This is a genomic window from Pontibacillus yanchengensis, assembly GCF_009856295.1.
GTDB classification, from domain to species: domain Bacteria; phylum Bacillota; class Bacilli; order Bacillales; family BH030062; genus Pontibacillus; species Pontibacillus yanchengensis_A.
Window position 1 is genome coordinate 1 of the sequence record NZ_WMEU01000007.1, and the last position, 57671, is coordinate 57671.

56 protein-coding genes, 12 tRNA genes and 1 rRNA gene (1 of these 69 running past the window's edge) are annotated in these 57671 nt (G+C 40.1%); 14 read left to right on the forward strand and 55 right to left on the reverse strand.

Translation table 11 applies throughout. From position 1 onward, the window contains the following. The 14 genes from GLW08_RS17660 to GLW08_RS17725 all read right to left on the reverse strand — a co-directional run. Positions 1-111, reverse strand: a 16S ribosomal RNA gene (locus GLW08_RS17660); the annotation flags it as partial. A gap of 114 nt (positions 112-225) precedes the next feature. After that, a tRNA-Ile gene (locus GLW08_RS17665) sits at positions 226-302 on the reverse strand. A gap of 10 nt (positions 303-312) precedes the next feature. After that, positions 313-386: transfer RNA gene (locus GLW08_RS17670), tRNA-Gly, on the reverse strand. A 15-nt stretch (positions 387-401) separates the two neighbouring features. Beyond that, positions 402-478 (reverse strand) — tRNA-Pro (locus GLW08_RS17675). Between the two features lie 5 nt (positions 479-483). After that, positions 484-560: transfer RNA gene (locus tag GLW08_RS17680), tRNA-Arg, on the reverse strand. Between the two features lie 80 nt (positions 561-640). After that, positions 641-727: transfer RNA gene (locus tag GLW08_RS17685), tRNA-Leu, on the reverse strand. A gap of 79 nt (positions 728-806) precedes the next feature. Continuing rightward, positions 807-891 (reverse strand) — tRNA-Leu (locus tag GLW08_RS17690). A gap of 15 nt (positions 892-906) precedes the next feature. Beyond that, a tRNA-Lys gene (locus tag GLW08_RS17695) sits at positions 907-982 on the reverse strand. 4 nt (positions 983-986) lie between these two features. Then, positions 987-1061 (reverse strand) — tRNA-Gln (locus tag GLW08_RS17700). A 4-nt stretch (positions 1062-1065) separates the two neighbouring features. Continuing rightward, positions 1066-1142, reverse strand: a tRNA-Asp gene (locus GLW08_RS17705). A gap of 28 nt (positions 1143-1170) precedes the next feature. Continuing rightward, positions 1171-1242 (reverse strand) — tRNA-Glu (locus GLW08_RS17710). A 10-nt stretch (positions 1243-1252) separates the two neighbouring features. After that, positions 1253-1343, reverse strand: a tRNA-Ser gene (locus GLW08_RS17715). 2 nt (positions 1344-1345) lie between these two features. Beyond that, a tRNA-Asn gene (locus GLW08_RS17720) sits at positions 1346-1420 on the reverse strand. A gap of 282 nt (positions 1421-1702) precedes the next feature. After that, positions 1703-2149: a SprT family protein gene (locus GLW08_RS17725; RefSeq protein WP_160849983.1), complete on the reverse strand. Its 447-nt coding sequence runs from the start codon at positions 2147-2149 to the stop codon at positions 1703-1705. 171 nt (positions 2150-2320) lie between these two features. Between GLW08_RS17725 and cmpA the strand changes: the two genes are divergently transcribed. Beyond that, positions 2321-2434: a cortex morphogenetic protein CmpA gene (gene cmpA, locus GLW08_RS17730; RefSeq protein WP_152600782.1), complete on the forward strand. Its 114-nt coding sequence runs from the start codon at positions 2321-2323 to the stop codon at positions 2432-2434. Between the two features lie 17 nt (positions 2435-2451). On the opposite strand, the gene GLW08_RS17735 is transcribed toward cmpA, so the two are convergent. The 15 genes from GLW08_RS17735 to acpS form a co-directional block, all read right to left on the reverse strand. Continuing rightward, positions 2452-4623: a Tex family protein gene (locus GLW08_RS17735; protein ID WP_423808703.1), complete on the reverse strand. Its 2172-nt coding sequence runs from the start codon at positions 4621-4623 to the stop codon at positions 2452-2454. A gap of 243 nt (positions 4624-4866) precedes the next feature. Next, positions 4867-5463, reverse strand: coding sequence for a SpoIIE family protein phosphatase (locus tag GLW08_RS17740; protein WP_160849985.1), 597 nt, complete (start codon positions 5461-5463; stop codon positions 4867-4869). After that, complete coding sequence (gene sigB / locus GLW08_RS17745) at positions 5463-6254, reverse strand: RNA polymerase sigma factor SigB (RefSeq protein WP_036821573.1); 792 nt, start codon at positions 6252-6254, stop codon at positions 5463-5465. Before sigB ends, GLW08_RS17740 begins: the two co-directional genes overlap by 1 nt. Continuing rightward, positions 6226-6705: an anti-sigma B factor RsbW gene (rsbW, locus tag GLW08_RS17750; protein WP_036821575.1), complete on the reverse strand. Its 480-nt coding sequence runs from the start codon at positions 6703-6705 to the stop codon at positions 6226-6228. The genes sigB and rsbW overlap by 29 nt, the downstream gene beginning before the upstream one ends. Continuing rightward, the gene (locus GLW08_RS17755; RefSeq protein ID WP_160849986.1) at positions 6705-7040 is read right to left on the reverse strand and encodes an STAS domain-containing protein; all 336 of its coding nucleotides are present in this window, start codon (positions 7038-7040) and stop codon (positions 6705-6707) included. Before GLW08_RS17755 ends, rsbW begins: the two co-directional genes overlap by 1 nt. Positions 7041-7109: 69 nt before the next feature. Next, the gene (locus GLW08_RS17760) at positions 7110-8120 is read right to left on the reverse strand and encodes a PP2C family protein-serine/threonine phosphatase (protein ID WP_160849987.1); all 1011 of its coding nucleotides are present in this window, start codon (positions 8118-8120) and stop codon (positions 7110-7112) included. Between the two features lie 15 nt (positions 8121-8135). Beyond that, the gene (locus tag GLW08_RS17765; protein WP_036821586.1) at positions 8136-8537 is read right to left on the reverse strand and encodes an anti-sigma regulatory factor; all 402 of its coding nucleotides are present in this window, start codon (positions 8535-8537) and stop codon (positions 8136-8138) included. Between the two features lie 3 nt (positions 8538-8540). Further along, the gene (locus GLW08_RS17770; RefSeq protein ID WP_036821588.1) at positions 8541-8897 is read right to left on the reverse strand and encodes an STAS domain-containing protein; all 357 of its coding nucleotides are present in this window, start codon (positions 8895-8897) and stop codon (positions 8541-8543) included. A 5-nt stretch (positions 8898-8902) separates the two neighbouring features. Further along, positions 8903-9772 carry an STAS domain-containing protein gene (locus GLW08_RS17775; RefSeq protein WP_160849988.1) on the reverse strand — a complete coding sequence of 290 codons (870 nt, stop codon included), beginning with the start codon at positions 9770-9772 and terminating at the stop codon, positions 8903-8905. 326 nt (positions 9773-10098) lie between these two features. Next, the gene (gene ndoA / locus GLW08_RS17780) at positions 10099-10449 is read right to left on the reverse strand and encodes a type II toxin-antitoxin system endoribonuclease NdoA (protein ID WP_160849989.1); all 351 of its coding nucleotides are present in this window, start codon (positions 10447-10449) and stop codon (positions 10099-10101) included. Between the two features lie 4 nt (positions 10450-10453). Beyond that, positions 10454-10729, reverse strand: coding sequence for a CopG family ribbon-helix-helix protein (locus tag GLW08_RS17785; protein ID WP_036821597.1), 276 nt, complete (start codon positions 10727-10729; stop codon positions 10454-10456). Positions 10730-10885: 156 nt separating this feature from the next. After that, on the reverse strand, positions 10886-12058 hold the full coding sequence (alr, locus tag GLW08_RS17790) for an alanine racemase (protein WP_237458497.1): 1173 nt from the start codon (positions 12056-12058) through the stop codon (positions 10886-10888). Positions 12059-12213: 155 nt separating this feature from the next. Further along, the gene (locus tag GLW08_RS17795; RefSeq protein ID WP_160849991.1) at positions 12214-13230 is read right to left on the reverse strand and encodes a LolA family protein; all 1017 of its coding nucleotides are present in this window, start codon (positions 13228-13230) and stop codon (positions 12214-12216) included. A 51-nt stretch (positions 13231-13281) separates the two neighbouring features. Then, positions 13282-14802 carry an NAD(P)H-hydrate dehydratase gene (locus GLW08_RS17800; RefSeq protein ID WP_160849992.1) on the reverse strand — a complete coding sequence of 507 codons (1521 nt, stop codon included), beginning with the start codon at positions 14800-14802 and terminating at the stop codon, positions 13282-13284. 75 nt (positions 14803-14877) lie between these two features. Beyond that, positions 14878-15234, reverse strand: a complete 357-nt coding sequence (gene acpS, locus GLW08_RS17805; protein WP_160849993.1) for a holo-ACP synthase — start codon at positions 15232-15234, stop codon at positions 14878-14880. 139 nt (positions 15235-15373) lie between these two features. Between acpS and GLW08_RS17810 the strand changes: the two genes are divergently transcribed. Continuing rightward, a complete protein-coding gene (locus GLW08_RS17810) occupies positions 15374-16141 on the forward strand; it encodes a rhomboid family intramembrane serine protease (protein ID WP_160849994.1) in 768 nt (255 codons plus the stop codon). A 60-nt stretch (positions 16142-16201) separates the two neighbouring features. On the opposite strand, the gene GLW08_RS17815 is transcribed toward GLW08_RS17810, so the two are convergent. Both GLW08_RS17815 and GLW08_RS17820 read right to left on the reverse strand, forming a co-directional pair. After that, a complete protein-coding gene (locus GLW08_RS17815; protein ID WP_160849995.1) occupies positions 16202-16471 on the reverse strand; it encodes a hypothetical protein in 270 nt (89 codons plus the stop codon). Positions 16472-16843: 372 nt separating this feature from the next. Continuing rightward, positions 16844-18340, reverse strand: coding sequence for a DEAD/DEAH box helicase (locus tag GLW08_RS17820; RefSeq protein WP_160849996.1), 1497 nt, complete (start codon positions 18338-18340; stop codon positions 16844-16846). A 219-nt stretch (positions 18341-18559) separates the two neighbouring features. Here GLW08_RS17820 and GLW08_RS17825 point away from each other — a divergent pair, with 219 nt between their 5' ends. Next, on the forward strand, positions 18560-19471 hold the full coding sequence (locus tag GLW08_RS17825; RefSeq protein ID WP_160849997.1) for a DMT family transporter: 912 nt from the start codon (positions 18560-18562) through the stop codon (positions 19469-19471). Positions 19472-19527: 56 nt separating this feature from the next. Further along, entirely contained in the window at positions 19528-20382 is an 855-nt protein-coding gene (locus tag GLW08_RS17830) for a DegV family protein (RefSeq protein ID WP_160849998.1), read from the forward strand. Between the two features lie 312 nt (positions 20383-20694). Here the strand turns inward: GLW08_RS17830 and GLW08_RS17835 are convergent, their stop codons facing one another. From GLW08_RS17835 to GLW08_RS17850, 4 genes are all read right to left on the reverse strand, one after another. Next, complete coding sequence (locus GLW08_RS17835) at positions 20695-21984, reverse strand: MFS transporter (RefSeq protein ID WP_160849999.1); 1290 nt, start codon at positions 21982-21984, stop codon at positions 20695-20697. A gap of 264 nt (positions 21985-22248) precedes the next feature. Further along, complete coding sequence (locus GLW08_RS17840) at positions 22249-22710, reverse strand: YppG family protein (RefSeq protein WP_160850000.1); 462 nt, start codon at positions 22708-22710, stop codon at positions 22249-22251. 407 nt (positions 22711-23117) lie between these two features. Then, entirely contained in the window at positions 23118-23402 is a 285-nt protein-coding gene (locus GLW08_RS17845) for a glutaredoxin family protein (protein ID WP_160850001.1), read from the reverse strand. 204 nt (positions 23403-23606) lie between these two features. Further along, a complete protein-coding gene (locus GLW08_RS17850; protein WP_160850002.1) occupies positions 23607-24239 on the reverse strand; it encodes an SDR family oxidoreductase in 633 nt (210 codons plus the stop codon). A 150-nt stretch (positions 24240-24389) separates the two neighbouring features. Between GLW08_RS17850 and GLW08_RS17855 the strand changes: the two genes are divergently transcribed. Continuing rightward, positions 24390-25487: an SDR family oxidoreductase gene (locus GLW08_RS17855; RefSeq protein ID WP_160850003.1), complete on the forward strand. Its 1098-nt coding sequence runs from the start codon at positions 24390-24392 to the stop codon at positions 25485-25487. A 244-nt stretch (positions 25488-25731) separates the two neighbouring features. On the opposite strand, the gene abc-f is transcribed toward GLW08_RS17855, so the two are convergent. The 3 genes from abc-f to GLW08_RS17865 all read right to left on the reverse strand — a co-directional run bounded on the left by abc-f (position 25732) and on the right by GLW08_RS17865 (position 28474). Beyond that, positions 25732-27594 (reverse strand): ribosomal protection-like ABC-F family protein, encoded by a 1863-nt coding sequence (gene abc-f, locus GLW08_RS17860; protein ID WP_160850004.1) that lies wholly within the window; start codon positions 27592-27594, stop codon positions 25732-25734. Between the two features lie 224 nt (positions 27595-27818). Beyond that, on the reverse strand, positions 27819-27938 hold the full coding sequence (locus tag GLW08_RS22290; protein WP_337193961.1) for an RAxF-45 family protein: 120 nt from the start codon (positions 27936-27938) through the stop codon (positions 27819-27821). 68 nt (positions 27939-28006) lie between these two features. Beyond that, the gene (locus GLW08_RS17865) at positions 28007-28474 is read right to left on the reverse strand and encodes a MarR family winged helix-turn-helix transcriptional regulator (RefSeq protein WP_160850005.1); all 468 of its coding nucleotides are present in this window, start codon (positions 28472-28474) and stop codon (positions 28007-28009) included. A gap of 473 nt (positions 28475-28947) precedes the next feature. On the opposite strand from GLW08_RS17865, the gene GLW08_RS17870 reads away from it, so the two are divergent. Beyond that, on the forward strand, positions 28948-29556 hold the full coding sequence (locus GLW08_RS17870; RefSeq protein WP_160850006.1) for a class I SAM-dependent methyltransferase: 609 nt from the start codon (positions 28948-28950) through the stop codon (positions 29554-29556). 83 nt (positions 29557-29639) lie between these two features. Here the strand turns inward: GLW08_RS17870 and GLW08_RS17875 are convergent, their stop codons facing one another. The 15 genes from GLW08_RS17875 to GLW08_RS17945 form a co-directional block, all read right to left on the reverse strand. After that, positions 29640-30047: a FixH family protein gene (locus GLW08_RS17875; protein WP_160850007.1), complete on the reverse strand. Its 408-nt coding sequence runs from the start codon at positions 30045-30047 to the stop codon at positions 29640-29642. Between the two features lie 70 nt (positions 30048-30117). Continuing rightward, a complete protein-coding gene (locus GLW08_RS17880) occupies positions 30118-31017 on the reverse strand; it encodes a YegS/Rv2252/BmrU family lipid kinase (RefSeq protein ID WP_160850008.1) in 900 nt (299 codons plus the stop codon). A 303-nt stretch (positions 31018-31320) separates the two neighbouring features. Further along, positions 31321-32823: an AMP-binding protein gene (locus GLW08_RS17885; protein ID WP_160850009.1), complete on the reverse strand. Its 1503-nt coding sequence runs from the start codon at positions 32821-32823 to the stop codon at positions 31321-31323. Between the two features lie 948 nt (positions 32824-33771). Next, a complete protein-coding gene (locus GLW08_RS17890) occupies positions 33772-34761 on the reverse strand; it encodes a sodium:calcium antiporter (protein ID WP_160850010.1) in 990 nt (329 codons plus the stop codon). Between the two features lie 170 nt (positions 34762-34931). Continuing rightward, positions 34932-35672, reverse strand: coding sequence for a 3-oxoacyl-ACP reductase FabG (gene fabG / locus GLW08_RS17895; protein ID WP_160850011.1), 741 nt, complete (start codon positions 35670-35672; stop codon positions 34932-34934). Next, entirely contained in the window at positions 35656-36582 is a 927-nt protein-coding gene (locus tag GLW08_RS17900; protein ID WP_160850012.1) for an alpha/beta fold hydrolase, read from the reverse strand. Before GLW08_RS17900 ends, fabG begins: the two co-directional genes overlap by 17 nt. A 257-nt stretch (positions 36583-36839) precedes the next feature. Further along, positions 36840-37865, reverse strand: a complete 1026-nt coding sequence (locus GLW08_RS17905) for a 3-oxoacyl-ACP synthase (protein ID WP_160850013.1) — start codon at positions 37863-37865, stop codon at positions 36840-36842. 3 nt (positions 37866-37868) lie between these two features. After that, positions 37869-38063: a hypothetical protein gene (locus GLW08_RS17910; protein ID WP_160850014.1), complete on the reverse strand. Its 195-nt coding sequence runs from the start codon at positions 38061-38063 to the stop codon at positions 37869-37871. Positions 38064-38075: 12 nt separating this feature from the next. Next, positions 38076-39095: a branched-chain amino acid ABC transporter permease gene (locus GLW08_RS17915; protein WP_237458498.1), complete on the reverse strand. Its 1020-nt coding sequence runs from the start codon at positions 39093-39095 to the stop codon at positions 38076-38078. Then, the gene (locus GLW08_RS17920) at positions 39092-39961 is read right to left on the reverse strand and encodes an ABC transporter permease subunit (RefSeq protein ID WP_160850015.1); all 870 of its coding nucleotides are present in this window, start codon (positions 39959-39961) and stop codon (positions 39092-39094) included. The genes GLW08_RS17915 and GLW08_RS17920 overlap by 4 nt, the downstream gene beginning before the upstream one ends. Before the next feature lie 17 nt (positions 39962-39978). After that, positions 39979-40686 (reverse strand): ABC transporter ATP-binding protein, encoded by a 708-nt coding sequence (locus GLW08_RS17925; protein WP_160850097.1) that lies wholly within the window; start codon positions 40684-40686, stop codon positions 39979-39981. Beyond that, positions 40670-41437, reverse strand: coding sequence for an ABC transporter ATP-binding protein (locus GLW08_RS17930; RefSeq protein ID WP_160850016.1), 768 nt, complete (start codon positions 41435-41437; stop codon positions 40670-40672). The genes GLW08_RS17925 and GLW08_RS17930 overlap by 17 nt, the downstream gene beginning before the upstream one ends. Before the next feature lie 437 nt (positions 41438-41874). Beyond that, positions 41875-43113, reverse strand: a complete 1239-nt coding sequence (locus GLW08_RS17935) for a substrate-binding domain-containing protein (protein WP_160850017.1) — start codon at positions 43111-43113, stop codon at positions 41875-41877. Positions 43114-43413: 300 nt separating this feature from the next. After that, entirely contained in the window at positions 43414-43605 is a 192-nt protein-coding gene (locus GLW08_RS17940) for a hypothetical protein (RefSeq protein WP_237458499.1), read from the reverse strand. Between the two features lie 522 nt (positions 43606-44127). Then, complete coding sequence (locus GLW08_RS17945; RefSeq protein WP_160850018.1) at positions 44128-47373, reverse strand: BTAD domain-containing putative transcriptional regulator; 3246 nt, start codon at positions 47371-47373, stop codon at positions 44128-44130. 219 nt (positions 47374-47592) lie between these two features. Here GLW08_RS17945 and GLW08_RS17950 point away from each other — a divergent pair, with 219 nt between their 5' ends. The 4 genes from GLW08_RS17950 to GLW08_RS17965 all read left to right on the forward strand — a co-directional run bounded on the left by GLW08_RS17950 (position 47593) and on the right by GLW08_RS17965 (position 52352). Continuing rightward, the gene (locus GLW08_RS17950) at positions 47593-48585 is read left to right on the forward strand and encodes an MsnO8 family LLM class oxidoreductase (protein WP_160850099.1); all 993 of its coding nucleotides are present in this window, start codon (positions 47593-47595) and stop codon (positions 48583-48585) included. 295 nt (positions 48586-48880) lie between these two features. Continuing rightward, the gene (locus tag GLW08_RS17955; protein ID WP_160850019.1) at positions 48881-49573 is read left to right on the forward strand and encodes a VOC family protein; all 693 of its coding nucleotides are present in this window, start codon (positions 48881-48883) and stop codon (positions 49571-49573) included. A 166-nt stretch (positions 49574-49739) separates the two neighbouring features. After that, positions 49740-50693 (forward strand): BMP family lipoprotein, encoded by a 954-nt coding sequence (locus GLW08_RS17960; protein ID WP_160850020.1) that lies wholly within the window; start codon positions 49740-49742, stop codon positions 50691-50693. Between the two features lie 3 nt (positions 50694-50696). Further along, positions 50697-52352 carry a methyl-accepting chemotaxis protein gene (locus GLW08_RS17965; RefSeq protein WP_160850021.1) on the forward strand — a complete coding sequence of 552 codons (1656 nt, stop codon included), beginning with the start codon at positions 50697-50699 and terminating at the stop codon, positions 52350-52352. A 390-nt stretch (positions 52353-52742) separates the two neighbouring features. Here the strand turns inward: GLW08_RS17965 and GLW08_RS17970 are convergent, their stop codons facing one another. Beyond that, positions 52743-52994, reverse strand: coding sequence for a DUF2164 family protein (locus GLW08_RS17970; RefSeq protein WP_160850022.1), 252 nt, complete (start codon positions 52992-52994; stop codon positions 52743-52745). A 358-nt stretch (positions 52995-53352) separates the two neighbouring features. Here GLW08_RS17970 and GLW08_RS17975 point away from each other — a divergent pair, with 358 nt between their 5' ends. Both GLW08_RS17975 and GLW08_RS17980 read left to right on the forward strand, forming a co-directional pair. After that, complete coding sequence (locus tag GLW08_RS17975) at positions 53353-54933, forward strand: BCCT family transporter (RefSeq protein ID WP_160850023.1); 1581 nt, start codon at positions 53353-53355, stop codon at positions 54931-54933. A 384-nt stretch (positions 54934-55317) separates the two neighbouring features. Continuing rightward, positions 55318-55941 (forward strand): pyridoxamine 5'-phosphate oxidase family protein, encoded by a 624-nt coding sequence (locus GLW08_RS17980; RefSeq protein ID WP_160850024.1) that lies wholly within the window; start codon positions 55318-55320, stop codon positions 55939-55941. 19 nt (positions 55942-55960) lie between these two features. On the opposite strand, the gene GLW08_RS17985 is transcribed toward GLW08_RS17980, so the two are convergent. Further along, complete coding sequence (locus tag GLW08_RS17985; protein WP_160850025.1) at positions 55961-56557, reverse strand: class I SAM-dependent DNA methyltransferase; 597 nt, start codon at positions 56555-56557, stop codon at positions 55961-55963. Positions 56558-56699: 142 nt separating this feature from the next. On the opposite strand from GLW08_RS17985, the gene GLW08_RS17990 reads away from it, so the two are divergent. Together GLW08_RS17990 and GLW08_RS17995 are read left to right on the forward strand one after the other, a co-directional pair. Beyond that, positions 56700-57374, forward strand: coding sequence for an SIMPL domain-containing protein (locus tag GLW08_RS17990; protein ID WP_160850026.1), 675 nt, complete (start codon positions 56700-56702; stop codon positions 57372-57374). Between the two features lie 229 nt (positions 57375-57603). Next, positions 57604-57671, forward strand: the 5' end (the start) of a protein-coding gene (locus GLW08_RS17995; RefSeq protein ID WP_160850027.1) for an NADPH-dependent FMN reductase. 475 nt of this gene lie beyond the right edge of the window; 68 of the gene's 543 nt are visible here — the first part of the coding sequence; it begins with the start codon at positions 57604-57606; the stop codon falls past the right edge of the window.

The following is a 57671-nucleotide window of genomic DNA, read 5'->3' on the forward strand; positions in this document are numbered from 1 at the left end:
TCGATCCACAACAATCACCCCGAAGGGATCATGTTGCTTCACGCGCTCGACTTGCATGTATTAGGCACGCCGCCAGCGTTCGTCCTGAGCCAGGATCAAACTCTCCATAAAATGAAGAAGTTCGCCTTTGCATCATTCAAAATGATTACTGGCTAATTCGTTAAAAAATTAACAGGTTGTTTACAAGTTGTTTTGTTCAGTTTTCAAAGATCAAACGTTCTTAACTGGTGGGCCTGAGTGGACTTGAACCACCGACCTCACGCTTATCAGGCGTGCGCTCTAACCAACTGAGCTACAGGCCCATAATGTTAATGGAGCGGGTGATGGGAATCGAACCCACGACATCAGCTTGGAAGGCTGAGGTTTTACCACTAAACTACACCCGCATATAAGATTTTCGCTGGTCGGGAAGACAGGATTCGAACCTGCGACCCCATGGTCCCAAACCATGTGCTCTACCAAGCTGAGCTACTTCCCGTATAATGGTGCGCCCGAGAGGAGTCGAACCCCTAGCCTTCTGATCCGTAGTCAGACGCTCTATCCAATTGAGCTACGGGCGCTTGTTGAAGCGACATATTTCATAATACCATTTCACCGTTAGCTTTGCAATGGTTTTTTTATTTTTTCTGTAACTTCTTTATGGTGCGGTCGAGAGGACTTGAACCTCCACGGGGTAAACCCCCACTAGGCCCTCAACCTAGCGCGTCTGCCATTCCGCCACGACCGCTCAATATCAAATTGAGCAAAATAAAATGCCGTGTTAGTCACAGCAATAATCCCACAGCATAAAAGCGTTACTTTTAAAATGGTGCGGGTGGAGGGACTTGAACCCCCACGTCGAGAGACACTAGATCCTAAGTCTAGCGCGTCTGCCAATTCCGCCACACCCGCAAAGTGTGATTATAGTGGTGAGCCATGGAGGATTCGAACCTCCGACCCTCTGATTAAAAGTCAGATGCTCTACCAACTGAGCTAATGGCTCTTCTTGGCTGGGCCAGCTGGATTCGAACCAGCGCATCACGGTACCAAAAACCGATGCCTTACCGCTTGGCTATGGCCCAAAAATGGCGGTCCGGACGGGACTCGAACCCGCGACCTCCTGCGTGACAGGCAGGCATTCTAACCAACTGAACTACCGGACCTTTTTCAAGAAAAGTAAATTAAGTAAAATGACCCGTACGGGACTCGAACCCGTGTTACTGCCGTGAAAGGGCAGTGTCTTAACCGCTTGACCAACGGGCCAAAAATAAAATGGCGGAGAAGGAGGGATTTGAACCCTCGCGCCGCTTACGCGACCTACACCCTTAGCAGGGGCGCCTCTTCAGCCACTTGAGTACTTCTCCATTGGCTCCAACGGCAGGATTCGAACCTGCGACCGATCGGTTAACAGCCGATAGCTCTACCTCTGAGCTACGTTGGAATATGTTTGAACGTCTTTGTTATATCATCTCCAAATCAAGGAGCGACAATTTATAATGTTACCAGAAAGCAATCGGCAATGCAAGTGCTCTTTTCAACTTTTTTTAAAGAGTTTTAAAAAGCTATTTACCGCTTGAATTAACTTGCGACGTAAAAAATCTTACAACAGCAATTGCTCTATGTCAAATGATTTTCAATAAAAAATCATTTCTTTTTTTATTAAGCTCTCCGTTTTTTTGACGGCTATAATAATTTAACACGGTTACCACACGTAGTCAATATATCACTTAATCTTTTTTAACTTTCCTTTACATTTTCCACATCTATATTTCTGCGTATTTACTCTTCTCTGCCTTTTAAAAACTACTTCACATCTCTCACAACGGTACTCGTGAATGTCTCTCATTTCTTTCGAAGGTAAAGGAGTGCAAAATCGCGGGGAGTCTGTTTTCTTTAGTAATGCTCGAAACGATGGATCTCGATGCTGATATCCTTTTCCTTCAATATGTAAGTGGTAATGGCAAAGCTCATGTTTGATAATGCCTTCAAATTCTTTCTCGCCTAATTCGGTTAAATACTTCGGATTTAATTCTATCCTTCTTACCCTCGGAAGATACCTACCACCTGTTGTTCTCAATCGATTATTCATAACCACCTCATCTAAGAAAGGTTTATCGAACCACTCTTCCGACACTTGATTTACCCATTGTCGCAATTTATAGGCTTCCATTTTCACACATCCTCATTCACGTATAGGCATTTGTTTACATATCCTAAATTAACCCGAACCTATATTGTTTTCAAGAAAACTATATAAATAGATAATAAACCCAGTTGCCCATACACTCTCTTCCTTGTATATCTTCAAAATTTAATACGTGCATGGAAAGGTGGATATATCATGCCTAACTGGTTACAAAGTCAATTAATGAAGGCATACTATAAAAAAGATAAATACCAGATCAAAGTTTTAAATCAATGCTGGTATTTTTATAGAAAAAAACACTGCTCGTAAGCAGTGCTCTTTTCTAGTTATTCAGATGGATTTAACATCGATAGTGCTATACGTCCTTTATGAACATCTACATCCTCTACCCAAACCGTAACAACATCTCCTACCCCAACGACATCAAGAGGGTGTTTGATGAACCGTTTAGCTAGCTTTGATATATGGACCAGGCCATCCTGTTTCACGCCAATATCCACAAACACACCAAAATCGACTACGTTTCTAACCGTCCCTTGAAGTTCCATTCCTTGCTTTAAATCTTCCATAGACAAAACGTCTTTCTTAAGCAATGGCTTAGGTAGGTCATCCCTTGGGTCTCGACCAGGCTGCACTAAAGACTTAATAATATCCTGTAACGTAGGCACACCTATATCCAACTGTTCAGCCGTTTGATGGACATCTAAATTCTTCAACTTCTGCTCGAGTTGGTCTGTCCCTAAATCATCCGTAGAACAACCTACCATCTTTAGCAATTGCTTCGTCGCTTGATAGCTCTCTGGATGAATGGGGGTGCGATCCAATGGCTCTTCCCCGTCAGGAATACGTAAGAAGCCAATACTTTGTTCATACGTTTTAGCGCCCAGGCGAGGAATCTTTTTAAGTTGTTTTCGATTTGTGAACTTACCTTGTTCTTCTCTAGCTCTTACAACGTTTGTTGCCACCGCCTTACTGAGTCCTGAAACGTATTGCAACAAGGATGGGGAAGCTGTATTTGCATTAACGCCGACTTGGTTAACAACTGTTTCAACGACGAAAGTTAACGAATCATTTAATTTCTTTTGACTAACATCGTGTTGATATTGTCCGACCCCAATGGATTTCGGATCAATCTTAACTAGTTCTGCTAATGGGTCTTGGACACGCCTTGCGATGGATATAGCACTTCTTTCCTCAACCTGTAAATCAGGAAACTCTTCACGTGCTAAAGGGGATGCAGAATATACACTTGCCCCCGCTTCATTTACAATCATGTAAGCAATATCTAATTTATGCTTTTGGATTAATTCAGCAACAAATTGCTCTGTCTCTCTTGAAGCTGTTCCGTTTCCAATTGCGACTAGCTGGATTGGGTGTTGCTCAATCAACCCTAGTATTGTATCTTCTGCCCCGGCTTTGTCATTTTTCGGAGGAGTTGGATAGACAACTTTAATAGCATGGACCTTCCCCGTTTCATCTACCACCGTTAATTTGCAACCCGTACGGTAGGCCGGGTCCACCCCTAGGACCATCTTTTCTTTTAATGGCGGCTGCAGCAACAGATTTTTCACATTTTGAGAAAAAACATCTATTGCTTTTTCTTCAGCTACTTCAGACAGAGAGTTACGAATTTCGCGTTCAATAGATGGTTGAATTAAGCGTTTATAGGCATCTTCAATAGCGTCTACAAATAGTTGTTTTTGTTTTGATTCTCCATCTTTGACTACCTTCTTTTTCAGATAGTCTAATACGAGCTCTGTTGGTGGTAGAACACTTACTTTTAAGATGCCCTCTTTTTCCCCACGATTCACAGCTAATACACGGTGCGAAGCAATGGCACGAATGGGTTCTTGATAATCATAATACATCTCAAAAACGCCTTTTTCGTCTTTTTCTTGATCTTTTGCTTTTGCTTCTGTTTTAATGCTTCCATTTTCAAAAGTCTTCTTCCGAATATATTCACGATAGGATGGCTCATCTGATATCCATTCTGCCAAAATGTCATTTACGCCTTGCAAGACACCTTCTACAGTATGTAGTTCTTGCTCTTCCGATACATATGAAGCAGCTTCTTCGTCTAGCTTTACATTCTCATGATTCCATAAAGCAAGAGCCAGTGGTTCTAGACCTCTTTCCTTTGCTACTGTCGCTCTTGTTCTCCGCTTTTGCTTATAGGGACGATAAAGGTCCTCTACCTTCTGAAGTTGCTGAGCCTGAAGGATATCTTGTTTCAACTCGTCTGTCAGCTTTCCTTGCTCTTCAATTAAGCGAAGAACTTCTTCTTTTCGATTAGAGAGATTTAATCCATACTCCCATTTCTCCTGGATTGTATGAATTTGAACTTCATCTAATCCACCTGTTTGTTCTTTTCGATACCGAGCGATAAAAGGAACGGTATTCCCCTCATTCAATAATGAGATGACTTGTTCAATAAGCGAAGATTTTATTTCCGTTTCTTTCATAACCCATTGAACAATCTGTGTATGATCACTACTCAAAGCATTTCCTCCTATTCCATTGCATATCGATTCATTTATTCCATTTAACATTTCTATATTGACTTCCTTAAAGTATACCAAAACTACTTTCAAACTTCATGTTGGTATTCAAAAACCATCGTGCCATTTTCATGTAAACTATCGTAATTAAAACTTTTCTAAGCATAAATCATGCAAGAACCAAAATGTATATTTCTTTACTGCACAAAAAACCTTGCCCCTTTTAGTAAAAGGTAGCAAGGCCTAATTTCCGTTATATTTAATCGCAATAAACGTCGTATCATCATCGTTCACTTTAGCTTGCTGTTGTTTAAAGGATTCCATAATGTAATTGAGGTTTTGAGAGACAAATGTTTTAGAAGAAAGGGTACGCTCATTTACTCCATCTGAAAACATGAAGAATAAGGAGCCAGGGGTTAGTTCGTCTTGTGTAACCCTGTAAGGACGAGGATATCCAGAGAGGTATCCTGCGGAAGGAATGTTACGTTTTTTCTTTCCGTCCGAAGACATCATAATGATACCTATATTACCAATCGAAGTAAATGAATACCATTTTTCTGCAAAGTGAATACGGAGTATCCCTAATACAGCTCCCCTTTTATCACTAAGTGCCTCATTGCATTTTGAAATAATGGTATCAATGGGATTATCCATATGATGCTGAATGACGTCCATTACAGCCTGAGAGCTTTCCAGGGCATATTCTCCACTCCCCAAACCATCTGCTAACGCACAAATAAATTCTTCGTCTGTTTCTTTGTAAAAGTAGCTATCACCGCAATAATAGTTACCTTTTTTTGGTTCCTGATGAACGCTGAGCTCTACTTTGTTTTCACCCATCAATAGTATGCCTCCGCATTGTCACCTTGTAGAGCTTCGCGTAATTTACGTAAAGCGCGACGTTGGAGACGGGAAACATGCATCTGAGAAATACCCAACTGCTCACCGGTATCTTTTTGGCTCATATTTTCAAAATATGTGCATTTCAGTATTTCTTGCTCTCTCTCAGAAAGGATAGGAAGCACTTTCTCCAGAAGCATTTGTTGATCAATTTGGTCATATCCTTTATCTTGATTACCAATCAAATCAAGAATCGTAACCGTACTACCATCAGAATCTGCTTCAATTTTTCGATCAACAGATAATGCTTTATAACTCTTACCCATTTCCATTGTTTCTAATACGTCTTCCTCAGAAACATCAAGGTAATCCGCTATTTCTACAACAGAAGGGGATCGTTGCATCTCAGTAGTTAAGTCTTCATTGGCTTTTTTAATCTTCGGACCTAATTCTTTTATTCGACGAGGAACGTGTACGCTCCATGTTTTATCCCGAATAAAACGCTTAATTTCACCAATGATGGTTGGGATTGCGAAGGACTCAAATGACTTGCCATAAGAAGGATCATATCGACGGATAGCTGCCAATAATCCCAACATACCTACTTGTACAAGATCTTCGTGTATAGAACTATTTTTAGAATACTTTTTTGCTATAGACTGGACGAGGTCTTCATACTGGAGTACAATCTTTTCTTGCACTTCTTCATCTTCAGGGTGTTCCTGGAGATGCTTTATCCATTCATAAACCTCACCATCACGTCTATTGTGTGGTTGAGATTTGGTCGCCATTGAGCCCCACCTCATTTTCATGGAGATATTTCGTCATAAGTACGATTACGCCATATTTATTATTGATTTCAACCTTATCCATCAGGGCATCGATTAAAAAGAGTCCAAACCCACCTTCCCTTAATTCTTCTATAGAGTCATCTTCTTTGTATGGGCCAATGTCTTCTTTAACCTTATTTAAATCAAAGCTTCCACCATGGTCAGCTACCATAACTTCCAGGCGATCTTCATAAACACCAAAACCAATCGTGATTTCACCTTCGCCTGTTTCGTTATATGCATGTTTCACGCCGTTGGTAATCGCTTCTGAAATAGAAACTTTTAAATCTTCAATATCATCATAAGAAAAACCCATTCGGTTAGCGATTCCAGAGATACTAAGACGAACCACTCCCACATATTCTGGTTTTGCCGGTACTTTTACTTCAACAAAATCAAATGTCTCGGTCATTACATTCCACCTCGTACTGTAGAATCTGTTTCAATATCAATTATTTCAGTTAAGCCTGTAATTTTGAATAAACGATATACACGCTCTTGTAGTTGAATTAATTTAAGATTTCCACCGTATTCTTTCGTTGATTTTAGCGCACTGATAAATACACCTAAACCAGTACTATCCATGTACGTAACTTGCTGTAAATCCACTACAACTGCAGCTTCAGCATCTTGTGTTAGTGGGAGTACCGTTTCTTTTAATTTAGGTGCTGTATAAGCATCAATTTCACCGGAAAGTGAAACGTATTTATTATTCCCTTCGTGATCAACATCAATGTTTAAGTTCATTAGGAACAGAACCTCCTACTCTCGAAATAGTATATTCCACTTATGAGAATTACCCTTTTTGAAATGTGATTAAACTTCTCTTCGTAAAATAATCATTGTAAAGTCATCACGTAATTGAAAGTCCTGTAATCTTTCAAAATGACGATAGACTTGATCCGTGATTTCTTGGGCAGATAAGTGTTTGTATTGGTGAATCACATCTGAAATTTCATCCCGTTCAATGAAACGGTCCCCTGTTCGACATTCTGTTACTCCATCCGTTAACAGAATAATCATATCCCCAACATCCAGATGCTGAGTATATTGTTGGTACTTCACACTACGATCGACACCTAAAACAAGCCCTTCCGCTTCTATATCATGGAAGGAATCATTTTTGGCGGAGTAATAAAACCCAGGCTCATGACCAGCAGAAGAGTAGTTAAATTCCTGTGATTCAGGGTCATATAAACCATAAAACATAGTTACAAACATACTTGGATCTACGTTACGTTCAACAACTCGATTCATACCTTCTAATATGACACCAGGTTCCATTCGACTGTCTGGAAAACTATCCATGGAGTACTTAATCATCGACATACATAATGCAGCCGGAACTCCCTTCCCAATAACATCAGCTACCGCAATTCCGAGTGATCCCTCTTGGTCTTTAACAAAGTGGTAATAATCACCATTCATTTGTTTAGCTGGTGTACTAATTGCACCTACATCCAGTTCGTTCATTCCAGGCTTTGTCGTAGAGAGTAGAGTCTGCTGCATATTAGCCGCTACGGAAATTTCAGACTGAAGCTCTAATTGTTTTTCACGTAGAGCCTGATACTCTTGATATGCTAGTCCATAAGAAATCATTGTTTCTAATAAAAAATTCAAGGAACTTTGAATATTTGAAGGAATATCAGGGTACAACTCCAATAAGGCTTCAATATGAACATTAATGATCTCGTCTGGTGTTATATTCTGTTGAATAGATTGTTTACTAAATTGCTCTGCACGATAAAGAGCTTGTTCATTTTGTGTTTCAATATACTGTTTCAATAAGTCTTTATAGCTTTCCAAATCAAGCTTCAAGGTACTCATCCATTGTTCCCCCTCTTAACGGAGCCATTTAACTACGTTTACTTCAGTTCCTTCCCCCTGCCTTGATATCACATCAAATTCATCCATTAAACGTTTCACACCTGGAAGTCCCGCTCCAAGACCACCTGATGTTGAGAAACCATCTTCCATCACTTGCGTTACATCGCGTATCCCTGGACCTTCATCGATGGCAATAATACGCAAGCCTTTTTCATTAAGGTTTTCTATTGTTTCAAAACATACTTTTCCAGTTCCAGCATACAAATAAATATTTCTCGCCAATTCAGAAATGGCTGTAGCAATTCGAGCTTGGTCTACTGTCCCAAACCCTATCTTCTTTGAAATATCTCGCCCTAACTGCCGAGCGCCTACAATGTCCCATTCCTTTTTAATATTCACACAGGATTGAAAGTCCATGCACTAGTCCTCCAATTCCTGACGAAGTTTAATCAACCCTTGTTCTAAGTCTAGTGCCGTTGGTACATCCTGGAGATGAATGCCAAGGTCAATTAAAGTCATGGCCACTGCTGGTTGTATGCCGGTGAGGACTACTTTTGCACCCATTAAGTCTGACATGGAAACAACATCCCCTAATACTTTTGCAATAAAGGAATCAATAATATCAACCGAGGTTAGATCAATAACCACCCCTGTTGCTCCACTCTCATGGATCTTATTAAGTAAATCTTCTTGGAATTGTATGGCTGTTTGATCATCAAGATCTATTTGTATAGAAATCAAAAGGTAATTGTGAAGTTTTAAAATTGGTACTCTCATCTTGTTCACTCCCCGTCTAAAGAGTCGATTAGCTCTTCTATGTCTTTTTGTTGACCTTCTAGTCCAACAATTTTTCGATTGGTTAATTCAAGCGCTGATTCGAATCCTTTTCTTAAGGAACTCTTTGTTGGGAATTTGCTTAAATCAATTCCTAAATTCACAATCGTTTGAGCAATTTCTGGCCTAATCCCTACAAGTATACATGTGGAACCTACTAACCGTACTGCTTCAGCAGCTTGGATAATATGATGAGCTACCATTGTATCTACAACAGGAACTCCAGTAATATCAATCAACACTACTTCAGAATGGTGTTTGATTACACCATCTAAGAGGTTTTCCATAATTTGTTTAGCTCTATCGGTATCAATTGTTCCAATTAAAGGCATAACTGTGATGTTTTCCATTACTGGAATTAAGGGCGCTGATAATTCTTGGAGGGCTACCTTTTGAAGTGAAACAATATTCTCCCAACTACCAGAATATTCGTTCACTAACTGGTTAATAATGGGGTCGACCCATTCATCTACTTTGGAGAGGATTTCAGAAAAGTAATTTGTATCTACTCTTGTTGACTGACTTAAAATATAATTGATCGTTACTCTTCGAAATGCCTGCATACCGTCCGTTAGATAGCTTAACGGCCATCCTAAATTAATAAGACGCTCTGCGAAGCCTTCGATATCATTTGTTAACCCTTGCTTTTCCAAACTAGAAAATATAACATTTACAAATTCTCGATTTGTACTCTCAAATAATTCGCCTGAAATGGTGGATGTATAATCATGTTTGCGGTTTTTTTCAATTTCTTCTAACCACATCCGTACTATATCATCACTATTGTTTAGAACAATTTCTTTTAAGTTTGCTTCCACGCAAGAAACCCCCCTGTTCATCTAAAATATCGCACTATATCATATCTATTGTCACACTTTCACTTATGTAACGTAAACCTACATGCGCTATATTTATAAAATAATATTATACTTACCACTCTATCACCAAGATACAAAAACAGCCAATAATAAACACAAAAAAATACACGATGATTACACTTCCCTAATAAAGGTGTTTTTTGGCTTTGATTTTTAGGTAGTTGTTGCTTATTGTTCAAATGAAGTGATAAAGAGGGGATTAAATGAAACACACAAGGCTTTTAAGTAAAAAAATAAAGCTACTCGCTTGTTGAGTAGCTTTTTTTCTAAAAGTCAATGAGCCCAAGGCTGATTTGTAATGCTTCGTCAACTCTCCCCATCATCGTTTCATCAAGGTGAGTAATTTTATCTGTCAGTCTTTGTTTATCGATTGTTCTGATTTGCTCTAGTAAGATAACAGAATCTCTTTCGAATCCGTACTTTTCTGCATCAATTTCGACATGTGTTGGTAATTTAGCTTTTTGTATTTGCGCTGTTATGGCCGCCACAATAACTGTGGGGCTAAATCGGTTACCGATATCATTCTGAAGGATTAAGACTGGGCGGACGCCTCCTTGCTCAGAACCTACGACCGGTGATAGATCGGCAAAGTAAACGTCGCCTCTTTTCACGATCAAATCCTTACACCCCACTCACTAAGCGTTCACAGGTTGTTTCTGCCTCCTCTTCAGCTTGAAAAGCTTCTGAAGCAATGTTTAAGTTTATCTTGGCCATCTCCATGTAACCCTGGCGCATTGTTTCTCTAATGTGGCGTTTTTTACGCTCACGCAAATACATTTTTGTCGCTTGATAAATAAAGTCGCTCCGATCACCATTTTCAAGTTGTACCATGCCATCTAGTTCATTTAATAAATGCTGTGGCAATTTAACTACGATTTCTTGTGAACTTTCGGACACAAAAATGCACCTCCACCATCAACTAAACACCATTTAATCGATTAATTCTAAGTTTATCATACCACTGAAAAAGGGGGTTTGCAAAGGCTCTTAACATATTTTATACCAAATTACGTTTTTTTCTGTCATTTTCAGGGTATCCCGCTCGAATTTTATCTATTCCATTTCTTCAATAGAAAGGGAGTTTTCAATTTCGATAATATTTTCATCTTTTACGTAAATCCTTGGAACCCGATAGCTAATGAGACAAGGAATTTCATAGTTAATGGTATCGACATAGTTTGCAACTTCATCCATCTCAATTTCTTCAGACCCCTGCTTCCCAATCAACGTCACCTTGGTCCCTACTGGATAGTGTTGGTCTAACTTAATCATAAATTGATCCATGCATATCTTCCCTACAATCGGCACTCTTTTACCATTGACTAAAACATCCATCCCCTGTAGCTTTCGAATCCATCCATCAGCATACCCTAGAGGAACTGTCCCAATCCATTCCTGTCCTTTAGTCGTGTAATCCGCTCCATAACTAATTGACTCTCCTTCAGGTAACTCTTTCACATGAATCAATTGACTATGCAATGAAAAAGCAGGTTGTAACGGAATTGGATCTATGGCCTTTACATCTGATGAAGGGTATAACCCATACATCCCTATGCCAAAACGAACCATTTGATGCATTTGGTCTGGAAATCTCATGCTAGCAGCGCTATTTCCTGTATGAATAGAAACAGGCTGACTCCATAACCGTTGAAATTCTTCCAACAGCTCTTCAAAACGAGCTTGCTGTTTTTCAAAGTAGCTCACATCTTCCTCATCAGCTGTAGAGAAATGAGTAAATACTCCGTCAAGCTTCAATCTACTATCCGTAAACTCTTGCAATACTGCCTGTAAGTCCTCTTTAGTACGAATGCCTATTCTCCCCATTCCAGTATCCCATTTTATATGGAGCGAAATGGGTTCCGTAAACGACTGCCTCTTCACTTCTTCAAGCCAATCTTTCTGAAATACCGTTACACTGATATCATGCTTTGCAGCGAGATGGACATCTTGAGGGCGTATCCATCCCATTACTAAAATGGGAGCTTCAACACCTTCTTCTCGAAGCTTCAATGCCTCATCCAGTAAAGAAACAGCTAATGCCTGAGCACCAGCTTCTAAAGCAGCGTGCGCTACTTGGATATCCCCGTGCCCATAAGCGTTTGCTTTTACCACTGCGTATATACCTGTTTGTTTTCGTAAGTTTTGCTGTAATCGCTGGATATTATCTTTAATCGAATCTAAACGAACTTCTACCCAGGAATCTCTATAATACGTTTCGATAGACAACCAAGATCCCCTCTCCACTTCCATGCTCTATTTATTATTATTATTCATTGTGGGGAAAAGCATGTCAATAAAAACTAAGGAGAGAGTGATTGTGAACAAAAAATAAAAGCAGACTCATGATTCTGTGCTTGAGTCTGCTAGAGTTGTTCATACTATTATTTAACTACTGTACCTTGTACGGATTGTGCGATGTGAATCATTTCTTCCTTCGTCAAATCTTTACTTGCCAAGGTAAAGTCCATCCCTGAATGAGACCATTCAAGTGTAGAATTGGACCATGCGCCTACTGTATAACCAAGATTTACTGGTTCACCTTCAACTGCCACTGGAACAGATGCACTAGCAGGCAATGTTTCAAACGACTCTTGAATTAGCGTATAGGACTTATCACCTTTGAAGGTAAGGATTACACGCTTGCCATTGTCAGTGTCCACTTCCTTCTTCTCTTCTAGTTCAGCATTTCCAACTGTTGCTTCAGGATATAGTACTGTAAACGTAGCTTCTTCTTGATTTGCCATGACTGGAACGCCAAGCACTCCACTTGTCATATTTTTCTCTGTTGTAAATGCATCATCACTAAAGGTTGGATTTAGTTCAAAAGAAGTAAATTGAACTTCTACAACCGGTTTTCTGTCTTTGTCTAATACTTTTACCATCACTGGTGTTAATTCTTTTTTGTCAAAATAAATTTCTTGATAAGGAAGGTTTTTGCTATTTTGATAGTTTGTTTTTGTTTCAAATACATAATAATCTTCTGTTGCTTGGAATTTTGCATCCGAATCTTTCTTCACGTCTGCAACAAGGGAACCGTACAGATAAGGCTGGCTGCTATTTTCTGGCCAATCACTCTGGAATTTAAAGCTTTTATTCAAAGCAGGAGTTAATACGAAAACCCCTTCTTCATTACGAAGAATGATTTGACTGCCTTGTTGATCCTTTTCGTTATTTAGCAACACACGATAGTAATCTTTCTTCTTATGCCAAACGTCAATATTATACTTTTGCGCTTCCTCACCCGTTTGCAAACTCATCGTTGCCTGCGCTTTATACCCTGTCATTTGCTCTAACTTTTTATCTAATGACTTGACGACATCTTCCTTGGATTTTTCGCCACAGGCGGCTAATACAAGAATCAAGGATGCGACAATTAAAAGCCACACTTTTCTTTTCATGATCACAACTCCTTTGTCTCATTTCAATGGACAAAGGGAACGTATTCACCACTATTGAGATAATGCACGATACGTTTGAGCTAGCCCTTCTATTACGTCACTAGCTAGCAAATCATACGTTGAATGCTGATGTTGAACCAATAAATCTGCCGTATAGCCATGAATCCAAGTGCCATTACACAATGCTCTTTCAAGGGATTGGGATTGCATCACCATCGCCAAAAGAATACCTGCCAACACATCACCACTTCCACCCTTGGCCATACCCGGGTTTCCTGTTACAGTCACCCATTGGTTTCCTTGCGGTGTTGTAATGATGGTAAAAGCACCTTTTAACACAATGTATGCCTGAAACTCCTCAGCAAACGCTTTAGAATAAGCAAAGGGCTGATGTAGGAGTTCTGGTATGGATACATTTAATAGAGTAGCCATTTCTCCAGGATGAGGGGTCAATATGGTTGGGTTATGGCGTCCCTTAAGGCTAGAAAGAATCCCTTTAAGTGCATATAACCCATCGGCATCTATGAGTAGAATCCCTTGAGTCTGTTCCAATGCTACTTGTAGAATTGTTTCAGCCCCCGTATGTCTACCCATCCCCATTCCCATCGCAATTGCATCATAAGAAAAATCAACACTGCCTATATCGCTTATATATCCACCTTCTGAAGGAAGAGTGGTATATGTTGCCTCCACAACAGTGGACGCCAGGGCCGTGATATTTTCTTGAACAGTTGCTACAGTCAGTAATCCTGCACCTGCTCGTAATGCAGCACGAGAAGTCATAGCGATTGAGCCAGGCATAGCTACAGCCCCACCAATTACTAACCCCTTACCATGCTTTCCCTTGTGAGAAAAAGCGCCTCGTGTTGGCAATGTAGTGCTCACATCTTGTTTTTTCCAAACCCTTTTTTGAGTCTTCTTGGATTGGATGACAGTAGATGGAAGTCCAATATCGACTACTTCCCATCGACCATAGTAAGCAGCTGTGTGCTCTAGAAAAGCAGACACTTTTGGAAACTGAATGACTATAGTTCGATCCGCTTGTACAGCTTGATCAACTTCCAAACCTTCATCAGCAGGAACACCGCTAGGGAGATCTACAGAAATAACTTCTCCTTCAAATTGATTCACGAAAGAAATGAGCTGATTATATGGAGGGCGTATCGCACCTTTCACCCCGATACCAAGCATTGCATCTACCACAACATCTTTTTCCTTAAGAGCGTGTTCAAGGTTTTCTATTTCCTCATAGCTTATGAATGGAAATCCGCTATTACGGAACACGTCACGATGATAGGCTGCATCCCCTTTGATCTCAGACGGAGAAGCGCACACGATCACCTCAACATCGTACCCTTTCTGTAAAAGTGTCCTGGCTATGACAAAACCATCGCCCCCATTATTACCTTTACCAATCAAAATAGCTATTCGTTTTTGGTCTGATACAAAAAGCTCCATATGATTGGCGACAGCTCTTCCCGCATTCTCCATTAATAGCTTTCCTTCAACACCAATACGTTCAATGGCGTATTGGTCCGTATCGTACATTTCTTGAGCGGTGACAAAATACAATCTCGTTCCCTCCTACCCGCAATAAAATATATGAGACAAACTTTGTGATTATGCAGACTAGCCTGACAAGCTTTTTTAATCCTCCAAAATAACCTGTGCAATAGCATGAGATTGGCTATGAGAAATCGAAACCCAAATGTTGAACTCACAACCATCTACTCTCATCGTTGGAGCGCCTTGTTCACTTCTTAAGATACTAATATCTTGAAAAGAACATGCACTTCCAATCCCAGTCCCCATTGCTTTTGTAAATGCTTCTTTGGCTGCAAAACGCCCAGCAACAAATTCAGCTCGTCTATATGTAGCGCGTATGTTTTGGTATATCGTTACTTCTTCTTCTGTTAACACTCTATTAATGAATCGTTTATTTTTTTCGATTGCAGTAGAAATTCGTTCCACTTCTACTAAATCGATCCCAATTCCTCTAATCATTTCATACCACCTTTTCGTTGAATCTAAGCACATAAGATTTTGTGCAAGTACATAGATTTGATAGGCTATTTATAACATGAATTCGCATCATTCGTTGTATAATGATACTAACTGAAATTTACGATAAGGAGAACTCACTATGTTTTTTCGAACCGAATCGTTTCAACAATTTACTCGATCCTATCCTATTATTACCTTCTTAGTCGGACTTCATCTATTTTTATGGTTGATGACTGATTTTCTCGGCCTACCAATCTTTACACAGCTAGAGCGAACCGCTTTGGGAGTAAACCAGTATATCGCACAAGGTGAGTACTGGCGATTAGTCACACCGATTTTCTTCCATGCGGGTTTTACCCATGCTCTGTTTAATTCATTCTCTCTTGTTCTATTTGGCCCAGCCCTTGAGCAGATGTTAGGAAAAACCAAGTTTATTATAGCCTACCTTGGGGCTGGTATTATCGGCAACGTTGGAACATATTTCTTCGGACCTGATATTTACGCGCACCTTGGAGCCTCTGGAGCCATCTTTGGTTTATTTGGTATTTATTTATACATGATCTATGCTCGCAAAGATTTAATCGACCAAGCAAATGCACAAGTTGTCTTAACGATTGCAGTAATCGGTGTAATTATGACCGTTATTCGACCTGGCATTAATGTCTATGGTCATATGTTCGGCTTACTCGGAGGCGTACTCTTAGCTCCAATCGTTTTAGCTAACGCAAGACCCTATTCCCCATACCGTAACACTCCAACCCGAAAACGTTATACAGATACTGATATTGGCTTTGATCCAAATCGCTGGAATAAGCGTAGAGTCCCATGGAGAAAATTCTTACCGAAGCTCTTGTGGGGTGGGTTGATTATTTTAGTCTTATTAGGGTTATTGGGAAGAATAGTATGAATTAGAATAGAAAAAAGAACACCGACCAGCATATTGTTTGGTCGGTCTTCTTTTTGTAGATTACTGAGACTTATTGGATAATGCTGTTCTTAGACTTGATAAATCTTCTTTAAACGTTTTAACCTCATTTTCGGTTAACGTTTCTTCTCCGTAACGAACTTTTTGGTATAAGGCACCATCTGCATAAGGAGCATCTAGTCGCTCAAACCAATCTTCTATTGTTTCTGATTGCTTTCGTCCAAACCCTTTTTTATGGGCGAACGCTTCAAAATCAAAGAACAGCTGGCGTACAGGCTCATTAGGTTTATCCGTAAACCGACTTAAGGCCATGGAAACAAACAATTGCGGGAAGCATTGGAGCTTATAGCTCCTACCTCTTTCTCTGGCGGGAGTCTCCTTGTTCCACGGCCGCCTTTACTGTTGTTGAGATAACGGAAACATGGCATGGTAGAGTGACAGGAAAGCGAGTTGTTTCCAACAAACCCCTAATCCTCATTAAGTATCGGACCCAACCGATACTATCTCAAATTCAAGTCTTCGAGATTATGCCTCATAGTAACTATGACGATTCTCTATTACGTTCTTTCAACCCTAAAAAATAAAGGCATAAAAGAAGAGGTTGCCTCTATAAAGACAACCTCATTCCTATTGCTATATTTACCTGTAATTTCAAGAACGATTTGTTCGTTCCCACGTCCTTACTTAGCTATTGCTGTTCTGGTTACGTTTTTGCTGGTAATTACGGTTACGTCCACCGTTGTTTTTGTTGTATTGACCTTTTGGTTTATGGTTGCGGTTATAGCCGCCTTTGCCGCCACCTTTTTTACGATCATAGTTACGATTATCATTCTTCTTATTACCTTTTTGCGCTTGTTTTACGCTAATTGGAGATAAAGAAGTTAAGTTTACAGGAACATCTTTACGTTCTTTTGTTAGCATTTTTAGAGCAGCCGCAATGACAGTTGCAGAATCATGTTGAGCTAATAACTCATTTGCTTGTGCATAGTAAGCATCTAAATCCTCTGACTCAATAGACTGCATCATTTTATCGACTACAATTTTTTGTTGGCCTTTGTGAGCTTCATCAGAAGATGGAATAGGTAGACGTTGAATCTTCGTACCCGTTGTCTTCTCAATTAAGTGAAGGTGTGCCATTTCTCTTGGTGTAATAAAGGAAACAGCGTGTCCTTCATTACCTGCACGACCTGTACGACCAATACGGTGAACGTAGCTTTCTGGATCTTGCGGGATGTCAAAGTTGTAAACGTGCGTAACACCTGAAATATCTAGTCCACGTGCAGCTACGTCTGTTGCAACCAATACTTCCACTCCGCCACGTTTAAACTTTTTCAATACAGACATACGTTTACCTTGTGTAAGGTCCCCATGAATGCCTTCTGCACGGAATCCACGAGCACTCAGACCATCTGTTAGTTCATCGACACGTTTCTTTGTACGTCCAAACACAATGGCAAGGTCAGGTACGTGGATATCAAGCAAACGAGTTAAAGTATCAAACTTTTTCCCTTCATTTACTTCTACAAAGAACTGGTCAATCTTATCTACAGTCATTTGCTTGGACTTTAACTTAACAGTTTCAGGCTTCTTCATCATCTTCGTTGCAATCTCATGAATTTCTTTTGGCATGGTTGCAGAGAAGAGTAATGTTTGTCGCTGAAGAGGAATAGCGTTTAATATCGCCTTGATGTCTTCGATAAAGCCCATGTTAAGCATTTCGTCTGCTTCATCCAATACAGTCGTATGAATATTGGATAGGTTGATGGTCTTTCTACGAACGTGATCAAGCAAACGTCCCGGTGTTGCTACGACAATTTGCGGTTGATTCTTCAATTCGCGAATTTGACGCCCCATGTCTGAGCCACCGTAAACAGGTAGTACACGTACACCTTTGTATTGTCCCAATTTGTTTAACTCTGTCGCCACTTGCATCGCAAGCTCACGTGTAGGGGCAATAACTAAACCTTGAGTCTTTTTAAGATCCTGATTGATCTTCTCAATCATTGGAATCCCGAAGGCAGCTGTTTTTCCTGTACCCGTTTGTGCTTGTCCGATGACATCTCTTCCGTCCATCGCGATCGGGATTGTTTGCTCTTGAATTGGGGTAGCCTCTTCAAACCCCATCTCTAGAACTGATTTTAGAACTGATTTGGATAAACCTAATGAATTAAATGTTGTCACTTCTATTTTCTACTCCTTTTCGTTTCCTTTACATTGAAAGAAAAACACGTAAAAAAAGCCATCCTCACAGTTGGAAGAGGGCTCTCGGTACGAATGATTTAAATTTATTTTACCACATCACAGTAAAAACATCAATTCCTATAAGTTTAAAGTACCTTTTCCTTTCTATCAATGATAAAATAAGGAAAAGCTACACATGTGAACGGAGGTGGGTTACTATTGGAAAAACCACCATTTAATCCCTATATAGCAATTGTGATTGGAGTACTTTCCGTCTCCACTGCAGCGGTGTTTGTAAAACTAGCTGATGCAGCCCCTGCTTCTATTATTGCCAATTATCGTTTATTATTCGCAGTTTTATTAATGACTCCATATGTTCTTCTAAAAAACCGACATGAATTCGCAAAAATCACTAAACGAGATTGGTTACTAGCTAGTATATCAGGATTATTTTTAGCCTTCCATTTTATACTATGGTTTGAATCGCTTAATTTCACTTCTGTAGCTAGCTCTGTAGTACTCGTCACCCTTCAACCAATCTTCGCTTTTCTTGGAACGTATCTGTTCTTTAAAGAGCGCTTTACAGTTGGAGCAGTCCTTAGTATGATAATAGCCATTACAGGGAGCACCGTTATTAGTTGGGGTGACTTTCAAATAAGTGGACAGGCGTTTTATGGTGATATGCTAGCCTTACTAGGAGCTGTCATGGTAACAGGTTATTTTTTAGTTGGGCAGAATGTTCGTAAACGGTTGTCTTTAATGACCTATACTTTCCTCGTCTATGGCATTAGCTCATTGACGTTGATTCTATATAATCTTTTAACTCAACAACCATTCGTTGGGTACCCACCTGATCATTGGGGCATTTTCTTGGCTCTTGCTATTATCCCAACCTTCTTTGGACATACATTGTTCAATTGGGTACTAAAATGGGTAAGCACATCGACGATTTCCATGAGCATCGTTTTTGAACCAGTTGGAGCATCAATCCTAGCCTATTTCATCTTAAACGAGACAATATCATGGTCACAATGGCTCGGAGGAACGGTTGTAATATTGGGATTAAGCTTGTTTGTTTTTAGTACATCCCATAAATCAAAAGTTAAAATCACTCACAAACTTGATACGTAAGTTCAAAGGATTTCCATCAAACATGGACCTTAAAATAGAGAAAAGCAGGTGATGTTGTGCATATTCAACTAATAACAGATGGTGGTTCAGACCTTCCACCTCATCTAATCGAAGCCTATAACGTTAAAATTGTACCACTAAATATTCACTTCGGTGAACAACAGTATGTAAGCGGCGTTGACCTAGATATACAAACCTTTTATAAAAAAATGAAGGAAGAAGATGAGCTTCCTCGCTCATCTGCTCCTAGCCCCTATGCATTCTATGAAACCTTTAAAGAAATAGATCCTGAGAATCCTATACTAATGTTAGCTTTATCTAAATCCTTAAGCACCACTCATGATAATGCCATTATGGGTAAGGAGATGCTCCTTGAGGAAGAGCCTGAGCGTACGATTGTTGTATTGAATACCAAAACTGCAACTTCAGGTATGTCATTATTAATAGACGAAGCTGGTAAATGCGTGAAAAATGGTATGGAATTTGAACCACTAGTTGCTCACATGGAAGAACGAATTGAACAAACGACTACGCTATTCATCTTACGTACTGTGGAGAACCTAATTAAAGGCGGTCGACTTGATCGTTTTAAAGGAGCCATTGCTAAAACGTTAAACATTAAGCTGCTCATGAAAGCGACCGATGAGGGAGAAATTGATGTGGCGGAGAAAGTACGAGGAAACAAAAAAGCAATGCGTCGTTTTATAGAACAAATAGGAGAGACGACGACAAACTTTGAAAATAAAGTCATCTCCCTTTCCTATAGCACTACAGAAGATAAAGCCAAAAAACTTCTACAAGAAATGAAAGAACGCTATGCCTTTAAAGATTCCATCCTAATGGAAATGGGTCCTTTATGCGCTACCTACGCTGGAGAAGGCGGCTATGTTATGTCATTTTTTGTAGACTAAAACGGATAATTTAACGGTTAAAGGCTCCTGTTACTTCTAGTCACAGGAGCCTTTTTAAATTGCTTTTGTTATTCCACAATCGTCCTATTATCTTGAATACTTGAGTTCGAGATAATCTGGATTAGAGATATGTTTTCGTTTTGTTAATTAGGAGAAAAGATGGGCCGGGAAATCACTCGCTTTCCTGCGGCCCTACACGATGTAAGATCGTTCGACGTTTTCACACGATATGACGGTTTTAGTCGAACTTCATCTGGATCGATTCGCATCCTAGGGCAAAAATCGTGCCCTTCGATTTTGTGTACCTTTCCTTTACGCAGAATGATACGCTTCATAAGTTGGCTTAGGGGAAAGTAAAGAAAAGATAGCTGCGATAAGTGGGAATATCATCATGATCCAAATAATTTGTTGATATCCTCCAAACCAATCATAAAACAAACCAAAAGGCAGTGGACCAAAGGCTGAGCCTACCACCATAACAGTCTGGGCTAACCCTTTAATACTTCCCAAATATTCTCGCCCAAAGTAGTTAGGCCAAACAATATTTAACACGATACGTTCAAAGCCGTTCACAAGGCCCCACATCACACCATATATGACTGCACCAGTCCACGAACCTACTTGCAATAACACGAGCAGTGCAAAGATATGCCCCACAAATGTAATAGCTAACAAGTAATGCACAGATATACGGTCGACAAGGTATCCAACCAAGAACGTAACTGGGAAACCTACAAACGCCATGAGAGAAAGCACTAGAGCAGCCACCTCTTTTGTAAGGCCCTTCCCTTCTGCAATGGATACCATATGGAACGTAACACCCGTGTTAACTAGAGCAGGAACACTAACACAGAACAATATTAGCCAAAAAGCTCTAGTTTTCATCGCTTCCCGAAGGGTCCAACTCTTCTCATTGATTTCTACATTGGGATTAGCATCCATTTCATCTGAGGACTTCTTTTTAGGATTTCCATCAGGAACTTCTCCAATATCTTTTGGTTGATTCCGTACAAAAAAGTAAACTAGAGGGACAAATACAAGAAGTAAGAGAATTCCCCAGAACAACCAAGCATTTCTCCAACCGAATACGTCGATTAACCATGTGTTAAGTGGCGGTAATAGTGCAGAACTAACAAATCCTCCTACCGCCATCACACTTAATGCTCGTCCTCTCTTTGTAATAAACCATTGCGGAACAAGCGTGTTAGGAATAAGTGTCAGAGATCCTTGACCAAATAAACGAAGCATGAAAAACCCTAAAAACATCATGACAGGGCCTACAAGAAAGCTATTCCAAAAACAAGCCAGGGCCAATAACCCTCCTACAACAGTTAACATAAGCCTTTGCCCAACTCGATCTACAATTCTTCCTACTAAGAACAACGTAAAACCCGCACAAAGCGTAGCAGTGGAATAAAGGCCAGATACAAGCGACCTAGAATACTCAAAATCTTCTATGTAATGCTCTATAAATATAGAGATAGAATATGTTTGCCCAGGGCCTGAGAAAAAGACACTCAATCCCGCAAGAAACACAACCATCCACCCATAATAAAAGGGAGTCCGAACTGGGGGATTCCCTACTGAATCTGGTTGATTCATGGTGACCATCCTTTCTTTATGTATTGATTTGTTCTTGTATTAACTACTTTTGATTGAGCACACGATTACATACCATTAGTTTAATTTTATCACATAAAGAAAAGCTTAAGGTGCCTTACTCTACCCTTGAGAGGCTTAGAATCCTAGAGTATGGGCGCTGTAGCAGGACGTGGCCTTTACATACAACATACACTTGTTGTACTCAATCAAATTTTTATAACATTTTCGATTAAAACAAAAAACCTCTCAGAATCGGAGAGAGGTTTACAATCCTTTCATAAACGAACCAAGCCCTTTAACGAGTGGAGAGAATTGATTAGCTGTATTGGCTACTTGCCCCATTGTCGAAAGCATTTTATCCAAATCCAATTGTCCGTTTTTATCTTGGAAATAATTCATAATCCCTTTTGGAGTAGCTTGTTGATTTTGTTGCGGATATTGCTGTTGCAAAGAATAATATGGATTCCATTGATTTGGTTGAGGGGGCTTAGCAAATTGCTCGTAAGGTGTTTGGAATACTGGTGGCCTTGGCTGCTCTTCTTGTGCAGGTTGATTGGGATATGGTTGAAAAGGTTGTTGTTGGGGATATTCTCCCATACTCATTGGCATAAACGGTTGATCTTGAGGATATTGTTGCGTGAAAGGCATTGGTCCAGGGCCAGGCATCGGCCTCTTTCCATGATATGGTTGGGCATTTCTTTGGTGCATAGGGTGCATAGGGTGCATAGGTTTCCACCTCCACATATTGGCTATTTCACCTATAGCCTATGATATACCTTCAAAAAAAGTGCTTTCCTACCAAGAATAAACTCAGGGCGCCCGTTTAGCGACGTATATGCTGCGGCCTACAGGATGTAGGTCAGTTCGATGTTGCTGCACGATGAAGAGGTTTTAATCGAACCTCCTTCATCACAGAACTTCCCCTTGAATCCTTAGGAGATAAAGGAAACACAAAAACATGCGTGATTCGATATTAACTTATCGTGGGGAAGCGAGGGAAGCATACTATTCGCTGGGCGCTGGCTGGACGTGGCCTCTATAACTTACTTAGTTATGCACAAGCCAACGTTTTTATAATTTCCTAGACAACAAAAAAAGCAAGAAGGAATCTCCTTCTTGCTTTTACTTTAGATTTAATTTTGGTTGCTTAATGTTCTTTGACGAATATAAGAGGAGACCTCATCAATTCCTAAATACTTCTTTAATTTTCTTTTCTGAAAACCTAATACCTGTTGTCCATCAATATAGGTAACAGGGGTCCCATAAACACCCATTTCCTTCATTTCAATATAGAAATCAGCATTTTGAGAGATGTTTTTTTCAGTGAATTCTATATCCCATTCACGAAGAAGTTCAAGTACTTTTGTACAATGAATGCATCTATCACTCGTATAAACCACTACATTATACTCACTCATCGTCCTCCCCCTTTATCCATTATATAGTTCATTTTGCTCATAATAACATGATACAATCCTTTTTCAAAACAATAGTTATCATTTCCCCATGCTCCCCATTAGTCAAACTGCTTTTTTAGAGGTGTAAAACATAATTGGCTTTTTTCCTAAAAAAACCCTAACTCAACAGGAGTTGAGTTAGGGTTTTCTTGCTTTATTGCTAGCTTACTTGGCAAACATTTCTTCAATCTTATGATCACCACTTAAAAGATCAAAGCTTATTCTTTCAAGGTGTGGAACAGTCAATACGTGTGCCAGTACACTGGCTACATCTTCGCGCGGGATCGTTCCTCTTTGATTGATTGTCTCATTTGCATAGACTTTGCCATTACCAGCGTCATTCGTTAGCCCGCCTGGCCTTACAATTGTGTACACCAGGTCTGTATGACGTAAGTACTCATCTGCACGTCCCTTAGCATATAAATAGTGCTTCAAAGCTGAAGGACCTATTTCCGGACGATTGGCTGCAATTGAACTTAGCATGACGTAGCGTTTGACACCAAACTCTCTTGCTAATTCCATTGATTTGATAGCAGCTTCTTGGTCAATAATAATCGTCTTATCAGCCCCGGTATGTGGACCAGAACCTGCGGCGAAAATGACAGCATCTATATTATAAAAGGCCTGACGAAAATCACCTTGTAAATCTGCCAAAACCGTTTGTACATTCCGCTCTTCGAAATAGGGAATTTGGTCCGTGTCCCTAATCATAGCCACAGGGTTATGTCCATATTCTTTCACTTTATCAACGACATGCTTACCTACTTGCCCATGAGCACCAATTACAAGTACATTCATAGCTATACCTCCTTTGGAATTACACTATTATAGAGTTCCCTCCTCCTCACAACAATAAACAATTGAAGGTGTAATGATTCTCCCAAGCAGGAATATAGTAGAACATATCGAAATCATTAAGTATGACTTGTTTGTACAGGAGGTAACTACATGAAAAATGTTTACTTTTTTACAGGTTTTCCAGGTTTCCTTACGAGCTATTTAATCGAGGAATTAATCAAACAGCAAGATTCTATTGGAAAAATTTACCTTCTCATTTTACCTGCAACCAAAACAGAGAGTGAGAAAAAAATTGAAACCATCTCACATAACCATAACGTTTCCAATAACGTATTTGAACTTGTGACCGGTGACATCACGAAAAGGAACATAAACCTAGACTCCTCAACTTCCGATAAAATCCTCTCTACTCTCACCCATGCTTATCACCTTGCAGCTTTATATGATCTATCTGTGCCACTCAAACCAGCATATCAAGTAAATGTACAAGGAACACAGTTCTTAAATGAATGGTTAAGAGGCGCAAAACAATTGCAGCATTACACATATTTTAGTACGGCCTATGTATCAGGAAAGCGTACTGGCGATATATATGAACATGAGCTAGATCACGAATTTGGATTCAAGAATTATTATGAAGCTACGAAATACCAGGCAGAACGGCTAGTACAAGCCGAAAAAGGTCATCTCCCAGTTACAATTATTAGACCAGGTATTGTTGTTGGCCATTCCCAAACAGGCGAAACCGCTAAGTTTGATGGTCCATATTTTTTGTTACACCTTTTTGATCGTCTTAAGTTCCTGCCTTCTATTCCGTATTTCGGCAATGCCAATACGGAAGCTAATTTCGTACCCGTAGACTTTATCACTAAAGCTACTATCTACTTAAGTCATCAACAAAGTACAATTGGACAGACTTATCACTTAACAAATCCAAACCCGAATAAAACACGAGAGGTCTACAAAATGCTAATGGAATCTCTACTTGGACAGTCACCACAATATACTTTACCCATTCATGCTGCCTACGCCTCATTAACAATTATGCCTATAAGAAAGTGGCTAAACATTCAGAAGCAAACGCTCCCTTACTTCACACACGATTGTCACTATGACACCTCTGCCGCTGTACAACAATTACAAAATTCCGATATCACTTGCCCTAACTTTGAAACCGTCATCCCCTCCATCATCAAGTACTACCGCTCACACAAAGACGATGAAGCAAAACGAATCAAGATTGTATAAAGAAAAACGCAAGCGCCCGCTTAGCGACGTATGAGCTGCGGCCCGTACGACGTGGATTGGTTCGATGTTGCTGCGTGACCCAGCGTCGTACAGAGGTGAGGGAAGCACACTAGTCGCTGAACGCTGGAGCTAGACATGGCCCCCTATCCATATTAAGTTATACACAAGCCAACATTTTTATAGTAAGCTAGACACTAAAAAAACCTTGGCACTCTCCTATGAGTTCCAAGGTTTTTCCTTGTAATTACTCTTCTAACAACCACTTTTCATACAATTCTTCCAATTCCTTCTCCAACCGATTTGACTCTTCTTGAGCATTCATTAACTCTTCAACATCCGCCATATGAACCATTTCTTCTTTGGTGTCATTAATTTTCTTTTCTAACGATTGAATCTCTTGTTCATAATCTCTTGTTGTCTCTTTTTTCTTAGCCTGCTTTGAAAAAGAACCTTTCTTAGAAGTATCGTGCATCGACTCTTCTTTTTGTTCTCTTAAAGCCATAAGCTTATGTTTCGTTTCGTCATAACTTCCTTTATAACGGTATAATTTTCCGTCTTCAAGGTAAGCTGTTTCAGAGAAACATTTATTCAGAAAATAACGATCATGGGATACACAGATCACTGTTCCAGAGAACTGATTAATGGCATCCTCCAACACTTCTTGAGAATCAATATCTAAATGATTTGTTGGTTCATCAAGAATAAGCAAATTCACATTTTGGTGCATGAAAATCGCTAGCTTCACTCTCATCTGCTCTCCACCACTCAACTGGTGAATCTTTCTGAAGACGGCATAACCAAAAAACATAAACTTCGCTAAAATTTGCCTAGCCTGTCCCTCTGTCACTCTCACTTCCTCACGAAAATAATCAATCATTCTTAGTGTAGGATCAACTTCAAATAATGGCTCTTGGGGTAAATATCCCAAATGAATGCTAGTTCCTACTTTCACAAAACCATCTGTCGGTTTCTCTTTATTTAAGAGAAGATTCAGCAAGGTCGTTTTCCCTGCACCATTTTTCCCTATAACGGCTAGCCGTTCCTTATATCGCAAATGTAAATCTAATCCTTTTAATACAGGCTTACCGTCGTAATATTTAGCGACATTCTCTGCTACAATGACATCCGTCCCACTTCGCTCTTCTGATGATAGAGATAAATCCATCCGTTTTGGATCTAATACTGGCTTTTCGACTGTTTCCATTTTCTCTAGCGCTTTCTCCATGCTTTTGGCTTTACGGAATAGCTTCTCACTCGGCGGATTGGCTTCATTCGCCCATTGTCTAAGACGTTTAATAGCCTCTTTCATTTTCTTAATACGTTTCTGTTGCTCTTGATAGGCTTTGAACTCGGCTAACAACTTCTCTTCCTTTTGCTGAACATAAGAACTGTAATTGCCCTGATATAGTTCGATTTCACCCTGTTCCAAATCTGCAACCTTCGTCACGACCCGATCAAGAAAATGTCGATCGTGTGAAATGATACATACAGCACCTTCATACTGCTTCAGGTGTTCCTCCAACCATTCAATTGCCTCAATATCCAGATGGTTTGTAGGCTCATCCAGTAGCAAAACATCAGGACTTTCTAACAAAATTCTCGCCAAACCCACCTTCGTCTTTTCCCCACCACTCAACTGATCAAAGCTGTGTTGTAAAAGAGTATGAATGTGTAGACCATGAGCTACTTTATCAATTTGCGACTCTATCTCATACCCGCCAAGACGCATAAATTCTTCTTGTAACTTTCCATACTCCTCAATTGCTTTTTCCATGTAGTCTGGGTCTTGCATTTTCGCTTCTAATTGACTCATAGATTGCTGAATATCCATCAACTCGGCAAAACTATTTCGTAAAAATTCATACACTGTCTTTTCCTCTATCTGAGGTATTTGAGCCAAGTAGCCAATCTTGGTATTTTTCTTTATATATAATTGCCCATCATCCATGGATTCCATCTGGGTTATTAATTTAAATATCGTTGTTTTCCCCGTACCATTTCGCCCAACAAGACCAATTTTGTCGCCAGCTTGTATATCAAAACTTAAATTCTCAAATAATACGTTTCCTGCTAGTATTGTTTTTATATCTTTTAAAGTAATTAACATTTTTGTTCCTCCAAATCATTATTTAAAGAAAAGCCCGAGTCATAACTCTCCAAGCCTTGAGCTTGCCACGACAATAAAAAAAGCACAGAGATCTCTCTAATCTCTGTGCCTCGTCGACATACATCGATAAGAATGATTAGAAAAACCACACGCTTATAGTCGTGTGGCAGTCCGAATCATTCATCGCGTTTTCTTTAGGTTAGATGAGAGATTTCCACACATGGTTACTGATTTAATTGCTTAAAATTGGACAGACGTATCCCGTCGGCAACAAAATCATGCGTTTGCACACGATTAAAATATACAGAATGACAATCAACCATGTGCTTTTCCATGCGTAACATCTCTACATCCACCTCCTTTAATGATTTGATTATTTTTACTATATCATGAAGAAACTGTTCTTTACAATCTATCGTTCCATTTGATCAGCATATACGCCCAGTTTCTTTAACAACGGAATCATTTGTTCCTTTTCTTCCTGTGTTAATCCACCTGTGATTTCTTCAATTTGCTTCCAGTGGTCAGGGAAAATTTCATGTAGCACGTTACGCCCATCCTCTGTAATAGCAGCATACGTAATACGGCGGTCCTTTGGACAAGGCTTCCGTTCTAGTAAGCCTTTCTTTTCAAGCTTATCTACTACATACGTAATACTTCCACTAGCCAAAAGTATTTTATCACCAATTTTTTGGAGTGCTTGGTCACCTTGGTGATACAGCAATTCCAACACACCGAATTCTGTGGGATTTAACCCTTGCGTCCGAATATCTTCCTGTACTCGATCTGAAATAGCTCTATATGCTTTTGATAACACAACAAACAGTTTCAGTGATGGATCTTCTTTCTTTTGATGATAGTTTTGTTCTTCTTGATCCATTTTTCTCAGCCTTTCTATTCAATAACTTCACCTTTCGTATAAACAAAAGTATAGCTAGATTTTCAATATACTGTCAAACCCCTAGAGAACCCTGGAATGTCTTCTTAATGATATTTATTTTTTCCGTCATGTGTACCTGTCTTACAAAAGTCTCGATGGGTGGGTTTTCTCTAGACCATATGATAAGAAATTCCCTTATACTCGTTAAAATTCCCTACAATGTCCAATAATAATCCTACTGTTTAACAGCTTGCCACCATACATTCACTTATCCAGTACAAGTATATCACTTAGCGTCTGTGGATTTAATCGTAACTTATAATAATGGCTAACGTAAGAAAGATGGACCTTTGTATTACAGCATATCACACCACATTACCTTATGATTCATGGTCGACCTTCTTTTGATGTTGTGCGTTCTATGTCATAATTAACGTTATACATATATAACCTAGAAAGCGGTGGATAATACGATGGAAGATACAGGTGAACGTGTCATTCCCGAATATATGAAGTCCTCTAATAAATTGTTACTTGAACATATGGCTCGCTATCAATTTGCATTACCTTATGTACAAGGTCGCGTTTTAGACCTTTCCTGCGGAGCGGGGTACGGTACACATATGATGGCCAAAGAACGCAAACATGAAACGGAAGAAGTTATTGGGGTCGATATCGATGAAGAGGTTATTCGCTACGCAAAAGGAGCCTATCATCACCCAAAATCCTCCTTTAAAGTCTTGAATGCAGTCGATGAAGACCTTCCAGAAAAACTAGGAACATTTGACACAATTATAAGCTTTGAAACGTATGAACACATTAAAGAAGAAGAATTTCTCTTGCAGAATTATTATCGTTTGTTAAAACCAGGAGGTACATTACTTGTATCCACCCCTTTTGGAAAAGGCAGAGGAAAAGAGTGTGGCTCTCCATTCCATGTCCATCAATTAACCCCTGATGAATTTCATGAATTATTTACAGATTACCGATCTACTGAATTTTTCTATCAAAAGGGAGTATTGATTGAGCCACCTCGTGAAAGTGTTCATTATCCACTTGGCATAGCAGTATGTACAAAATAGAGGGGCTGAGTTCCTCAGCCCCTCTATTTTTGTATAGACCTATATAGTAGCCCATACGTCGCCAAACGGGATCTTGCGCCTTTCTATTCATCTGTGTTTACATCTCCTACTTCAACCGATTTTTGAACCTTTTTTTGCAAACCTTGCGCTGTAACGCTTACAGCCACATTGTATACGCCCTTCTCTTCAAATATATGCTGGACGGAGTACATCCCCTTACCTTGCATTTTACTTTCACGCTGTTGACGTTCAGTAGAACCTTGTTTCCATAATTCAAATTTTACTTTTTCTACATCATTTACCTCTTCTCCACCAATCGTTACTTTGGCTTGGAGAGTACTAACTTCTCCTGATTTTATATCTTCTGGCACTGTCATCACTTGCACTTCCATATGTTTCGATTCATTAGCCTCTCCACTAGAAGGTTTACTTTCACATGCTGCTAAGAACAACATAAGCAACATCATCCCCAAAAACATTCGATTCTTCATATATTCGTTTCTCCTTAGAATAGATCGTTAATCGTGTTGCGCACGTGCATGCTTGCTTTAACTAAATAATCTACTCAGCATTTGGATGGAATAGCATTTTTAGATGATTCGGAATAAGTTCAATAGAATCAGGGGTGCTGCTATTGATTTCGCCATCTGAATCAATTTCCATCTGCTCCTCAGTTTCGATTTCTACACGCTCTCCTTGGATATGGTAAAGTTCTTGATATTTTTTGTTATCTGGAGAATTCATTGTAAGTAACTCTCTGAATGAAGTAAGAGTAGAACTCTTCACTATCAATATGTCAAATTTCCCATCATTAAGAGATAAGTCCGGTATTGGAACCATTCGAGTCCCAATATATCTACCATTTAACACAAGCACCACCACCGCTTGATCATTAAATGCTGTTTCTCCGTCGACGGTAATTTTATATTTGAATGGATTCGCCTCATTCATGCTCTTCATAGCACTAATAAAATAGCTCAAGACACCAAATCTATTTTTTTGTGCAGAATCAACATTGGTGGAGGTCTCAGCCACTAACCCAATCCCCCAGAAGTTTGTGAAATAATGATCTTTCGTTTTACCAATGTCAACATAGCGTTCATCTCCATCTACCAACGCTTGCGAAGCCTGATATAAATCTTGCGGAAGCCCAAGCATCCTTGCATAATCATTGCAAGTTCCCCCGGGTAACACCCCTACCACAGGTCTAGAATCTAAATCTGCTAATGCATTGACCGTATCATGTACTGTTCCATCACCACCTAAAATGAACAATACCTCTACCTTTCTTCCATACTCTTTACACTTTTCGATCATATCTTCTCTACTTTGAGTTTGGAGTACCGTTAAGCTTTCAACATTTTGAGCTAGTGTTGGTATCGTTTGGGAAAGTTTTTGTTCTAGTTTTCCTGCACCTGCATTCCCGTTATATATAAAAGCACCCCTGCTATATCTTGGCACATCTCTCACTCCTCATCCGTACAAAAAGGTCCAATTGTATAATTGCCTTTCTCACGGTGATTAAAACCTTATACAGGAAAAGCTCCCCCTCACTTTTGGAATAATATGTTATACCTTGTTGATGTGAAGAAGATCAAACGGACACTCCTTGCACCGTTGAGGGGAGGAGCGTGGTAATTTATTAGCGGGATTTGAATTTTATGAACGACCCACCTTTTCTAAGAAAGGATGAGGTAAAAATTATACCGCTTCTTTAATACCCCTTATTCACTAAAAAAGCATATCTACTGTGAGATATGCCTTTCATGAAACAGAATATTGTTGTAACAACCCTTTTTTATCAATCTTCCCTACGTCCGTTTTGGGCAAATCAGGAACGATCAGAATCGTCTTAGGGATTTTATAACCAGCCAGTTTATATTTACAATATGCCCTTAGTTCATGTTCAGTAACGCGCGATTTATCATGTAACGACACAAATGCCGTCACTATCTCTCCCCACTTTTCATCAGGAATTCCCACCACCGCTACCTCATTTACGCTTTCATGAGACTCAAGCCAATGTTCTATTTCTAACGGATAAACGTTTTCTCCACCTGTAATGATCATCTCTTTCTTGCGTCCAACAATATATACATAACCTTCCTCGTCTTGTCGAGCCAAATCTCCAGTATGAAGCCATCCATCCTTCCACGTTTCGTTCGTAGCATCTGGCCTATTCCAATAATAGCTGAATGTATGCTTCCCTTTTAATAATAATTCTCCCACTTCATCTGCCTCTGCATCCTTACCATCTGATGTGAGAATCTTAATATCATTAAAAATCATCGCTTTTCCGACAGAACCTTTCTTCTGATAGGCCATCGATGGATCAATATAAAAATTGTTTGGTCCTGCTTCCGTCAAACCATATCCTTCCTTAAATGGAAGCCCCTTTTTAGCAAAAGCTTCATAAACACCATAGGGACAAGGCGCACCTCCAGATAAAAACACCTTCATAGACGAAAACGTAGTATGTTCAAACGCTTTTGTCCGTACCAACATGTGGTACATCGTTGGGACGAGCAAAACAATGGTACATTGATATCTGTTTATATCTAACACAGCCTGCTCTGCATCAAATGAGGATGAAAGAGCTACTTTTCCACCAGCCATCAATACAGGCACACTTAATGCGTTTAATCCACCCGTATGGAACATAGGTAAACAGGTAATTGTACAATCACCGCGTCCTAGGTTCCAGCTCACGATTGTATTAAGTGCATTCCACATGATTGATTGATGGGTCAGAACAGCTCCTTTTGGCTTTCCTGTCGTACCGCCTGTGTAAATCATTGCAAGCGAATCCGCCTCTTCTACCTCATCCATTGCTTGTAAGGTAGAAACCCCTCCTGTATCCAGGGCGTCCAAATAGTTATTGTTCTCAATATGAATAAGTGGGGCAAACGCTTCATACCAATCTTCATTACCTTGAAAAGACCTATGGAGTCCTATAAAATGTAGGTCAGCATCGCGTATAACATAGGAAAGTTCCTCTTGGGATAGCCGCCAATTCAATGGAACAAAAATGGCTCCCAGCTTCATGCATGCAAACAGAAAATCCATATAACTAATATGATTAGGTGCTAACAACCCAAGACGATCGCCTTTACTTATCCCTTTGTCTTGAAAAAAGGATGCTAGGCGTATAGCTCGATTATTCAATTGTTCAAACGTCCAAGACTCCCCCGTATCTGCATCTACAATTCCAACAGCATTCGGGTATAACCTAGCACGACCCTCAATCCAGTCCAATTCACACTTCACACCCATCTCTCCCTGTACGTGTTATCGTACTCCCATCATAACCAACCAGAGTTACAACAAAGTTACACTCAACCAAATCGGCATTGGCCATCTAGCGCGTCGCCAAAAAAACGAGCCAACTACTAAAGAATTCTCTCCTTAACAATGGTGTTAATTATTTATGACAGAAAAATATAGTAAGGTAAGTTATTCAACAAACGAGACATAATCGTGAAGACTTGACTTCGAGATAATTTGGTGATCGCACAGAAAAAGTGATGTACCCGTAGATTTAGTTAGAATAAAGGTGGCCGTGGAACAACTCGCGTCCTGCCGGCGAGCTGGTGAGCTACCGCGCTCAGGGGATCTCGCCCACCTCTTTCTCCGACGGGAGTCTCCTTGTTCCACGGCCACCTCCTGCGATGTTGGGAGAAACGGAAACATTGCGAAGTTAGAGTGGTTGAGGTATTTGAATAACTTCTGACGGTCTACACCCTAGTAAGTTCTAGTATAACAATTGGTTCATAACAAAAAATTCTGTGGCAAGAAAGCAAATGGACATTTAGGTCGCTGTTTGTAAAAAATAAAGTTTTATTTGTCCGTAAGATATATCCAAAGAGGGTTTTCACTAAAAATAAGGGCTTATATGTCCTTTCGGCAGACACACAACATTTGGCCGCGGGTCCGATAGCCATTACCCGGCTGGGGGTGAAGGGGAACTACGAGACTCCCGCGGGAGAAAGAGGTTGGTAAGAGCCCTTAGGGAGCAAAGCGACTGAGAAGGCTCCCCAGCTCGCCCGCAGGAAAGCGAGTTGTTTCACCGTAACCCCCTTCCACTTTTCAAATATCGAATCCATCACCTTTTGAATATATCTCGAATTCAAGTCTTCAAGATAATGAGGCGATAATGGAATATTATAGCCTAAACAGAAAAAAGCATGAGTTTCTTAAACTCATGCTTCGAACTATTTATTTCATTTGGTACACCGTAAATGTAGCTACAAAATATATAATTACAATCACTGTTGGGGGAATAACATACATCATGGTACTCCTCTTTTGCTTACGTGTAATGCTGTATAAAATAATTAATACTACAATGATAGATGAAACGCTTGTTACGATGTTTGACGCGCTTGCATAATCAAATAAATTATTCTTCAGGTAAATAGCATCCGTAAACGATAAGAGCATGATGTTAAATGCGTTACTTCCTAACAAGGAACTAACCCCCATGCTATAATTCCTCATGCGCAATGCGGTAATTACGCTAACCGCATCTGGTAGCGAGGTGCTGGCTCCAACTAGAAAGGATCCTACGAATGAAGAACCAAGACCTGTAATTTTAGCAATCTGGTCAGCTGATATGGTTAAGACAGAACCAATAATCATAATCAAAACAGCACATACAATAAAACGATACAATACTTGTTTATAGGAGTAATCATCGTATTTTTCATTTTTACGCTTTCTTCGCTGCACTTTTTGTTCTGTTCGACTATTAACCCATTTCACACCTAAGAAATAAATAAGTACTAACACAATGGAGTTAAAACTAATGTTAAACAACGGTGCAGGTAAACTTAAGGAAAGTCCTGCAATAACAATTAACGTCATAAAGACGACTAGATATATATATAGTTTGCTTCCATGATCGGTACGACCCATAATCTGATGGTTGCGGTAGATAATATCTAATATTGCTAGTGCTAACAAATTAAATAAGTTACTCCCGAGTAAATTTCCTATTGCCAAATCGGGACTATCAATAGATATGGCTGTCACACTCGCAGTTAGTTCTGGAAGCGAAATTGCTGCTCCAATAACAATTCCCATAAAAGCAGAACTTGTTTTTGTTTTTTCACTTACACCATCCCCAAACATAGCCAAACGACTTGCTATAAAGTAAGTTGCGATTGCTGCTACGATAAAAGCCGCAAATACAAGTATATTATTCATAAAATTAACCCCTAACGATGTAATCGGACTTTATTCCATTACCTTTCGTTAGAATTTATAAACTTGATGAAATAAACCTAATATTATTTTCATATATTTCTAGTTACTCATGGACATAATGACCCAGCTACTTTCATGGATTCTATTAATCATATTAATCATTCATGACCCTACATCATTATCCCGCCATCAACATGTAGCACATGCCCATGTACATAATCTGATTCATCTGAAGCCAAAAACAAATAAGCGTTGCCTATGTCACTTGGTTTTCCTAATCGTTGCATCGGAACTTGCCCAACTAACTGCTGGATTACTTTGTCTGGAACTTCTTCCACCATTGCGGTTTCCGTGAATCCTGGAGCAACCGCATTGACATTAATGCCTTTACGCCCTAGCTCTTTTGCCCATGTCTTCGTTAAACCGATTAATCCTGCTTTGGCTGCGGCATAGTTGGATTGCCCAACATTTCCATATGTACCTGAAACGGAAGAAGTATTGATGATTTTTCCTTTTCCTTGTGAAGTCATGGTTTCGAGGACGGATTGAGTACAATGGAATACGCCAGTTAAGTTCACATCTATTACTTGTTGGAATTGCTCTGTTGTCATCTTTGAAAGCATGGCGTCCCTTGTTATGCCTGCATTATTTATTAATATATCAATACGACCAAAACGATTTTTCACACTTTCAACCATTGCATCTACACTATCACGCTCTGCGACATTCACTTGAACAAACATCACATCCCCATGCTGACTCTCCAATTCTTGCACCCTTGCAACTCCTTGTTCCTCATCATAATCAGCCAGTACTACATGCGCTCCTTCCTTCACGAAAGACCGCGCTGCTTCCAACCCAATCCCATTTGCCGCTCCGGTTATAATAGCCACCTTATCTTGTAGTCTCATCTGTCTCATACTCCTTTTCTTCTAGAAATTTTTCCATGCTATTTACAAGTCCCTCAATATCATCAACAAGCGGAGAATGTCCGTTTCCATGCAATGTCTTAAATGTGACGTTACCCCCGATGTCTTCGATAATTTCATCTGTCATATTTTTCGTAATGACTAAGTCTTGATCCCCCGATAAAACCAATACTGGTATTCGAATCTCCTTCGCCTGATCCGTTCCTTGGGTCAAACCATTGTGATACGGACTAATATTAAATATGTTTAACGCCTGGTACACTTCTGCTAGATTACGTTGCGTCATCATGTCGTCTACATATTCTTCATACCGCTTCGGTTCTGGTTGTCTATTCCGATAGATCAACATATTCCACATTGTCTTCAGAAAATCTCGATCACCAGCGTCATATGCTGTTTGTACGGCAAGCGTTTTTCCTTTATCTTCTTTCACTTCTTCTAACGTCTGTAACCGATTGGACGTATCAGGCAGACCATCTTCCCCTGTAGCAAAAAACGGATACCCTCTCGTAGAACCTGAAGCCAACAGAAGTAAGCGATTACAATATTCCGGATAATCTACACAAAACTGCTGACTAACAGCCCCACCAAGTGACCATCCCACCATTGCGAATTGCTTCAATCCGATTGCGTCCACAAATTCTTTCACATCATCTGAAAAATCTTTAATAGATGTGATGGAAGTTATATACGTAGATGCTCCGAACCCGCGCAAATCAATTGCATAAATTTTATATCGACTACTCATATTTTCCAATACAAGATCCCAGTGCTTAGAAGATGTCATGTTTCCATGAACGAGTAAAATCGGTTCTTCTCCACCTTCACGCTCCCTAAATGCGATTGTTTCACCATTTGGCAGTGACACTTTTTTCATTACACTCATCGTCATACATATTCACCCTTTCTAGAATCGTGGTTCAATACTTTCAACGCTATCGGACGTCCTGAGCTTTTGCCACGTCCAGCTTCAGCGCCTAGCGACTAATATGCTTCCCTCGCCTCCGTACGATAAGTTAACATTGTATCACGCATGTTTTCGTGTTGCCTTTATCTCCTACGGATTCAGGGAATAGTTCGATAAAGAACGCTACATCACGTAGCAACATCGAACCAACCTACGTCGTGTAGGCCGCAGCATATACGTCGCTAAACGGGCGATTGCGCTTTTGGTTTACCCCATTCAATAACTGTAGCTCCCCAAGCGTAGCCAATACCTGCACTTACTAATACAATGATGTCACCGTCTTTGATACGCCCTTCTTCTTCAGCAAGCTCAAGCGAAAGAATCTGATCGATTTGCCCAATATGACCATAGTTTTCTAGATAAATAGATTGTTCGAGGGTTAGTCCAAGCTCCTGTAGTACATATGCATGTGCTGAACGCTTCATGTGAAGCATTGCTACATAATCAATATCCTGTTCGGAGTATCCACTTTTAAATAATGCCTGTCGAATGACATGAAGAAAGTTTTGCATGGATTTCTGTTCCAACCGTTTTTTCATTCCTTCAGGATCGAGTACATCAAGTTCATATTGGTCCATGTTGTATATCGTTAATGGATTCTTTGTTCCTCCCGCTACTACCACTACATCCTCTGAAAAAGAACCATCACTCATTAGAGACGATTCACGTACTCTATTCTGATTATGTCCACGTTTGAGAACGATGGCTCCTCCACCTGCTCCAAGGTTATACATAAAACGAGTTCGAGGATTGTGATAGTTTATGAAGTCACCATTTCGATATCCTCCTGCAAGCAAAACTGTGTTTATATCCTCATCAGCAAGCATCATACTTTTAGCTACTTTAAGAGCCATAATCGTCGTCCCACAACGCATGGCTACATCGAAAGCCCAGGCATTTGTAGCTCCTACCTCTTCTTGAAGCTTAATCCCAGCAGTCCATAACGGATATTCCTTATGCTCTTCTCCAATATACATAACTACATCAATGGTAGACGGGTCCATTTCTGCCTTCTCTATCGCTTTATGAGCAGCTCTAACACCCATTTCACCTGTATGATCTTCTTTACCAGGAATAGGTTTTTGTTTGATTCCCATTTTCTCTTCCACAACCTCTAGAGGTAATCCTGCTTGAATCGCAATTTCTTGTGAAGTCATGACAGATTCTGGGATGTATATTCCTGTACTTATGATACCAATAGGGTCCATCCCTCATCCTCCTTTGTGAAACACCTCATCCTCTTGGTGTAATGCGTTTTTCATATAATCCGACGCTTCATCGAAACTTTCAAAGGTAACTTCCTCTCCCCTTTGGACGTGCGTTACTTTAATGCGATAACACAAATCTTCACCAGCGTTTATAACGGTATGACACCGAACCACAAATGAGGCAACAGGTTGATTCATATCCATCCCTCCTTAGCTAGCTGCTTCATTTTTATCTTTTGTCTGCCCTTTCCCTTGCTGCTTTTTGTACTTTCGTTTTATCCAAACCTCTTGCAATGTTCCGACTATGCCTCTTGGGAAAAAGATAACGGCTAAAATGTAAACAATGCCAAATAGTATAATCCAACGCTTAAAGATCCAATGAACGTCAGCTAAGTCCGATAGCCAATGGTGAGCAAATTCAATGATACCTGCTCCAATGATAGGTCCAACTAACGTCCCTACACCTCCTATAATCGTCATCAGCAATGCATCTAATGTGACATCTGTTGCAAAAACACTAGTATCAACAAATTGTAAGGACAATACATATAAAACACCTGCAATACTAGCCACAATTCCTGAGATCATACTTGCAATGACCTTGTAGTACATAATGCTGAATCCAATAGATTCGACACGTTGCTCGTTTTCTCGAATCGCCATCAGAACTTTTCCCACTGGCGATTGAGTAAATCTCCGTACAAGGAAGAAGGAAACGACGAGAACAGCTAAGCATGTTAAATACAAAGCGGGACCACTTGTATCCATAAAAATATCAGGAACCATTAGTACAAAGCCTTCATTTCCACCAGTTAACGAGCGCATTTTTTCAGCAGCGACCATAAATAATCCAGCAAGTGCTAAGGTCAACATTGCATAGAAATGACTTTGCAAGCGAAGCGTCAGCACTCCAGCTATAAAACTAACAATTCCTGCTACCACAACTGCAAGCAGTGTTCCCAGTAATAGATAAAGGAGCGTGGCTTCATTTTGATTCAAGACAACGGCAACACTATAAGCACCTATACCAAAAAACATAGCATGACCAAAAGATACAATCCCTGTAAACCCAAGCAACAAGTCATAACTCATTGCAAAAATCCCGAAGATAAACACCTGCATTACTAAAGAAAGAATAATCCTGTCATCATACACAAAAGGCAATACAGCTAAAAGCAAAGCAATTAGTAAGTATATGCCTGTACTTCTTCCCATCCCTAACTTCATCATGCGGCCTCACCCTTTCCACCAAACAACCCTTGCGGTCGGAAAATGAGAACAGCAAACATGAGAAGCATATTTACAGCTAAAGAGAGCTCAGAAACGTAATACGCCATAAAAGCTTGAGCCATTCCGACTAAAATAGCTGCTAATAAAGAACCTGTAAAACTTCCCATTCCGCCTATAACAACAACGATAAAAGCAAGTATGGCAAATTCCATGCCCATTTCTGCATAAATCACACCGGAATATGGAGCTAATAAGACTCCTCCAAGTGCCGCCATAGCAGACCCAACCATAAAGACAAGCATGAAAACAAGGCGAATATTGATTCCAAGCGATTGAACCATTTCTTTGTTCATCACACCTGCACGTACAATCAGACCAATGCGTGTTCGCTTTAAGATAAAGTAAGTTATGCCATAAACTAATGCTCCGACCAAAATAATAAAGATACGATACTTTATAAAAATGACATCTCCGAGTTGCCAACTACCATCAAGGTAGGCAGGTGGTGCAGCTGATTTTTGATTGGGACCAAAAACGACCTTCAGCATTTCTGACAACACGAGCATAAAGCCTAATGTAATCAATATCTGCTGGACGTGGTTGCCATACACTGGTTTGATGATTAACCATTCTGTTAGTGCACCTAATAACAAACCCGTCACAATCGCACCAAGTATGGCAACCAAAAAACTACCTGAGATATCATACATCCATACCCCGCTATAGGCTCCCCATGCAAATAGTCCTCCATGGGCAAAATTCAATACATCCATCAACCCAAAGATAATGGTAAGCCCAGCAGCCAATAAGAAAATCAGCATACCTGTAGCTAAGCCATTTATAGCCAAATTAAAAAATAAGTCCACGTATTTCCCCTCCTTCATTACGCAATACCCAGGTATTTCTTTCGTAAGGTTTCATTCTCTTGGAGCTCTTCCATTGCCCCCTGATGAACCGTTTGACCATCATCCAATATATAAAATCGATCGCCGATTCGACTGGCCATCAGAAAATTTTGTTCCACCAACACAATCGTTGTTCGCTCCTTCATCTGTTGAATGGACTCCATAACTTTCTCAACAACAATTGGTGCCAACCCCTTACTTGGCTCATCTATCAGTAATAAATCATTCTCATTCATATAGGCCCTGGCTATGGCAAGCATTTGCTTTTGCCCACCACTAAGTTGGCCTCCCGGCTTCTTCCAGAACGTTTTTAAATCCGGAAAGAGATCAAGCACCCATTCCATTCGTTCATGGGTTGATTGATTTTCTTTTTTCATAGCTACTCGCATATTCTCTCCTACAGAGAGTCCTTCAAAAATCCCCTGGTCTTCTGGAACATAACCAATCCCTTTTTGGGCAATTTTGTAAGGAGAAAGCTTTGTGATATCCTCTGAGTTATAATTAACACTTCCTTTTGATGCTGGATTTAATCCCATTATGGTTCGTAATGTGGTGGTTTTACCAGCTCCGTTCCTTCCTAATAAAACCGTCACCTCACCCTTAGGAACTTCAAAAGAAATATCGTGTAAAATGTGGTATTGATCAATGTAGGTTTGAATGTCATGTAACTCAAGCAGAGCTTTCATCATACAACCCTCCTAAATAAGCGGACTGAACCGTTTCATTATTCATAATCTCTTCAGGTGATCCATGTGCAAGCAATTGACCGTGGAAAAGGACGAGAACTTGATCGGAAAGGTCTAAAATCATATCCATTTTATGTTCAATTAGAACGATCGTCGTATCGCCTTGCTCTTTAATCCGGCGAATGACATCTAAGATTGCAGGTACTTCCTCTAATGACATGCCAGCTGTGGGCTCATCTAATAGCAGCACCTGTGTTTCTAAAGCAAGTAGCATGGCGATTTCTAGCTTTCGCTTTTCGCCGTGAGCTAGATGATTGGCAAGAGAATGAGCTTTATCTGCTAATAGAACTTGGTCCAACAATTCCATTGCCCGATTCTCAAATTGTTTATAAGCCGAAAAATGACGTAGCATTTGAAAGCGAACTTTGTTCTTCGATTGAACAGCAAGACGGACATTTTCAAGAACGGTTAAATTAGGAAAGACGTTGGTGATTTGAAACGATCTCCCTATCCCCTTTCTTGTTCGTTTGGTTGGTGAAAGCTTGGTAATATCCTCTCCATTAAACGTAATAGAACCCTTTTTTGGCGATAATTGGCCACTTAACAGATTGAAGAAAGTTGTTTTCCCTGCCCCATTCGGTCCAATTACAGATGTAAACTGTTTTTCTGGAATATCAACTGTGATTCCATCTACAGCCACATGCCCTCCAAAGGCAATGGTTAAATCTTGTGTTTTAATAACTGATTCCATTTTTTGTGCCTCCTTTCAAATCATAAAGAAATGTGCAAGCGCCCTGCTAGCGACGTACAAACTTTCCAACAGTAATTTAGAGGAAGTTCGATTAAGAAAGCTACATCACGTAGCAACATCGAACCAACCTACATCGTGTAGGCCGAAAGGAAACACGGAGAGCGGTAGCGATCCGATGTTGACTTATCGTAAGGAGGAACAGGAAGTTTGTTAGTCGCTGGGCGATGGAGCTAGACATAACGTAAAAGTACAAGCGCCTTGTTCACCCGACAGGCTTAAGCAAAGCCTCGTCATGGCCATCTTTGTCACAGAGGGGATTTGCTTAAGACGCCGAAGTGGTAGGCGCTGGAGCTAAACACACATGCGCCAGAATCTTATACTTTGCTTACTTTTGAAATCAATGAACTTCGGCCAAATAGCCGAAGTTCATCGTAGATCTATTGTCCGTTTTGAATTGGAGGAGCTGTTTCCTCTGGTGATAATTTTCTTTCTAGTACTGGAACTGGATAATCATAACCTTCTTTTTCTTCTAATGTAATCTTGTATAGCGTTTGAAGTGCTTGGTGGTCCTCATCACGGAACGTCATCGTTCCTTTAGGTGTATCAAAACTCATGCCTTCCATCGTAGGAATTAACGAGTCAGCAGTAGCATCTCCCTCGGTTTCTTTCAATGCTTCCACAATGGAGATAGCTGCGCTCATTCCACCTGGTGTGAATAAATCAGGAACTTCCCCATATTCTTCTTCATGTCGCTTCACGAGCCAATCATTGACCTCATTATCTGGAAGCTCATGATAGTAAACCGTAAACCCTTCCATCCCAATAAGTGGTTTCATCGTTTTAAGAGCAGCAATATCTGGTGCACCTGTAGATACTTGAATGCCTTTTTCTTGAAGTTTCAAATCTGAGATTTGATTCCACGGAGTATTAGCTCCAGCCCAAATGACAAATAGGTAATCTGGATCCGCTTCGATGATTTTTTGAATGTTGGCCGTAAAGTCAGTTGCTGTCGCATCTGCGAATTCTTGATGAACGATATCAGCACCTAAGTCTTTAGCGGCTTTAGCAAACGCTCCCACCCCATCACGTCCAAAAGCTGAATCAGGAGCTAATGTGGCAATTTCCACACCTTCGTCTGCAATAGCTGCTGCTCCTGCTACCGCATCCTGAGAAGAGTTACGAGCTGTACGGAAAATGTACTTATTCCAATCTGCACCTGTAATACTATCGGCTACAGCCGGCTCTACGACCATTACTTTTTCATGTTGCTTCGCTATCGGAAGAACCGCTTTGGTGTCACCAGAACTAGACGAGCCAACCAGTACATCGACCCCTTCATCTTCCAATAGCCCAATAGCTTTTTGTCTAGCTACTTTCGGATCTGTTTCTGTATCCTCAAACACTACTTCGATCTTGCGACCAGCCACTTCCATCGTGCCATCTGTCGCATATTCAAGCCCTAGCTCAAAACCACGCTTTGTCTGAACGCCGTACGTTTCCAGCGCTCCTGATAAAGAAGCAAGAACACCGATCTTAACCGGCTCACTACTACCACCAGCATCTTCACCAGAGCCTCCATCTTCAGACGAAGCAGTATCATCTGACGAACACCCAACCGCAAATACGATAAGTAGCAACATCATTACCAAACTACTCCACACACGTTTCCAAGGCATAAGTAAACCTTCCCCCTTTAGATTAGATACAATATGAATCTAACTTGTTGAATTAAGCATACAGAAGGATAGTTACAAAGGAGTTACAAAGTTCTGAAACCGGTAATGGAGCTTGATGTTAAGAGGATGTCGGGAGAAGGGGAGGAGCGAATTGTTTATCAGCGACCTTTAGTGGATATCCGCGTGCTTCAACATATATCGGCAACTTCTTGAGTAGATGACCCAAAGAACGCATTAGCGATGTATGAGTTGTGGACTGCATCACGACCAAAAAAAACCAGAACCAAAAGGTCCTGATTTTCACATTTCGTGCTCGTCCTTATTCACTTTCTCATTTTCATTGCTTTTCCTTAACTCGTTGCGTATTTCCTTTAAATATGTATTGCGCTCTTCCATGTGACTCAACATTTTTAGGATCACATAAATAACAAATCCAATGATTGCCAAATAGAATAGCATGTTTACGATTCCGAAAACAGCCATAGAACCCATCCTCTCCCTCCTTTATTTAGTAATACCGTTTCATTCATGTAACGTAAAAAGAGCAGTTACCAATGATGGTGGGGGCAGTACAAATATGAAAAACAATAGAGATAGAAAATCTGTTTAATGATCGTTTGTTATATCGTTTCATTCCTCATGCTTCGCGTTACCTTTATTGATTTCATCTATCTTTTGTTTCCCGCTTAGCAACGTATGGGCTGCGGCCTACACGACGTAGGTTGGTTCGATGTCGCTACGTGATGTAGCGATTTTAATCGAACTTCACCTGATTCCGTAGGAGATAAAGGAAACACGAAGACATACGTGATTTGATGTTGACCTTATCGTACGGAGGCGAGGGAAGCACACTAGTCGCTGGGAGCTAGACGTAGCCACGAGTCCAAGTATAAATAACAGGATGGCTACTGAAATAACACATCTCCTACCTGAACCATAATGCTCCCTCCTCCATCTTTTCATTCTACTTTTTTCTCCCGTTTCCTCCATTACATATAAAAAAAGTCTTGTCGTTTATACGTAACTTTCTGTGTCTTTAGCGCTCATTACAATGTCATACATCTCTCTGGTGGGATTCATCGGCTCGACCCCTAATTCCCTATCCAATACATCACAACATTTCTTATACCATTTGATTGCTTGAGGCCGATTGTTTTTCTGATAATAGCTATACATAAGTAACCGGTACGCTTCTTCCCATGTTTGGTCCATCCTTAAAATAGACTCTCCCCAATAGATACACGTATCAAAGTCTTGCAAGCGCACACTGACTTGGGCAAGCTTTTCTGCTCCACGTAAAAATAACACCTGCAATCGTTCTCGCTCATTCAAACACCAATCTGCAAACCGCTGATCAGGCAGGAAATCACCCTTATATAAGGCAAGGCCTTTCTCTAGCAACGCTTTTGCACGATAAGCATCGTTTTCTTCTAACCCCGCTGCTACCCACTCTTCAAAAATAGCACTATCCAGTTCATATCCTGATTTAGGGTTAAGTCCGTAAGCGTTCCCATCTTTTTTGATAAAAAAAGATTCGGCCCTGGCTTTGCGATGAGGCTCTACCGTTTTCAATAATGCATTTAGAGCTACTTTAAAGCTTCGATTTGCCCCTTCTTCTTCTTGGTCTGGCCACAAGTGTTGATAGATTTCTTCTTTTTGTAATTGCGTATGTCGTTTTGTTACCAATAATTCAAATAGCTCCTTAGCTTTTCCTCTTTGCCAATCTTTCTCCTCTACTACTTGATTACCAAGTGTTATTGTTAGTTGACCTAGCGTTTGAACGCGTAATGTGTATCCAGGATGGTGATCCATGCTACCATACCCTAGATCATAGATTACTTTGCTTACATAGTGCTCATGGATTTTCATCTCTTGGGCCTTAAATAATAGCGGGACACAATTCTGTAAATCAATAGGTCCAAAGGTGGTTCGCTCATGGAAGAAAAATTCATATCCTGTCGTTTGTATAAGCTGAAGAAATGTACGGATTTCTTTTTCGAACAAATCATCTTGTTCAGTGTGATACCCACTATAAGCTCTCCAAAAAGAAACGAGCATAAGACCATAGGCATCTCCACAATCCTTGAATTGCCCTTCCACCTTTTCTAGTTTGGCTTGAGCCTCTTCCCATTTTGCACAATAAATGGAAGCAATGGCCATACATAATTGGATAAGAGAAGATAGCCATAAATCTTTTACATTCTCTGTTTCATGCAATCCTTTTTGACCAGCTTCAAGCGCTTTCTCATACTCATATTGACTTCCATATAAAATACACAATCCCATATAAGGCTCTGCCTTCCCTCGTGACACGTTTAACTTTTCCATCATTTCAAGAGAGGTTTGGTAACACCGCTCCGCTAATTGCGCATCATACCGATTCATTAATTGGACAGCATGACCGATTCTCATCCATCCGCACGCCTCTACAAAAGGCGATTGAATCTGTATTCCTTGATGTATACCACTCTCGGCATAGGCTTTACTTGCGTCACTTTTCCCCATAAAAGCAGATATGATGGACAATAAAATATCTGTTTCTCGGTGAGATTGCGGAAGGTGATGGGATTCATTAAAAGGTTGTCGCTCTTTCCGTTCAAGAAGTACTTTTTCGGCTTTTTCCAAACGACCTGTGCGTAAATATAGCCTAGCTTCCAGATTCCCATCTTCTAATGGGAGATTTAATTCCCTGGCTTTTTCTAACCAAGACTCAGCTTTCGTTGCGTTGCCGGCATTTAGTAGATTTTCAGCCAGCATATAATAAAGTCTTCCCATTTCTTCCTTAGACGCTTCTGTCTGAGCTCTTAGGTCAATGGCATGTTGTAAAATACGTTCTGCTTGGTCCGGCTGAATTGTATCTAAATAAATTCTGGCTTGCCCTTCTAGTGCAATACTATACAAGTAATGGTCATACCTGTCTCTTCCCAGCTCTTCAGACCGTTTATAGCATTGTTCTGCTTCCATATAAGAAGACCAATAACGAAGAATTTCACCCTGATAGAACCAAAGGATTGGATAGTGTCTCTTCCGCTCAGTAGGTAGAACCAACAAATGCTCATATAGACTTTGAAGCTTTCCATGCTTAAGCATATCTCCCCCGTATTGACTTACTAATTGCGACATCCGATCATAATCTTCGACACGCTCTAAATGAAGGATTGCTGTTTCCATATCTCCATTCTGCTCTTGATAACGAGCCGCTTTTCGATGAAGTTGTCGATACTCATCAGGACGTTTCTCTTTCATTCGATTTTCTAAAAAACTCTTAAACAATTGGTGATAACGATAATGCTTAACACTTACTTCTTGTAGGAAGATATGTTGATCAGCCAGTTGATCTAACATAGCTTCTGAGCCAGTCATGCCTAGTACATAATCACAAAGTTTTGGGGAAAGAATCTCAAGCACACTCGTTTGTTCTAAAAACTGCTGAACCATAAAAGACTGCTTCGATAAAACTTCATGAGCTAAATAGTCAAATAAATCTTGGAGCGAATTGGGGTCATTTTCAAGGATTGGTTCCAGATTAAGTCCTGATTGAAGTTGTTGGATAACCATCTCGAAAGCGATCGCCCATCCTTCAGTGACTCTGTGTACATTCAGTATCATTTCATTTGTAAGTTCCATGTCATATAAATCTAAGAGTAGATGTTCCATTTCTTCTTGAGAGAAAAGCAAATCTTCTTGCGTAATTTCTAGTAGATGCCCTTTCACTTTCAATGAATTCAATATTGTCCATTGCGGTTTATTTCGACTAGATAAGATAAGATGACAGTTAGATGGTAAATGTTCAATAAAATGAATCATCCATTGCTCAATAGATAGCGAATGCTCAACGTGGTGAAAGTCATCTAATATGACATACAAGTCTCCCTCGACCCTACTTAGTTCATTAACCATCATGGAAACCAAAGACCATATATGTTGATCTTGTACATATTCATAGATTTCTTCTAATTCATGTAAGAGTGTTTCACCAAAGTTTGGGTACTGAATTCGTACAGCGTGTACAAGCTTTGTTAAAAATGGGACCAAATCATCATCATTCTGAGAGATAGAGAACCAACTTACGTCTATCTCACTATCCTGTACAAATAAAGTCAGTGCTGTACTTTTCCCATATCCTGCTCCAGAGTGCATGACTACTAAAGGATATCGAGTAACAGTCTTTAGCTTTCTTTGAAGCTTCACGCGACGAACAAATCGATCTTTGATGGTTGGAGGATTCAACTGTGTATGTATAATCGGTATTCTTTCCATACTCTCACTCCTCCTCTTCCGAAATTGTACTTGGATAAATCGTCATACTTTTCTATTAATTTTATCATATGTTTTTGAGAAATCCTGTAAACCTATTATATTTTCCCTCATGTATGCACTAGTTTTTTATCTATAAACAGTATTTTTGCAATACAACCTAGTTATCTCTAATAATATTACGTGACACTAAATACAAATTAAGGGTGAACAACGTTGACTATAAAATTAAGTGTATTAGATCAATCCCCTATTCTTTCGGGGATTTCCCCATCAGAAGCATTTCGACAAACAACGGAACTAGCAAAACACGTAGATCAGCTCGGCTTCCATCGCTACTGGGTGGCGGAACACCATAGTACAGAAAGTCTTGCGGGTTCAGCTCCTGAGATATTACTTCCTCATTTAGCTGCCCATACAAGCAATATACGTGTAGGTACTGGTGGCGTATTATTACCTCACTATAGCGCTTATAAAGTTGCAGAAATGTTTCGTGTGTTAGAGACATTGTATCCTGGACGTATCGACTTAGGTCTAGGGAGGGCTCCTGGGGGTATGCCAAATGTTAATCTTGCTCTCAACCGTGGTAAACATCCACAAGTAGAACATTACCCACAACAAATTGAAGAATTAATGTCCTATCTTAGAGGAGAAGACCCTCAAGGTATGCACGTTTATGCTACTCCTAAAGGGGAATCAGCTCCTCCTGTTTGGATGCTTGGCTCTAGTGGCACCAGCGCACGTTTAGCTGCTGACCTAGGTGTATCCTATTCATTTGCACATTTTATTAATGGTTATGGCGGGACAAGGGCAATGGATCGCTATTACGATTATTTTACTCCGTCCGTTCAACAAACAGAACCGCACGGGTTTGTTTCTATCTTTGTCGTATGTGCAGATACAGAAGACAAAGCAGAATATCTAGCATCCAGTCTTGACCTTGCTATTCTACGTATTGAACAAGGTGGCAACAGATCAGGATTCCCAACACCAGAAGAAGCAAGTAAGCAACAATATAGTGTATTTGAGAAAGAAAGAATTCGCGAAAATCGTGGTCGTATGATTGTAGGAGACCCCGGCCAAGTAAAAGAACAACTAGAACAATTAGCACGTGCCTATAATGTAGATGAAATCATGGTGAATACTATCGTTAATCCATTTGAAGAACGATTGCACTCCTACACTCTACTGGCTGAATCATTTCAATTATCGTAAAGTTATCTGATTAATAATGGAATGATGCGAAAAAGGAACTTCCTGGTTTTATGGATGTTCCTTTTTTAATGTAGTCTTACTTAGATATGTGGTAGATTGTTTACGCTGGCCATGAGCGGGGTTGAATTTTTTATGGGCGAGATTCTCGTGCGTGTTTCGGTTTTTGAGCGGCAGTGCTTGGCGTCCGAGCGACTTTTCGGATATATGAGTGATCCTCGCCCGACTATTCACCCAAGAGCAACAACAGGCCCTTACAATCGGTTATAATATAGGGAAATTTATAAGGAGGATTAGAATGCTTGCGTTTGATCATTTAGTTGTCCTCACTTCTTCACCTGAGGAAGCTCAAAACAACTTTTATTCAACATATGGAATACAAGGACTTAAGGGAGGTCATCACGAATCATGGGGGACGTATAATTACCTCGCCTTTTTTGATAATCAAGCGTATATTGAATGGATTGGGATAGAGGATCGTAAACGGGCTGAGGCTAGTGATAACCCACTTATTAAGCATATTGCCTATAGTAATCAACGACAAATCGACGGCCCCATTCAATTCGCGTTACGTACAAATGAGATGGATGAGATGATTCGCTATTTTGATAAAGAAGAAATTGCTTATGAAGGCCCATTCTCAGGAAGCAGGACGAAACCAAATGGAACAACACTAAGCTGGCGGATGCTGTTCCCTTCATTTGATGCTAGTATGGAGATTCTGCCTTTTCTCATTGAATGGGATGGTCCTCCGAATGCTCCAGAGGATGAATCATTGATCAACGCTACACCTTTCTCAGTGATTCATGTCGGTGCTACAGATCTTGAAAAAGCTATCCTGCAATGGCAACACATTTATCAGCTTGGAACGCCTACCTATAAAAAAGATACAAGCGAAAACCCTTATATCCAATGGAATCTCAAGAATGGAGTAGTGACATTATCACCTAATACAACCTTAAAAGCTGAATTTGGCCCGTTTTCCCTATAACTGCACCCTTATTAAAAGCTAGTGACCTTCACTAGCTTCTTTATGTGCCTCCACCTTTTTCCTACTTTATACCTATTATATTTCACTATAAATACCTACATTTCCCCCCTCACTATCCGATATAGTAAATGTCAGACATCTTACGTTAACAAAGGGGAGAAAAGTATTGAGAAAGTTTCTTATTCTTTCTGTTTTAACATGCACCCTAATCGCCTTAGCTGGTTGTTCCACGAAAGGCGAAGCTAGCACATTGACAGAAAAAACAAGTATAGGATTACTCGTCACCAAAAATGGTCTGGGGGATGACTCATTTAGTGACTCGGCAATCCGTGGCTTACAAAAGGCTCGTGATGAATTAGGCATTTTATTTGATTATCGAGAACCTGTCCAAGGAGAGTTCACGAAAAGTATTCAGGAGTTAATCGACCAAGACCATGATTTAATCGTGGGACTTGGGTACAATTCTCAACAAGCAATTGATGAGATGGCAAAAAAGTATCCTGACCAGCAATTTATTTTAATCGATGCCGTTTCAGAGCATGAAAACGTCACATCCATAACATTTAAAGAGGATGAAGGAAGCTACCTAATCGGTCTTATTGCAGGTATGCGTACTGATAGTAATACTGTTGGATTTATTGGTGGCGAGAAAATTAAAGTGGTCGAAAACTTTGAGAAAGGCTTTCGTGAAGGGGTGAGAGAAGCGAACCCAGATGCGGAAGTGTTGGCCGAATACATAGGAACATTCCAAGATGATGAAAAAGGTGCTAAAACAGCGAAGAAACAAATTGAAAACGGGGCAGATTTTATCTTTCCAGCAGCTGGATTTGCTGGCGTTGGGGCTCTAAAAGAAGCGCAAAGACAAGGTAAATATGCTTTCGGAGTTGATAGCGACCAATTCTTCCTTGCTGAGGAGGCGGTGGTGACTTCTATGTTAAAGCGCGTAGATACGGCTCTTTTTAATATGGCTCAAAAGCTTAAAGAGGAAGAATCCTTCTCCGGAGAACATATTCAATTAGGCTTAAAACAAGATGGAGTTGGCTTAGCTCCTATACGAATCATCGATCTCACTTCAGAAGAAAGTAACAAACTAGAACAAGCCAAAGGGAAGGAGGACTAAACGATGAGTATCAAAAAACGCATTTTACTCCTTTCTTCTATCCCATTAGTGTTAAGCCTTGCATTGATTGGATTTATCATCACTCAAATGATTGGTCTGCAGCAGTCTTCTAACCAAGATGTTGAGATATTACTTGATGCGAAGCAATTAGACGGGGAAATTATCACAACACAGCAAACGTTAAGTAATTATGCATCCAACCCTTCTGAGAGAAATAAATCGGAAGCTGTAACTCAATTAGAGACGGTAAATGAAACTATTAATACTTTAGGGGAAAAGCTGCAGACAGAAGAACAAGCTTTGTGGCTTAACAAAGCGAAAGGTAAATTCGAAGAACTCCGCTCCACTACAGAAACGGCGTTCTCAGAGAATGATACGAATGAAGTAAAACGACAATCTGCTCGTTCAGCTGGTATTTTAAATGACGTTTATATGCTAAATTTATCCGCACAACAATGGTATGATACGAAAATGGCGCAACAGAAACAGCAGATCCAACAACTTGTCTTATTTACTGCCATTGCTGCTGTAGTGTTAATCGTCATTTCTGTTATTTCATCCTGGCGCTTAGCTGCCAAAACAGCGAATCCAATCAAAGAACTTTCAAAGAAGGCCGAGCAAGTATCAAATGGTGACTTAACAGTGGAAATCGAATCTACAGATAATAATAGAAAAGACGAAGTAGCTCAACTAACTGTAGCGTTTAAGCACATGGTAGATAATTTGAAAGAAACGATTTATTCTATTGAGCAAATGGGTAAAGAAGTCAATCAATTCAGCCAGGATCTATCCCAAGAAATGGGGATGCTGACCGAATCGACACGACAAGTAGCTGCTTCTACCGATGAAATGGCACAAGGAAGTCAGTCGATTTCCTCTGATGTACAAGAAGCTTCCACGATTATTGATGATATGCATAATAGCTTCCAATCCAATGTAGAAGATAGTAAGCAAGCAAGAGAACAAGGGAACGTTGCGCTTACTTCTATTCAGGAAGGGCAGCACTCACTTCAGCAACAACGATCTATTTTAGATGATAGCATCCAATCTACGAAATCAATCGAGTCGTCCGTTAAGAACTTTGTTGAATACACGGATGAAATTGAGAATACAGCCCAACTCGTTAATGATATCGCCGAACAAACCAACCTTCTAGCACTAAACGCGGCTATAGAAGCTGCCAGGGCTGGAGAGCATGGAAAAGGTTTTGCTGTCGTAGCTGAAGAAGTACGTAAGCTTGCCGATCAATCAAGAAGCGCCACAGAGCAAATCTTTGAGATGGTCAAGCAAATCCAAACAGGCATTGGTTCTATTGAAGAGGTTACACAACAATCCATCACCCACTCTGAAAACCAGGAGCAATCTATGGAACAGACAGAGTTAGCTTTCTCAACTATCCACCAGAACGTTTCTGCTATGAATGAACAACTGCAGAAAGTGGTAGCTGGAGTTGAAAAATCGAATGACATGAGTGAGCATGTAGCAGCATCCATGCAAAATATCAGCGCTGTCACAGAAGAAACTGCCGCTGGAACGGAAGAGATCTCTGCATCCACAGAAGAACAGCAACGATCTTTTCAAACGGTTGAAGATCAGGTACAAAATTTAAAGAACATGATCACGTCCCTAGACGATCAGATTAAGCAATTTAAACTGTAAACCCAAGGCCTGCCCATTTTTGGACAGGCCTTCTTTGTATATATCGGACTACTTTTTTATACTCCACCATAAAAAGGCCTCAGTCTAGAACAAAAGCTCAGGGCGTCCGTTTAGCGACGTATGTGTTGCGGCCTACACGACATAGGTTGGTTCGATGTTGCTACGTGATGTAGCGACTTTAATCGAACTTCACCTGATTCCGTAGGAGATAGAGAAAACACGAAAACATGCGTGATTTGATGTTAACTTATCGTAAGAAGGCGAGGGGAAGCATACTAGTCGTTGGGCGCTGGAAGCTAGGCGTGACCACATCACTTTTTTAGTTATACACAAGGATTAAATTTTATAGTACGCTATACAAAGAAATGCAAGCCACTCGCCAAATTTCCTTTATCTTTGCCTATATGTAGGCTTTTCTAATGAAGCAATGTCCTCTTCTAGATTCATCATCTTTTGTTCTAGCATTTTTTTGGCATCTTTTACGCCTTTATTATAGATGTATGGTCCAATTTCTTTCATTAGAAACTCATAAAATTGATCCGCCCCTAAGTTTCCAATTTCTTCGCCTCGTTCTAGTTCAAAATAGTTTTGGATGTAATCAATCACCTGCTGTTTCTCTTCTTTCGTTAATGATATATCCACCAGAATCCTCCTTTGATTATTTACCTAACAAATTCAAGCAAAATATGGGATGATGGCTTACTGAAACTAAAGAGTAATAGATAGCTGTTACATCCTTCTACATGCTTTAAATCCTTATATCAGTTTCCTTTTGACGTGGAATATTGCACTCTATATAATAAAATATTGTATGTAAAAAGTCGGATAATAAGGAGATGGCCGTTTTCTAATTTGTAACGCTGATGTGTACATTTATATAACGATCATACCAGAAAACAATGAACAACTCATGCCTTAGAAAAGTTCGAACAAACAATGTAACCTCATCGAACTGTCCTACTTTTTAGGATGAAGGCAATAAAATACTAGGAGGAAAATAATGACCGACGAAACGAATAGGAGAACGGGGATTGACTGGGTCTCATTTATTATTAGTGGTGGATTTCTCGTTTTATTCCTACTATTATCTCTCTTTAATAAAACGCTAATGGGTGAATGGATCTCAACTTCGTTCGACTTTTCCGTTAAATTCTTTGGAGCATTTTGGCAATTGCTATTGTTAGCAACATTTATTGTTGGAATCGCTTTAGCACTATCAAAATATGGAAAAGTGAAACTAGGTAAATTAGAAAAACCTGAAAATGGATACTTCCGTTGGGTTTCTATGATTCTATGTACACTATTAGCTAGTGGAGGAGTATTCTGGGCAGCAGGTGAACCACTTTATCACTTCTTAACCACACCTCCATTGTTTGCAGAAGAAGGCATGACAAAAGCAGAAGCTGTGGTACCAGGTTTAGCGCAGAGTTTTTTCCACTGGGGCTTTACTGCTTGGGCATGCTTAGGTACTGTAACAACGATTGTGTTAATGTACGCTCACTACCATAAAGGGTTTCCATTAAAACCTCGTACGATGTTATACCCTATGGTTGGTGAAAGGATATTTAAGAAAAACAGCGTGCTTGGTTCAACTGCTGACATTGTATCCATCATCGCCGTTGCAGCGGGTACAATAGGTCCAATTGGTTTCTTAGGGCTGCAGGTTGGCTATGCACTTCAATATTTATTTAATATACCAGATACAATGTTCACACAATCCATTGTCATCATATTCTTGGTAACCGTAGCCTCCATCTCCGCTGCCTCTGGTGTAGATAAAGGTATTCAGTTAATGAGTCGTTTAAATGTAGGACTTGCGCTTATTCTTATGATTGGCATGCTAATACTAGGCCCTACCATGTTTATTATTGATTCATTCATTGGCGCAGAAGCATTTCAAATCCAAAACTTCATGCGCATGAGCTTGTATCGTGGAGAAGACAGCTGGCTTGGTTATTGGACTATATTCTTCTGGGGTTGGTTCATTGGATTTGGACCAGCAATGGCGATGTTTATTAGTCGAATTTCTAGAGGACGTACCATTCGCGAGCTTATACTAGCAGTAGCCATTATCGCACCACTTGTAAGTAACTTCTGGTTCGCTTCTGTTGGTGGATCTGGACTATTCTATGAACTACAAAACCCAGGGTCCGTTTCCACTGCCTTAAATGAAACAGGCATGCCAGCAGCCGTAATGGCTATCATGGATCAAGTTCCACTTGGAATTGTGATGGCGTCTGGTTTCTTAATTGTAACGGTTGTGTTTGTGGCAACGACAGCTGACTCTATGTCCTACTCTGTTGCTGTAACACTAACAGGCCATGCACATCCACCACGCCAACTTCGCGTATTCTGGGCGTTACTATTCGGTGCTATAGCTGCGACTCTTTTAGGTATCGGCGAAAGCAGTATCCAAACACTGCAAAACTTTATCGTTGTTACAGCCGTTCCTGTATCCATTCTAATGCTACCGCCAGTCTGGTTGGCTCCTAAGGTTGCCAAACGTATGGCGATAGAACAAGGGATTATCGCTGAAAAAGAAACACCAGAAACGGTTGAAGAGCAAAGGAAAACTTCTTAAGGACTTACTAATCAGAGATAAAGAGTCTAACCTAGATGGTTAGACTCTTTTTTTGCCTTATTAGATATTAATGTTAATATTTCATAATCGCCCTATTATCTGGAAGACTTGGATTCGAGATACGCTTGGGATTGCGTTATGCGCTTTCTATTCAACATATGCTCTCTCCGTAGTGCAGTTTGCTCTCTTCCATCCCGCTTATGCTCTCTTCGTAGTGCAGTTCGCTCTCTTCCATCCCGCTTATGCTCTCTTCTCTCTGGTACCCGACTTTCCAGCACTATTCTATCCCAAATTATCTCGAATCCAAGTCTTCAATATCACGCTCTTCATGTTATTGGATGTGTGATAGAATGGAAGGAAATTATTGGAGGTATAAGTTAGGTTATGTTTAAAGAAACCATTGAAACGATAGATGAACTTGAACAAAAAGTTGGAAAGCCAGGTAAAATAGCCGCAAATAAAGTCATTAACTACATAGATGATCATTGTTATGAATTTATCAGTCTATCTCCCTTTCTGACGATTTCCACTTGCGGAGCAGACGGAAGCTGTGATGTATCCCCTCGAGGCGATGACCCAGGGTTTGTACATGTTGTAGATGATAATCACCTTGTCATTCCTGAACGACCTGGAAATAAACGAGTAGATTCGATACGAAACATCCTAGAGAACCGTAACATCGGCATGCTGTTTATAATCCCCGGCGTTGAAGAAACACTACGAATCAATGGTAAAGCTACTATTATCCAAGATGCAGCTATTTTAGAAAAGATGGCTGCTAAAGGGCATGTACCTACCGTAGGTATAGGCGTCAAAGTGGAAGAGGTCTTCATTCACTGTGCCAAAGCATTTAAGCGATCCCAGTTATGGGACCCCTCCACATGGCTCGCACAAGAAGACCGCCCTAGACCAGCAAAAATATTAGCAGAACACGCTAAAGCTCTCCAAATGAACGAACAGCAGGTAGCTTCTTCTTTACATGAATCTTATACGAAACGGTTGTACTAATTAGCGAGAAGTCCACTTTTCACCTCATCCCAACGACACAGGCTGTTTTAGTAGGCTTTCCAGGTCGTAAATGAATTCGTATATGTCTGAATCCCGCCTCTTCCATAAAAGCTTGAATTTGACCTGAGGCATTTTCTGTAGTGTCATCCATTGCCTCTTTTTCATGTGGTTGTAGGGTAACCGCGATTTTTCCTCCATCATTCATATTTTCCTTAATAATCTTCAGCACTTCTACTGGATTTTCCCAGTACGGAATATTATTAATAGCTATCACCTTATCAATAGGTGATGAAAAAGAGGATAGCTCATCAGCTTTCAGGTTATCTAACTGAATCCACCCTTTTCTCACACCTTTTTCATTACGTCGTTTTGCTTGTTCAACCATTGCCTTAGACGGATCAACACCTGATATACGGATGTGTCCAATCTTCTTCGAGAGCTTTCTTATACAATAACCGGGACCAAATCCTATCTCCAGAACATGCTGGTTTGGTTGTATATTTAAAAAGGATAACGTCCACTTACTTATTTTGGCGTTCTCCCTGTACATAAACCATCCTACTACTTTCCCTATTAGACCTTTTGGTTTGGAAAACTGTGAAACAAATAATCCCATCTATTTACCTCCTTCATACCCTTTACATCATACCCGTTTCCCCCATGTTTTAAGATGAATTATAGGTGTGTCGAGGCATAATTCTTCCCCTAGTATCATGAACTAAATAGTAGTGATACTTTTATGAAAGGTGGAATGCACGTTGTATTATCCCCCTTCTCCTCCATACAGACAGGCCGAACGATCCTCTCAGCGAATCATGACCGTTACTGGAATTGGCACACTTTCTGCAACACCAACTATCGTTAAGATTCAGTTAGGGGTTGTTACGGAAGGTGAAGAACTGACCAAGACGCAACAAGAGAACGCACAAGCTATGAATAATGTCATACAATCGTTAAATCAAATGGGCATACCTTCAGAAAATATTCAAACCGTCGATTACTATATTTACCCACAATATGATTATGTTGATGGAAAACAAGAGTTTAAGGGGTATCAGGTCACACACATGATTTCCGTTACAATCGAAAATCTAGAAGAAACAGGTACCGTTATTGATACCGCTGTAAAAAATGGCGCAAACCGTGTATCGAACATACAGTTTACAATTAAAGACCCTCAAGAATTTTACGCTAAAGCGTTACGGGAGGCGTTAAACGATTGCGTAGTCAAAGCTCAAACAATGGCAGACACACTAAATCTTAACCTAGATCCTACTCCAATAAAGATTGTGGAGCGTGTTCAAGAAACACCTTCCTCCAACCAAACATTAGCCAAGTCTGAGGCAGTCGCTGGCGTATCCACTAAAATTGAACCTGGTCAACTCGAAATCATTGCGCGAGTGGAAGCACAGTTTCAGTATTTCTCCCCCTAATGTATAAGCATATCCTTCCTCTTTAATATAGGAGAATAGAAAAAAGACCACCCTTAAAGAAAGGAGGGCGAAATCATATTGTGATTTCGCCTTCCTTTCTTCTACATAGATTAAATCCTTTATAGCTAGCACATCATATATGCTGATTGCTTTACTTATTTCCTACAGTTTATTAATTTTAATAATGGGTACTCTTGAACACACACTACTACTCAAGGAGTGATATTCAATGAAAATTGCAGCAATTGTTGGCTCTAATCGTGAAGACTCCTATAACAAAAAAGTAGCAACCTTTAT

What these genes read in the sequence shown, in the direction of transcription:
- GLW08_RS17965 (WP_160850021.1), top strand. Translation starts at nt 50,697, where the DNA reads ATGAGTATCAAAAAACGCATTTTACTCCTTTCTTCTATCCCATTAGTG.
- GLW08_RS17770 (WP_036821588.1), bottom strand. Translation starts at nt 8,897, where the DNA reads ATGAGAGTACCAATTTTAAAACTTCACAATTACCTTTTGATTTCTATA.
- GLW08_RS17945 (WP_160850018.1), bottom strand. Translation starts at nt 47,373, where the DNA reads ATGGAAAGAATACCGATTATACATACACAGTTGAATCCTCCAACCATC.
- GLW08_RS17795 (WP_160849991.1), bottom strand. Translation starts at nt 13,230, where the DNA reads ATGAAAAGAAAAGTGTGGCTTTTAATTGTCGCATCCTTGATTCTTGTA.
- GLW08_RS17985 (WP_160850025.1), bottom strand. Translation starts at nt 56,557, where the DNA reads ATGGGATTATTTGTTTCACAGTTTTCCAAACCAAAAGGTCTAATAGGG.
- GLW08_RS17910 (WP_160850014.1), bottom strand. Translation starts at nt 38,063, where the DNA reads ATGAATCAACCTGTTGCCTCATTTGTGGTTCGGTGTCATACCGTTATA.
- GLW08_RS17975 (WP_160850023.1), top strand. Translation starts at nt 53,353, where the DNA reads ATGACCGACGAAACGAATAGGAGAACGGGGATTGACTGGGTCTCATTT.
- GLW08_RS17845 (WP_160850001.1), bottom strand. Translation starts at nt 23,402, where the DNA reads ATGAGTGAGTATAATGTAGTGGTTTATACGAGTGATAGATGCATTCAT.
- GLW08_RS17935 (WP_160850017.1), bottom strand. Translation starts at nt 43,113, where the DNA reads ATGCCTTGGAAACGTGTGTGGAGTAGTTTGGTAATGATGTTGCTACTT.
- GLW08_RS17725 (WP_160849983.1), bottom strand. Translation starts at nt 2,149, where the DNA reads ATGGAAGCCTATAAATTGCGACAATGGGTAAATCAAGTGTCGGAAGAG.
- abc-f (WP_160850004.1), bottom strand. Translation starts at nt 27,594, where the DNA reads ATGTTAATTACTTTAAAAGATATAAAAACAATACTAGCAGGAAACGTA.
- GLW08_RS17850 (WP_160850002.1), bottom strand. Translation starts at nt 24,239, where the DNA reads ATGAATGTACTTGTAATTGGTGCTCATGGGCAAGTAGGTAAGCATGTC.
- GLW08_RS17905 (WP_160850013.1), bottom strand. Translation starts at nt 37,865, where the DNA reads ATGGACCCTATTGGTATCATAAGTACAGGAATATACATCCCAGAATCT.
- GLW08_RS17940 (WP_237458499.1), bottom strand. Translation starts at nt 43,605, where the DNA reads ATGGGTTCTATGGCTGTTTTCGGAATCGTAAACATGCTATTCTATTTG.
- GLW08_RS17835 (WP_160849999.1), bottom strand. Translation starts at nt 21,984, where the DNA reads ATGAATCAACCAGATTCAGTAGGGAATCCCCCAGTTCGGACTCCCTTT.
- GLW08_RS17875 (WP_160850007.1), bottom strand. Translation starts at nt 30,047, where the DNA reads ATGAAGAATCGAATGTTTTTGGGGATGATGTTGCTTATGTTGTTCTTA.
- GLW08_RS17815 (WP_160849995.1), bottom strand. Translation starts at nt 16,471, where the DNA reads ATGGCCTTAAGTCGGTTTACGGATAAACCTAATGAGCCTGTACGCCAG.
- GLW08_RS17915 (WP_237458498.1), bottom strand. Translation starts at nt 39,095, where the DNA reads ATGATGAAGTTAGGGATGGGAAGAAGTACAGGCATATACTTACTAATT.
- GLW08_RS17900 (WP_160850012.1), bottom strand. Translation starts at nt 36,582, where the DNA reads ATGACGATGAGTGTAATGAAAAAAGTGTCACTGCCAAATGGTGAAACA.
- GLW08_RS17980 (WP_160850024.1), top strand. Translation starts at nt 55,318, where the DNA reads ATGTTTAAAGAAACCATTGAAACGATAGATGAACTTGAACAAAAAGTT.
- GLW08_RS17925 (WP_160850097.1), bottom strand. Translation starts at nt 40,686, where the DNA reads ATGAAAGCTCTGCTTGAGTTACATGACATTCAAACCTACATTGATCAA.
- GLW08_RS22290 (WP_337193961.1), bottom strand. Translation starts at nt 27,938, where the DNA reads ATGTTACGCATGGAAAAGCACATGGTTGATTGTCATTCTGTATATTTT.
- GLW08_RS17765 (WP_036821586.1), bottom strand. Translation starts at nt 8,537, where the DNA reads ATGGACTTTCAATCCTGTGTGAATATTAAAAAGGAATGGGACATTGTA.
- GLW08_RS17740 (WP_160849985.1), bottom strand. Translation starts at nt 5,463, where the DNA reads ATGGGTGAAAACAAAGTAGAGCTCAGCGTTCATCAGGAACCAAAAAAA.
- GLW08_RS17755 (WP_160849986.1), bottom strand. Translation starts at nt 7,040, where the DNA reads ATGAACTTAAACATTGATGTTGATCACGAAGGGAATAATAAATACGTT.
- GLW08_RS17865 (WP_160850005.1), bottom strand. Translation starts at nt 28,474, where the DNA reads ATGGATCAAGAAGAACAAAACTATCATCAAAAGAAAGAAGATCCATCA.
- acpS (WP_160849993.1), bottom strand. Translation starts at nt 15,234, where the DNA reads ATGATTAGAGGAATTGGGATCGATTTAGTAGAAGTGGAACGAATTTCT.
- sigB (WP_036821573.1), bottom strand. Translation starts at nt 6,254, where the DNA reads ATGGCGACCAAATCTCAACCACACAATAGACGTGATGGTGAGGTTTAT.
- rsbW (WP_036821575.1), bottom strand. Translation starts at nt 6,705, where the DNA reads ATGACCGAGACATTTGATTTTGTTGAAGTAAAAGTACCGGCAAAACCA.
- GLW08_RS17955 (WP_160850019.1), top strand. Translation starts at nt 48,881, where the DNA reads ATGCTTGCGTTTGATCATTTAGTTGTCCTCACTTCTTCACCTGAGGAA.
- GLW08_RS17870 (WP_160850006.1), top strand. Translation starts at nt 28,948, where the DNA reads ATGGAAGATACAGGTGAACGTGTCATTCCCGAATATATGAAGTCCTCT.
- GLW08_RS17760 (WP_160849987.1), bottom strand. Translation starts at nt 8,120, where the DNA reads ATGAGTACCTTGAAGCTTGATTTGGAAAGCTATAAAGACTTATTGAAA.
- GLW08_RS17840 (WP_160850000.1), bottom strand. Translation starts at nt 22,710, where the DNA reads ATGCACCCTATGCACCCTATGCACCAAAGAAATGCCCAACCATATCAT.
- GLW08_RS17890 (WP_160850010.1), bottom strand. Translation starts at nt 34,761, where the DNA reads ATGAATAATATACTTGTATTTGCGGCTTTTATCGTAGCAGCAATCGCA.
- cmpA (WP_152600782.1), top strand. Translation starts at nt 2,321, where the DNA reads ATGCCTAACTGGTTACAAAGTCAATTAATGAAGGCATACTATAAAAAA.
- fabG (WP_160850011.1), bottom strand. Translation starts at nt 35,672, where the DNA reads ATGAGACTACAAGATAAGGTGGCTATTATAACCGGAGCGGCAAATGGG.
- GLW08_RS17930 (WP_160850016.1), bottom strand. Translation starts at nt 41,437, where the DNA reads ATGGAATCAGTTATTAAAACACAAGATTTAACCATTGCCTTTGGAGGG.
- GLW08_RS17810 (WP_160849994.1), top strand. Translation starts at nt 15,374, where the DNA reads ATGTTTTTTCGAACCGAATCGTTTCAACAATTTACTCGATCCTATCCT.
- GLW08_RS17855 (WP_160850003.1), top strand. Translation starts at nt 24,390, where the DNA reads ATGAAAAATGTTTACTTTTTTACAGGTTTTCCAGGTTTCCTTACGAGC.